Raw genomic sequence first — 57,671 nt, 5'->3', positions numbered from 1 at the left:
GTCCTGTTTACATGACTGGTCTTGACCAAGTTCAAGCAAGCCAAGATTTAAGTGAGTTTTTGCATAAGAAAAATATGGAAACAAAGATCTCCTCAAAGGATGAGGTGCAAGTCCTATTTCTCAAGAAAAATCCAAAAATTATTGCTCTTGTCAAAGAATGGAACCCCAATATTCATCTCATCGGCTTTAAACTGCTTGTCGATGTTACCAAGGAGCATCTGATTCAAATCGCTAGAGAAAGTCTTGAAAAGAATCAAGCTGACTTGATTGTCGCTAATGACCTCACTCAGATTAATGCTGATCAACACCTGGCTTACCTAGTTGAAAAGAATGATTATCAGATTGCTACCCACAAACAAGAAATTGCTGACTTGTTAGTGGAAAAAATTCAAGGATTTGACTGTTAGAAAGGAAAATTATGGCTCGTATTACACTCGCTGTTACAGGCTCTATTGCTTCTTACAAGGCTGCTGATTTGGTTAGTAACTTGAAGAAACAGGGGCATTCTGTTACGGTACTTATGACCCAGGCTGCGACTGCCTTTATCCAACCTTTATCCCTTCAAGTCCTATCTCAAAATACGGTACATCTGGATGTTATGCAGGAACCTTATCCTGACAAAGTCAATCATATCGAACTTGGCAAAGAAACAGATTTGTTTATCCTTGCCCCTGCTACTGCTAATACGATTGCAAAAGTAGCATATGGTTTTGCCGACAACATGGTAACCTCTACTGCTCTTGCCTTGCCCCACTATATTCCAAAACTAGTGGCACCTGCTATGAATACCAAAATGTATGACCATCCAGCAACTCAAACAAACTTAAAAACTTTAGAAACTTATGGTTATTCAATTATTGCTCCAAAAGAGTCCCTACTGGCCTGTGGCGATGTGGGACGTGGTGCTCTCGCTGATCTTGATACTATTTTACAACAGATAAAGGAAAAACTTCATGAACAAACGCTCTAATATTGCTCCTATTGCTATCTTTTTTGCCAGCATGATTGTCATTCATTTGCTGAGCTCTATTGTCTTTAATGTCTTGCCATTTCCAATTAAACCAACCATTGTCCATATCCCGGTCATCATTGCTAGTATCATCTACGGACCACGGATTGGGGCTATCTTAGGTTTCTTGATGGGAATGATTAGCTTGACTGTCAATACGATCACTATTCTCCCAACTAGCTACCTCTTCTCTCCTTTTGTACCAAATGGGAATCTAGCTTCACTTGCTATTGCTATTATTCCTCGTATCTTAATCGGTTTGACACCATACTTTGTCTATAAACTCCTCAGAAACAAGGCGGGGCTTATCTTTGCGGGAGCTCTCGGTTCACTTACCAATACTGTATTTGTACTAGGCGGTATCTTCTTCCTTTTTGGAAATGTTTTTGACGGAAATATCCAAAAACTATTAGCTACTGTTATCTCAACAAACTCTATCGCAGAACTGATTATCTCAGCAATACTCACCCTAGTTATTGTTCCGAGACTTGAAAAAATCAAAAAATAAGAGGTCGGGAAAATCCCGACCTCGATTTTTATTTGCGCTGAAACTCTACTCCAGCATTTAGTGAATTTTAAAGAGTCAAAAAATCCTTTGAAACAATATTTTTCTCTATCTAAAAGCATGATTGTAAAGATTCACGGATATGAGAAAAAGGTTCAATCTTGATAAAATCTTTACTTTCCCACAGCCTTTTTATCTGCTTATTATTGGGCAAGACGTGCTTCTTCTAAAATCTTTTCAATCTTTGTTGTTAACAAATCAATAGCTACTGTATTGGTCACTCCTTCTGGAATAACGATATCTGCATAACGCTTTGTTGGCTCGATAAATTGATGATACATGGGTTTCACTACACCAAGATACTGGTTAATAACGCTATCTAAACTACGACCACGTTCTTCCATATCACGCTTAATACGACGAATGATACGGACATCATCATCTGTATCTACGAAAATCTTGATATCCATCAAATCACGAAGACGTTTGTCCTCCAAAACCAAGATTCCTTCTACGATAAAGACATCTTGGGGTTCTTGACGATAGGTTTTAGAACTTCTGGTATGGGCAGCATAGTCGTAGGTAGGAATATCAACTGGACGTCCTGCCAACAACTCTTTGATTTGCGCAATCATCAAATCAGTATCAAAAGCAAAAGGGTGGTCGTAGTTGGTCTTGATACGTTCTTCAAAGGTTAGATGTGATTGATCTTTATAGTAGGAATCATGCTCAATCATAGCTATTTTCTCATTTGGAAAATGCGATAAGATTGCTTTAGATACGCTTGTCTTTCCTCCTCCAGATCCCCCTGTTACTCCGATAATGATTGGTCTATTTTGCATTGTAGCCTCCTTGTATTTTCCCTTGTCTATTTTACCATATTTTTGATAAATTTTACAGATGGAGTTTTCTACAAAAAGAGAAGAAAAAGTCCTCATAGCTAGAAGCTACAAGGATTTGTAATTGATTAATCGAAGTCAACGTATTCTTTAGATAGTTCAAGAACTTCTTCCATTGTTGAACATTCAGTAAGAGCACGGTTAGCGTATTCTTGCATTTTAGCAGTGTCAAGTTTCTTCATCAAGCTACGTGTACGAAGTACAGATGTAGCTGACATAGAGAACTCATCCAAGCCCATTCCGACAAGAAGTGGAACAGCTGTTTGGTCACCAGCCATCTCACCACACATACCAGCCCATTTACCTTCAGCGTGAGCTGCTTTGATAACGTTATTGATCAAACGAAGGATTGATGGGTTGTATGGTTGGTAAAGGTATGAAACTTGCTCGTTCATACGATCAGCAGCCATTGTGTATTGGATCAAGTCGTTTGTACCAATTGAGAAGAAGTCTACTTCTTTTGCAAATTGGTCTGCAAGCATAGCTGCCGCAGGAATTTCAATCATGATACCAACTTGGATGTCATCCGCAACTGCAACACCTTCAGCAAGAAGGTTTGCTTTTTCTTCATCGAATACTGCTTTAGCTGCACGGAATTCTTTCAAAAGCGCAACCATTGGGAACATGATACGCAATTGACCGTGTACAGAAGCACGAAGAAGAGCACGGATTTGAGTGCGGAACATTGCATCTCCAGTTTCAGAGATAGAGATACGAAGTGCACGGAATCCAAGGAATGGGTTCATTTCATGAGGCATATCGAAGTAAGGAAGTTCCTTGTCACCACCGATATCCATTGTACGGACAACAACTGGTTTACCGTTCATTCCTTCAAGAACAGCCTTGTATGCTTCGTACTGCTCGTCTTCAGTTGGGAAGTCTTGAGAATCCATGTACAAGAACTCTGTACGGTAAAGACCGACAGCTTCTGCACCATTGTCATTAACACCTTCAACGTCTTTTGGAGTACCAATGTTTGCTGCCAATTCGAAGTGTTTACCGTCAGCAGTAACTGTTTGAGCATCTTTCAAGAGTGCCCACTCAGCTTTTTGTTGAGCGTAAGCTTCACCAGCTGCTTTGAATTCAGCTGCTTGTTCTTCAGTAGGGTTGATAATCACTTCACCTGTAATACCATTAACAGCAAGTAGGTCACCATCTTTAACGATTTCAGTGATATTATTTGTACCCAAAACTGCAGCGATTTCAAGTGTACGAGCCATGATAGCTGAGTGACTTGTACGACCACCAATGTTTGTTACAAAAGCTTTTACAAAGTTTTTGTCCAATTGAGCTGTATCAGATGGAGTCAAGTCGTGAGCGATCACGATCACTTCTTCATTGATAGAAGCTGGGTTTGGCAATTTTTTACCAAGGAGGTTAGCCAATACACGTTTTGTTACGTCGCGGATATCCGCTGCACGTTCTTGCATGTATGGGTTGTCTTCCATGCCTTCAAAGATTGTGATAAACATGTCTGTAACTTCTTTCAGACCTGCTTCTGCATTCACTTTCTTAGCACGGATAGTTTCTTTGATTTGACCAATCAATTCAGGGTCAGCAAGAACCATCAAGTGGGCGTCAAATACTTGTGCCGCTTCTTCACCAAGCGTACCTACAGCCTTCTCGCGGATAAGAGAAAGCTCGTTTTGAGAAGCTTCAAGAGCAACATCCAAACGAGCCTCTTCTGCATTTGTATCTTCGACTGTAACAGTCTCGAATGATAAATCCGGTTGAACGAGTAGATATGCTTTTGCAACTGCAACACCGTCAGATGCTGCGATTCCTTTAAGCATTTCTGTCATTTCCTTATGCCAATCCTTCTTTTTCCATTGTTTCTGAGATTGCAGCGATAGCGTCATCAGCGTCTGCACCTTCAGCAGTGATTGTAACGTCAGCACCTTGACCAACACCAAGGCTCATTACACCCATGATAGATTTAAGGTTAACTGATTTACCTTTGTACTCAAGAGTGATATCTGAAGCAAATTTGCTAGCAGTTTGTACCAACAATGTTGCTGGACGTGCGTGAATACCTGTTTCTGCCACTACGTGGAAATCTTTAGAAGCCATAGTTTGACTCTCCTTTAATAGTTTTCTTGTTGAGTTACATATCTGATAACCCTTACAATTTAGTATTATATCACCTTCATTGATATTTTTCAAGTATTTTATGGACTTTCTTCAATTTCCTTTCAGATAACTTGCTGAAAATCTTCTATTAAATTTAACAAAACACAGTATGTAGTTTTTATTAAGACGTCTATAATGAAATCATTGATTTTTCTTTAGTTATTTTTCAACCCTACACTATATATTGTGTTTGTTGGTAAAATCAGTAAAACAAGTACACAAGATTTAGTTTTAGAAAGTTGACAAAGTTTTTTTTTCTGATATACTAAGAAAGTAATAATTTTTTTAAAAGGAGTTACAGAAATGGTAACCGTATATTCTAAAAACAACTGTGTCCAATGTAAAATGACGAAACGTTTTTTAGACAGTAATAATGTTGAATATAAAGAAATCAATCTTGATGAACAACCTGAATACATTGATCAAGTAAAAGAGCTTGGCTTTAGTGCTGCTCCTATTATTCAGACACCGACAGAAGTTTTCTCTGGTTTCCAACCAGGTAAACTCAAACAACTTGCTTAAGAATCAGGACTAAAGCTTCTATGTCTACCTTAGAAGCCTTTCTTTTGTAATTAGATAAAGGATTTTTTATGGGATTAAAACAACTTGAAGATGTGACTTACTTCCGTCTTAACAACGAAATTAACCGTCCTGTTAATGGACAAATCATGCTTCACAAAGACAAAGAAGCTTTAGAAGCCTTCTTTAAAGAAAATGTTGTACCAAATACAATGGTTTTTAACTCAATTACGGATAAGATCAACTTCCTCATTGAGCATAACTACATTGAGACAGCATTTATCAAGAAATACCGTCCAGAATTTTTGGAAGAACTGCATCAATTTATTAAGGATCAAAACTTCCAATTTAAATCTTTCATGGCTGCCTATAAATTCTATAATCAGTATGCTTTGAAAACTAATGATGGGGAGTACTATCTTGAAAGCATGGAAGACCGCGTCTTCTTTAACGCCCTTTATTTCGCAGATGGTGATGAAGCGATTGCTATCGATATTGCCAACGAAATCATCCACCAACGTTATCAACCTGCTACTCCTTCTTTCTTGAATGCAGGCCGTGCGCGTCGTGGTGAGTTGGTATCTTGCTTCTTGATCCAGGTAACCGATGATATGAACTCTATCGGACGTTCTATCAACTCAGCTCTTCAACTTTCACGTATCGGTGGTGGCGTGGGAATTTCCCTCAGCAACCTTCGTGAAGCTGGAGCACCTATCAAAGGGTATGAGGGTGCTGCTTCTGGTGTCGTACCAGTTATGAAGCTTTTCGAAGACAGCTTCTCTTACTCAAACCAATTGGGTCAACGTCAAGGTGCTGGGGTTGTTTACCTCAATGTCTTCCACCCAGACATTATCGCCTTCCTTTCAACTAAGAAGGAAAATGCCGATGAAAAAGTTCGTGTCAAGACTCTCTCACTTGGTGTTGTGGTACCAGATAAATTCTACGAATTGGCTCGCAAAAATGAAGAAATGTACCTTTTCAGCCCATACTCTGTTGAGCTTGAATACGGTGTGCCGTTCAACTACATCGACATCACTGAAAAATACGATGAGCTAGTCGCAAATCCAAATATCCGTAAGACAAAAATCAAGGCGCGTGATTTGGAAACTGAAATTTCTAAATTGCAACAAGAATCTGGTTATCCTTATGTCGTCAACATTGATACTGCTAACCGTGCAAATCCAGTTGATGGTAAGATTATCATGAGTAACTTGTGTTCTGAGATTCTCCAAGTGCAAGAACCAAGTCTTATCAACGATGCGCAAGAATTCCTAAAAATGGGTACTGATGTTTCATGTAATCTCGGTTCAACAAACGTAGTAAACATGATGACTTCACCTGACTTTGGTCGTTCTATCCGCGCCATGGTCCGTGCCCTTACTTTCGTTACAGATAGTTCACACATCGTAGCTGTACCTACGATTGATCATGGAAATAGCCAAGCTCATACTTTTGGTCTTGGTGCCATGGGACTTCACAGTTACCTTGCCCAACAACTGATTGAGTATGGATCCCCTGAGTCTGTTGAGTTTACTAGTATCTACTTTATGCTTATGAACTACTGGACCTTGGTAGAATCTAATAACCTCGCGCGTGAACGAGGTATCACCTTCCACAACTTTGAAAAATCAGATTATGCCAACGGTAGCTACTTTGATAAGTATTTGACTGGCGAATTCCTTCCAAAATCAGACCGTGTTAAAGAACTCTTCAAAGATATCTTTATCCCTACTGCTGCCGACTGGGCTGAACTTCGTGATAAAGTTAAAGCAGATGGACTTTACCACCAAAATCGCCTTGCTGTAGCGCCAAATGGTTCTATCAGTTACATCAACGATGTTTCTGCTTCTATCCACCCAATTACGCAACGTATCGAAGAACGCCAAGAGAAGAAAATCGGTAAGATTTACTATCCTGCTGCTGGTTTGTCAACAGAAACAATTCCTTACTACACTTCTGCTTATGACATGGATATGCGTAAGGTCATTGATGTTTATGCTGCTGCAACCGAGCACGTTGACCAAGGAATTTCACTCACACTCTTCATGCGTAGTGATATTCCAACAGGCCTTTACGAATGGAAGAAAGAAAACAAACAAACGACACGTGACTTGTCTATCCTTCGTAACTATGCCTTCAACAAAGGTATCAAGTCTATCTACTACGTCCGTACCTTTACAGATGATGGTGGAGAAGTCGGTGCTAACCAATGTGAAAGCTGTGTGATTTAATTCAACTCTCAAAAAAATTACATTTACTTAATCCATTAAACGTATTTTGCTGATAAAATCATGTAAGAATATAAAAGTCGGGCTTCCGACTTTTTGTTCGATTATAGTATAGAATTATGATAAAATAAGAATGATTACGTTATCGTATTACTACACACAGAAAGAGATTTCAAATGAAAACTTACTACAAAGCCATTAACTGGAATGCCATCGAAGATGTCATTGACAAATCAACCTGGGAAAAACTGACTGAGCAGTTCTGGCTCGATACGCGTATTCCCTTGTCAAATGACCTAGATGACTGGAGAAAGCTTTCTAACAAGGAAAAAGACCTTGTTGGTAAAGTTTTTGGAGGTTTGACCCTTCTTGATACCATGCAATCAGAAACTGGTGTTCAAGCCCTTCGTGCTGATATTCGTACGCCTCACGAGGAAGCTGTTTTTAACAATATCCAATTTATGGAATCTGTTCATGCTAAGTCTTACTCTTCTATCTTTTCTACCTTGAATACTAAGTCAGAAATAGAAGAGATTTTCGAATGGACCAACACCAATCCATATCTTCAGAAAAAAGCTGAAATTATCAATGAAATCTACCTAAACGGAACTCCTCTTGAGAAGAAAGTAGCTAGTGTTTTCCTTGAAACCTTCCTTTTCTACTCTGGTTTCTTTACACCACTCTACTATCTTGGAAACAACAAGTTGGCCAACGTAGCAGAAATTATCAAATTGATTATTCGTGATGAGTCAGTTCACGGAACCTACATCGGCTACAAGTTCCAGCTTGGTTTCAATGAATTGCCAGAAGAAGAGCAAGAAAAACTCAAAGAATGGATGTACGACCTGCTCTACACTCTTTACGAGAATGAAGAAGGCTACACAGAAAGCCTCTATGACGGTGTTGGTTGGACTGAAGAAGTTAAAACCTTCCTTCGTTACAATGCTAATAAAGCTCTTATGAATCTTGGGCAAGATCCTCTCTTCCCTGACTCAGCGGACGATGTCAACCCAATCGTTATGAACGGGATTTCAACTGGTACATCAAACCACGACTTCTTCTCTCAAGTTGGTAATGGTTATCTACTTGGTGAAGTTGAAGCTATGCAGGATGATGACTATAACTATGGACTAAATTAATACCTAACCTAAAAAACATCTAAGTTTATTTAAAAACTAGATGTTTTTTTTTGTTTATTTTTGTTTTCTTTAAGTTGCTTAGCTGTTTAAAATATGATAAAATAATATTAGATTTGGGGGTGGTTCAATGCTGAAGCAAGAAAAACTAGATACTATTTTAGAAATTGTTAATACAAAAGGGACTATCACTGTTAAAGAGATTATGAATCGCCTTGATATTTCCGATATGACAGCTAGACGATATTTACAAGAGTTAGCGGATAAGGATTTGCTGGTTCGAGTTCATGGTGGAGCTGAAAAACTTCGAACAGGTTCTTTGTTAAACAATGAGCGTTCTAACGTTGAAAAACAGGGGTTACAGACAGCAGAAAAACAAGAAATTGCTCGCTTTGCCGGTCACTTGGTTGAAGAAAGAGAAACTATTTTCATTGGTCCAGGTACCACATTAGAATTCTTTGCGCGTGAGCTTGCTATCGATAACATTCGAGTTGTTACCAATAGTTTACCTGTATTTCTCGTTCTAAATGAGCGTAAGCTAACTGATCTCATTCTAATCGGTGGTAATTATCGTTCAATTACTGGAGCCTTTGTAGGTACTCTAACCCTTCAAGATATCGCTAGTTTGCAATTTTCAAAAGCCTTCGTTAGTTGTAATGGTATCAAGGATCATGCTATCGCTACCTTTAGTGAAGACGAAGGTGAAGCTCAGAAATTAGCACTGGAAAACGCCAATAAAAAGTATCTCCTAGCTGACCATAGCAAATTTGATAAATTTGATTTCTTTACATTTTACAATATTTCAGATATCGACACTATTATCACTGATTCTAAATTAAGTGACCAAACGCTCCTATCCCTATCTAAACAAACTAAAATTATCAAGTCTAAGCCTTAAACTCTACAACTAGTCATAGAATCTAGTAGCTACTACTAATTCCATGGCTAGTTTTTTATTTTGCAAAAATTATAAAAAGTTCCCGAAATGTTTATAGATATTTACCAAGCAAAAATATTATAAAACTAAAAAACCTGAAAGTTATATCTTTCAGGTTTTTTGATCGGATTAATCAACTAATAGAATCGTTAGAAGATTTATTCTTCATCATCACGCTTACGACGTTTAGCCACTAATCCTAATCCAGTTAGACCTGCTACAACTCCAAGGAGAGCATTTGTAGCTGAAGCAGTTTCACCTGTATTTGGTAATTGCTTACGGGCCTTAGTGGTATCAGTTTGTAGAACTTGACTAGTTGAAGTCGAATGAGTCGTTGAAGTCGAATGAGTCGTTGAAGTCGAATGAGTCGCTGATGTTGAAGCACTTACACTTGTTGATGCCGAATGAGGCATTGATGTTGAGGTGCTTGTGCTTGCTGATGTTGAACGAGGCATTGATTGACTAATACTTGCTGATAATGATAGTGATTGTGATACTGATGTACTAATTGAATCAGATGTAATAATACTATCAATATCTAAGCTATCAAGTGACAAGCTTTCTGGCATTCCCTTACTTGTAACAACAGATGTGCTTGCTGATTGGCTTGCACTTGTTGATGCTGATTCTGAAGCCGATGTGCTTGCTGATTGGCTCGCACTTGTTGATGCTGACTCAGAAGCCGATGTTGATGCAGACTCTGACGCACTTGTTGATGCTGATTCTGAAGCCGATGTGCTTGCTGACTCTGACGCACTTGTTGACGCTGACTCTGAAGCCGATGTGCTTGCTGATTGGCTTGCACTTGTTGATGCTGATTCAGAAGCTGATGTTGATGCAGACTCTGATGCGCTTGTGCTTGCTGATTCAGAGGCGCTTGTTGATGCTGACTCAGAAGCTGATGTTGATACAGACTCTGACGCACTTGTGCTTGCTGATTGGCTTGCACTGGTTGACGCTGACTCAGAAGCTGATGTGCTTGCTGATTCAGAAGCCGATGTACTTGCTGATTCAGAGGCACTTGTTGATGCTGATTCTGAAGCCGATGTGCTTGCTGACTCTGACGCACTTGTTGATGCTGATTCAGAAGCTGATGTTGATGCAGACTCTGATGCGCTTGTGCTTGCTGATTCAGAGGCGCTTGTTGATGCTGATTCAGAAGCTGATGTGCTTGCAGACTCTGACGCACTTGTTGACGCTGATTCTGAAGCCGATGTGCTTGCTGATTCTGATGCGCTTGTACTTGCAGATTCTGATGCACTTGTTGATGCTGATTCAGAGGCGCTTGTTGACGCTGATTCTGATGCGCTTGTTGACGCTGACTCAGAAGCTGATGTACTTGCTGATTCAGAGGCACTTGTTGATGCTGATTCTGAAGCCGATGTGCTTGGTGATTCTGAAGCACTTGTTGATGCAGACTCTGAAGCACTTGTTGACGCTGACTCAGAAGCTGATGTACTTGCTGATTCTGACGCACTTGTTGATGCTGATTCAGAAGCTGATGTTGATGCTGATTCTGAAGCCGATGTGCTTGCTGATTCTGATGCGCTTGTACTTGCTGACTCTGACGCACTTGTTGATGCAGACTCTGACGCACTTGTTGACGCTGACTCTGAAGCTGATGTACTTGCTGATTCAGAGGCGCTTGTTGATGCTGATTCAGAAGCTGATGTTGATGCAGACTCAGAAGCTGACGTTGAGGCTGATTCAGAAGCGCTGGTTGACGCTGACTCTGATGCTGATGTGCTTGCTGACTCTGACGCACTTGTGCTTGCTGACTGGCTCGCACTTGTACTTGCTGATTCTGAAGCCGATGTGCTGGCTGATTCTGACGCACTTGTTGATGCTGACTCAGAAGCTGACGTTGAGGCTGATTCAGATGCTGATGTTGACGCTGACTCTGACGCACTTGTTGATGCAGACTCTGATGCGCTTGTTGATGCTGATTCAGAAGCTGATGTTGATGCAGACTCTGATGCGCTTGTGCTTGCTGATTGACTCGCACTTGTACTTGCTGACTCAGAAGCTGACGTTGATGCTGACTCAGAGGCGCTTGTGCTTGCAGATTCAGATGCTGATGTGCTGGCTGATTCTGAAGCTGATGTTGATGCAGACTCTGACGCACTTGTTGACGCTGACTCAGAAGCTGATGTGCTTGCTGATTCTGATGCAGACGTTGAGGCTGACTCAGATGCACTTGTTGATGCTGATTCAGATGCGCTTGTGCTTGCTGATTCTGACGCACTTGTTGATGCTGACTCAGAGGCTGACGTTGATGCAGACTCAGATGCTGATGTGCTTGCTGACTCTGATGCACTTGTTGATGCTGACTCTGACGCGCTTGTTGATGCTGATTCTGAAGCCGATGTGCTTGCTGACTCTGATGCAGACGTTGAGGCTGATTCTGATGCGCTTGTGCTTGCTGACTCTGATGCACTTGTTGACGCTGACTCAGAAGCTGATGTGCTTGCTGATTCAGAAGCTAATGTTGATGCAGACTCTGATGCGCTTGTGCTTGCTGATTCTGACGCACTGGTTGACGCTGATTCAGAAGCGCTTGTGCTTGCTGACTCTGACGCACTGGTTGACGCTGACTCAGAAGCTGATGTACTTGCTGATTCAGAAGCCGATGTGCTTGCTGATTCTGATGCACTTGTACTTGCTGACTCTGATGCGCTTGTGCTTGCTGATTCTGACGCACTTGTTGATGCTGACTCTGATGCGCTTGTTGATGCTGATTCTGAGGCACTTGTGCTTGCTGATTCAGAGGCGCTTGTGCTTGCTGATTCAGAAGCGCTGGTTGACGCTGACTCTGATGCGCTTGTGCTTGCTGATTCTGACGCACTTGTTGATGCTGACTCAGAAGCTGACGTTGAGGCTGATTCAGAAGCGCTGGTTGACGCTGACTCTGACGCACTTGTGCTTGCTGATTCTGACGCACTTGTGCTTGCTGATTCTGACGCACTTGTTGATGCAGACTCAGAAGCTGACGTTGAGGCTGATTCAGATGCTGATGTTGACGCTGACTCTGACGCACTTGTTGATGCCGATTCAGAAGCTGATGTTGATGCTGACTCTGATGCGCTTGTTGATGCTGATTCTGAGGCACTTGTGCTTGCTGATTCAGAGGCGCTTGTGCTTGCTGATTCAGAAGCGCTGGTTGACGCTGACTCTGATGCGCTTGTGCTTGCTGATTCTGACGCACTTGTTGATGCTGACTCAGAAGCTGACGTTGAGGCTGATTCAGAAGCGCTGGTTGACGCTGACTCTGACGCACTTGTGCTTGCTGATTCTGACGCACTTGTGCTTGCTGATTCTGACGCACTTGTTGATGCAGACTCAGAAGCTGACGTTGAGGCTGATTCAGATGCTGATGTTGACGCTGACTCTGACGCACTTGTTGATGCCGATTCAGAAGCTGATGTTGATGCTGACTCTGATGCGCTTGTGCTTGCTGATTGACTCGCACTTGTACTTGCTGACTCAGAAGCTGACGTTGATGCTGACTCAGAGGCGCTTGTGCTTGCAGATTCAGATGCTGATGTGCTGGCTGATTCTGAAGCTGATGTTGATGCAGACTCTGACGCACTTGTTGACGCTGACTCAGAAGCTGATGTGCTGGCTGATTCTGATGCAGACGTTGAGGCTGACTCAGATGCACTTGTTGATGCTGATTCTGATGCGCTTGTGCTTGCTGATTCTGACGCACTTGTTGATGCTGACTCAGAGGCTGACGTTGATGCAGACTCAGACGCGCTTGTTGATGCTGATTCTGAAGCCGATGTGCTTGCTGACTCTGATGCAGACGTTGATGCTGATTCTGATGCGCTTGTGCTTGCTGACTCTGATGCACTTGTTGACGCTGACTCAGAAGCTGATGTGCTTGCTGATTCAGAAGCTAATGTTGATGCAGACTCTGATGCGCTTGTGCTTGCTGATTCTGACGCACTGGTTGACGCTGATTCAGAAGCGCTTGTGCTTGCTGACTCTGACGCACTGGTTGACGCTGACTCAGAAGCTGATGTACTTGCTGATTCAGAAGCCGATGTGCTTGCTGATTCTGATGCACTTGTACTTGCTGACTCTGATGCGCTTGTGCTTGCTGATTCTGACGCACTTGTTGATGCTGACTCTGATGCGCTTGTTGATGCTGATTCTGAGGCACTTGTGCTTGCTGATTCAGAGGCGCTTGTGCTTGCTGATTCAGAAGCGCTGGTTGACGCTGACTCTGATGCGCTTGTGCTTGCTGATTCTGACGCACTTGTTGATGCTGACTCAGAAGCTGACGTTGAGGCTGATTCAGAAGCGCTGGTTGACGCTGACTCTGACGCACTTGTGCTTGCTGATTCTGACGCACTTGTGCTTGCTGATTCTGACGCACTTGTTGATGCAGACTCAGAAGCTGACGTTGAGGCTGATTCAGATGCTGATGTTGACGCTGACTCTGACGCACTTGTTGATGCCGATTCAGAAGCTGATGTTGATGCTGACTCTGATGCGCTTGTGCTTGCTGATTGACTCGCACTTGTACTTGCTGACTCAGAAGCTGACGTTGATGCTGACTCAGAGGCGCTTGTGCTTGCAGATTCAGATGCTGATGTGCTGGCTGATTCTGAAGCTGATGTTGATGCAGACTCTGACGCACTTGTTGACGCTGACTCAGAAGCTGATGTGCTGGCTGATTCTGATGCAGACGTTGAGGCTGACTCAGATGCACTTGTTGATGCTGATTCTGATGCGCTTGTGCTTGCTGATTCTGACGCACTTGTTGATGCAGACTCAGAAGCTGACGTTGAGGCTGATTCAGATGCTGATGTTGACGCTGACTCTGACGCACTTGTTGATGCCGATTCAGAAGCTGATGTTGATGCTGACTCTGATGCGCTTGTGCTTGCTGATTGACTCGCACTTGTACTTGCTGACTCAGAAGCTGACGTTGAGGCTGACTCAGATGCACTTGTTGATGCTGATTCTGATGCGCTTGTGCTTGCTGATTCTGACGCACTTGTTGATGCTGACTCAGAGGCTGACGTTGATGCAGACTCAGACGCGCTTGTTGATGCTGATTCTGAAGCCGATGTGCTTGCTGACTCTGATGCAGACGTTGATGCTGATTCTGATGCGCTTGTGCTTGCTGACTCTGATGCACTTGTTGACGCTGACTCAGAAGCTGATGTGCTTGCTGATTCAGAAGCTAATGTTGATGCTGACTCTGATGCGCTTGTGCTTGCTGATTCTGACGCACTTGTTGATGCTGATTCAGAAGCGCTTTTGCTTGCTGACTCTGACGCACTTGTTGACGCTGACTCAGAGGCTGACGTTGATGCAGACTCAGACGCGCTTGTTGATGCTGATTCTGAAGCCGATGTGCTTGCTGACTCTGATGCAGACGTTGATGCTGATTCTGATGCGCTTGTGCTTGCTGACTCTGATGCACTTGTTGACGCTGACTCAGAAGCTGATGTGCTTGCTGATTCAGAAGCTAATGTTGATGCTGACTCTGATGCGCTTGTGCTTGCTGATTCTGACGCACTTGTTGATGCTGATTCAGAAGCGCTTTTGCTTGCTGACTCTGACGCACTTGTTGACGCTGACTCAGAAGCTGATGTACTTGCTGATTCAGAGGCGCTTGTTGATGCTGATTCAGAAGCCGATGTGCTTGCAGACTCTGACACACTTGTTGACGCTGATTCAGAAGCCGATGTGCTTGCTGACTCTGATGCACTTGTTGACGCTGACTCAGAAGCCGATGTGCTTGCTGATTCTGACGCACTTGTTGACGCTGATTCAGAAGCCGATGTGCTTGCTGACTCTGACGCACTTGTTGACGCTGATTCAGAAGCCGATGTGCTTGCTGATTCTGATGCGCTTGTTGATGCTGACTCTGACGCACTTGTTGATGCTGATTCAGAAGCCGATGTGCTTGCTGACTCTGATGCGCTTGTTGACGCTGATTCAGAAGCCGATGTGCTTGCTGACTCTGACGCACTTGTTGATGCTGATTCAGAAGCCGATGTGCTTGCTGACTCTGATGCACTTGTGCTTGCTGACTCAGAGGCTGATGTGCTTGCTGATTCTGATGCGCTTGTGCTTGCTGATTCAGAGGCGCTTGTTGATGCTGATTCAGAAGCTGATGTTGATGCAGACTCTGACGCACTTGTTGATGCTGATTCAGAAGCCGATGTGCTTGCTGACTCTGACGCACTGGTTGATGCTGACTCAGAAGCTGATGTGCTTGCTGACTCTGACGCACTTGTTGACGCTGATTCAGAAGCCGATGTGCTTGCTGATTCTGATGCACTTGTTGATGCTGACTCTGACGCACTTGTTGATGCTGACTCAGAGGCTGATGTGCTTGCTGATTCAGAGGCGCTTGTTGATGCTGATTCAGAAGCCGATGTTGATGCAGACTCTGACGCGCTTGTTGACGCTGATTCAGAAGCCGATGTGCTTGCTGATTCAGAGGCGCTTGTTGATGCTGATTCAGAAGCTGATGTTGATGCAGACTCTGACGCACTTGTTGATGCTGATTCAGAAGCCGATGTGCTTGCTGACTCTGACGCACTTGTTGACGCTGATTCAGAAGCCGATGTGCTTGCTGATTCTGATGCGCTTGTGCTTGCTGACTCAGATGCACTTGTTGATGCTGACTCAGAAGCTGATGTGCTTGCTGATTCTGATGCGCTTGTTGATGCAGACTCTGACGCACTTGTTGATGCTGATTCAGAAGCCGATGTGCTTGCTGACTCTGATGCAGACGTTGATGCTGATTCTGATGCGCTTGTGCTTGCTGATTCAGAGGCGCTTGTTGATGCTGATTCAGAAGCTGATGTTGATGCAGACTCTGACGCACTGGTTGATGCTGATTCAGAAGCCGATGTGCTTGCTGACTCTGACGCACTTGTGCTTGCTGACTCTGACGCACTTGTTGACGCTGATTCAGAAGCCGATGTGCTTGCTGATTCTGATGCGCTTGTGCTTGCTGACTCAGATGCACTTGTTGATGCTGACTCAGAAGCTGATGTGCTTGCTGATTCTGATGCGCTTGTTGATGCAGACTCTGACGCACTTGTTGATGCTGATTCAGAAGCCGATGTGCTTGCTGACTCTGATGCAGACGTTGATGCTGATTCTGATGCGCTTGTGCTTGCTGATTCAGAGGCGCTTGTTGATGCTGATTCAGAAGCTGATGTTGATGCAGACTCTGACGCACTGGTTGATGCTGATTCAGAAGCCGATGTGCTTGCTGACTCTGACGCACTTGTGCTTGCTGACTCTGACGCACTTGTTGACGCTGATTCAGAAGCCGATGTGCTTGCAGACTCTGACGCACTTGTTGATGCTGACTCAGAGGCTGATGTGCTTGCTGATTCTGACGCACTTGTTGATGCTGATTCAGAAGCCGATGTGCTTGCTGATTCTGACGCACTTGTGCTTGCTGATTCTGACGCACTTGTTGACGCTGATTCAGAAGCCGATGTGCTTGCTGATTCTGATGCGCTTGTTGATGCTGACTCAGATGCACTTGTTGATGCAGACTCTGACGCACTTGTTGACGCTGATTCAGAAGCCGATGTGCTTGCTGATTCTGATGCGCTTGTGCTTGCTGACTCAGATGCACTTGTTGATGCTGACTCAGAAGCTGATGTGCTTGCTGATTCTGATGCGCTTGTTGATGCAGACTCTGACGCACTTGTTGATGCTGATTCAGAAGCCGATGTGCTTGCTGACTCTGACGCACTTGTTGACGCTGATTCAGAAGCCGATGTGCTTGCTGATTCAGAGGCGCTTGTTGATGCTGATTCAGAAGCTGATGTTGATGCAGACTCTGACGCACTGGTTGATGCTGATTCAGAAGCCGATGTGCTTGCTGACTCTGACGCACTTGTGCTTGCTGACTCTGACGCACTTGTTGACGCTGATTCAGAAGCCGATGTGCTTGCTGATTCTGATGCGCTTGTGCTTGCTGACTCAGATGCACTTGTTGATGCTGACTCAGAAGCTGATGTGCTTGCTGATTCTGATGCGCTTGTTGATGCAGACTCTGACGCACTTGTTGATGCTGATTCAGAAGCCGATGTGCTTGCTGACTCTGATGCAGACGTTGATGCTGATTCTGATGCGCTTGTGCTTGCTGATTCAGAAGCCGATGTGCTTGCTGACTCTGACGCACTTGTTGATGCTGATTCAGAAGCTGACGTTGAGGCTGATTCAGAAGCGCTGGTTGACGCTGACTCTGATGCTGATGTGCTTGCTGACTCTGACGCACTTGTGCTTGCTGACTGGCTCGCACTTGTACTTGCTGATTCTGAAGCCGATGTGCTGGCTGATTCTGACGCACTTGTTGATGCTGACTCAGAAGCTGACGTTGAGGCTGATTCAGATGCTGATGTTGACGCTGACTCTGACGCACTTGTTGATGCAGACTCTGATGCGCTTGTTGATGCTGATTCAGAAGCTGATGTTGATGCAGACTCTGATGCGCTTGTGCTTGCTGATTGACTCGCACTTGTACTTGCTGACTCAGAAGCTGACGTTGATGCTGACTCAGAGGCGCTTGTGCTTGCAGATTCAGATGCTGATGTGCTGGCTGATTCTGAAGCTGATGTTGATGCAGACTCTGACGCACTTGTTGACGCTGACTCAGAAGCTGATGTGCTTGCTGATTCTGATGCAGACGTTGAGGCTGACTCAGATGCACTTGTTGATGCTGATTCAGATGCGCTTGTGCTTGCTGATTCTGACGCACTTGTTGATGCTGACTCAGAGGCTGACGTTGATGCAGACTCAGATGCTGATGTGCTTGCTGACTCTGATGCACTTGTTGATGCTGACTCTGACGCGCTTGTTGATGCTGATTCTGAAGCCGATGTGCTTGCTGACTCTGATGCAGACGTTGAGGCTGATTCAGAAGCTAATGTTGATGCAGACTCTGATGCGCTTGTGCTTGCTGATTCTGACGCACTGGTTGACGCTGATTCAGAAGCGCTTGTGCTTGCTGACTCTGACGCACTGGTTGACGCTGACTCAGAAGCTGATGTACTTGCTGATTCAGAAGCCGATGTGCTTGCTGATTCTGATGCACTTGTACTTGCTGACTCTGATGCGCTTGTGCTTGCTGATTCTGACGCACTTGTTGATGCTGACTCTGATGCGCTTGTTGATGCTGATTCTGAGGCACTTGTGCTTGCTGATTCAGAGGCGCTTGTGCTTGCTGATTCAGAAGCGCTGGTTGACGCTGACTCTGATGCGCTTGTGCTTGCTGATTCTGACGCACTTGTTGATGCTGACTCAGAAGCTGACGTTGAGGCTGATTCAGAAGCGCTGGTTGACGCTGACTCTGACGCACTTGTGCTTGCTGATTCTGACGCACTTGTGCTTGCTGATTCTGACGCACTTGTTGATGCAGACTCAGAAGCTGACGTTGAGGCTGATTCAGATGCTGATGTTGACGCTGACTCTGACGCACTTGTTGATGCCGATTCAGAAGCTGATGTTGATGCTGACTCTGATGCGCTTGTTGATGCTGATTCTGAGGCACTTGTGCTTGCTGATTCAGAGGCGCTTGTGCTTGCTGATTCAGAAGCGCTGGTTGACGCTGACTCTGATGCGCTTGTGCTTGCTGATTCTGACGCACTTGTTGATGCTGACTCAGAAGCTGACGTTGAGGCTGATTCAGAAGCGCTGGTTGACGCTGACTCTGACGCACTTGTGCTTGCTGATTCTGACGCACTTGTGCTTGCTGATTCTGACGCACTTGTTGATGCAGACTCAGAAGCTGACGTTGAGGCTGATTCAGATGCTGATGTTGACGCTGACTCTGACGCACTTGTTGATGCCGATTCAGAAGCTGATGTTGATGCTGACTCTGATGCGCTTGTGCTTGCTGATTGACTCGCACTTGTACTTGCTGACTCAGAAGCTGACGTTGATGCTGACTCAGAGGCGCTTGTGCTTGCAGATTCAGATGCTGATGTGCTGGCTGATTCTGAAGCTGATGTTGATGCAGACTCTGACGCACTTGTTGACGCTGACTCAGAAGCTGATGTGCTGGCTGATTCTGATGCAGACGTTGAGGCTGACTCAGATGCACTTGTTGATGCTGATTCTGATGCGCTTGTGCTTGCTGATTCTGACGCACTTGTTGATGCTGACTCAGAGGCTGACGTTGATGCAGACTCAGACGCGCTTGTTGATGCTGATTCTGAAGCCGATGTGCTTGCTGACTCTGATGCAGACGTTGATGCTGATTCTGATGCGCTTGTGCTTGCTGACTCTGATGCACTTGTTGACGCTGACTCAGAAGCTGATGTGCTTGCTGATTCAGAAGCTAATGTTGATGCAGACTCTGATGCGCTTGTGCTTGCTGATTCTGACGCACTGGTTGACGCTGATTCAGAAGCGCTTGTGCTTGCTGACTCTGACGCACTGGTTGACGCTGACTCAGAAGCTGATGTACTTGCTGATTCAGAAGCCGATGTGCTTGCTGATTCTGATGCACTTGTACTTGCTGACTCTGATGCGCTTGTGCTTGCTGATTCTGACGCACTTGTTGATGCTGACTCTGATGCGCTTGTTGATGCTGATTCTGAGGCACTTGTGCTTGCTGATTCAGAGGCGCTTGTGCTTGCTGATTCAGAAGCGCTGGTTGACGCTGACTCTGATGCGCTTGTGCTTGCTGATTCTGACGCACTTGTTGATGCTGACTCAGAAGCTGACGTTGAGGCTGATTCAGAAGCGCTGGTTGACGCTGACTCTGACGCACTTGTGCTTGCTGATTCTGACGCACTTGTGCTTGCTGATTCTGACGCACTTGTTGATGCAGACTCAGAAGCTGACGTTGAGGCTGATTCAGATGCTGATGTTGACGCTGACTCTGACGCACTTGTTGATGCCGATTCAGAAGCTGATGTTGATGCTGACTCTGATGCGCTTGTGCTTGCTGATTGACTCGCACTTGTACTTGCTGACTCAGAAGCTGACGTTGATGCTGACTCAGAGGCGCTTGTGCTTGCAGATTCAGATGCTGATGTGCTGGCTGATTCTGAAGCTGATGTTGATGCAGACTCTGACGCACTTGTTGACGCTGACTCAGAAGCTGATGTGCTGGCTGATTCTGATGCAGACGTTGAGGCTGACTCAGATGCACTTGTTGATGCTGATTCTGATGCGCTTGTGCTTGCTGATTCTGACGCACTTGTTGATGCAGACTCAGAAGCTGACGTTGAGGCTGATTCAGATGCTGATGTTGACGCTGACTCTGACGCACTTGTTGATGCCGATTCAGAAGCTGATGTTGATGCTGACTCTGATGCGCTTGTGCTTGCTGATTGACTCGCACTTGTACTTGCTGACTCAGAAGCTGACGTTGAGGCTGACTCAGATGCACTTGTTGATGCTGATTCTGATGCGCTTGTGCTTGCTGATTCTGACGCACTTGTTGATGCTGACTCAGAGGCTGACGTTGATGCAGACTCAGACGCGCTTGTTGATGCTGATTCTGAAGCCGATGTGCTTGCTGACTCTGATGCAGACGTTGATGCTGATTCTGATGCGCTTGTGCTTGCTGACTCTGATGCACTTGTTGACGCTGACTCAGAAGCTGATGTGCTTGCTGATTCAGAAGCTAATGTTGATGCTGACTCTGATGCGCTTGTGCTTGCTGATTCTGACGCACTTGTTGATGCTGATTCAGAAGCGCTTTTGCTTGCTGACTCTGACGCACTTGTTGACGCTGACTCAGAGGCTGACGTTGATGCAGACTCAGACGCGCTTGTTGATGCTGATTCTGAAGCCGATGTGCTTGCTGACTCTGATGCAGACGTTGATGCTGATTCTGATGCGCTTGTGCTTGCTGACTCTGATGCACTTGTTGACGCTGACTCAGAAGCTGATGTGCTTGCTGATTCAGAAGCTAATGTTGATGCTGACTCTGATGCGCTTGTGCTTGCTGATTCTGACGCACTTGTTGATGCTGATTCAGAAGCGCTTTTGCTTGCTGACTCTGACGCACTTGTTGACGCTGACTCAGAAGCTGATGTACTTGCTGATTCAGAGGCGCTTGTTGATGCTGATTCAGAAGCCGATGTGCTTGCAGACTCTGACACACTTGTTGACGCTGATTCAGAAGCCGATGTGCTTGCTGACTCTGATGCACTTGTTGACGCTGACTCAGAAGCCGATGTGCTTGCTGATTCTGACGCACTTGTTGACGCTGATTCAGAAGCCGATGTGCTTGCTGACTCTGACGCACTTGTTGACGCTGATTCAGAAGCCGATGTGCTTGCTGATTCTGATGCGCTTGTTGATGCTGACTCTGACGCACTTGTTGATGCTGATTCAGAAGCCGATGTGCTTGCTGACTCTGATGCGCTTGTTGACGCTGATTCAGAAGCCGATGTGCTTGCTGACTCTGACGCACTTGTTGATGCTGATTCAGAAGCCGATGTGCTTGCTGACTCTGATGCACTTGTGCTTGCTGACTCAGAGGCTGATGTGCTTGCTGATTCTGATGCGCTTGTGCTTGCTGATTCAGAGGCGCTTGTTGATGCTGATTCAGAAGCTGATGTTGATGCAGACTCTGACGCACTTGTTGATGCTGATTCAGAAGCCGATGTGCTTGCTGACTCTGACGCACTGGTTGATGCTGACTCAGAAGCTGATGTGCTTGCTGACTCTGACGCACTTGTTGACGCTGATTCAGAAGCCGATGTGCTTGCTGATTCTGATGCACTTGTTGATGCTGACTCTGACGCACTTGTTGATGCTGACTCAGAGGCTGATGTGCTTGCTGATTCAGAGGCGCTTGTTGATGCTGATTCAGAAGCCGATGTTGATGCAGACTCTGACGCGCTTGTTGACGCTGATTCAGAAGCCGATGTGCTTGCTGATTCAGAGGCGCTTGTTGATGCTGATTCAGAAGCTGATGTTGATGCAGACTCTGACGCACTTGTTGATGCTGATTCAGAAGCCGATGTGCTTGCTGACTCTGACGCACTTGTTGACGCTGATTCAGAAGCCGATGTGCTTGCTGATTCTGATGCGCTTGTGCTTGCTGACTCAGATGCACTTGTTGATGCTGACTCAGAAGCTGATGTGCTTGCTGATTCTGATGCGCTTGTTGATGCAGACTCTGACGCACTTGTTGATGCTGATTCAGAAGCCGATGTGCTTGCTGACTCTGATGCAGACGTTGATGCTGATTCTGATGCGCTTGTGCTTGCTGATTCAGAGGCGCTTGTTGATGCTGATTCAGAAGCTGATGTTGATGCAGACTCTGACGCACTGGTTGATGCTGATTCAGAAGCCGATGTGCTTGCTGACTCTGACGCACTTGTGCTTGCTGACTCTGACGCACTTGTTGACGCTGATTCAGAAGCCGATGTGCTTGCTGATTCTGATGCGCTTGTGCTTGCTGACTCAGATGCACTTGTTGATGCTGACTCAGAAGCTGATGTGCTTGCTGATTCTGATGCGCTTGTTGATGCAGACTCTGACGCACTTGTTGATGCTGATTCAGAAGCCGATGTGCTTGCTGACTCTGATGCAGACGTTGATGCTGATTCTGATGCGCTTGTGCTTGCTGATTCAGAGGCGCTTGTTGATGCTGATTCAGAAGCTGATGTTGATGCAGACTCTGACGCACTGGTTGATGCTGATTCAGAAGCCGATGTGCTTGCTGACTCTGACGCACTTGTGCTTGCTGACTCTGACGCACTTGTTGACGCTGATTCAGAAGCCGATGTGCTTGCAGACTCTGACGCACTTGTTGATGCTGACTCAGAGGCTGATGTGCTTGCTGATTCTGACGCACTTGTTGATGCTGATTCAGAAGCCGATGTGCTTGCTGATTCTGACGCACTTGTGCTTGCTGATTCTGACGCACTTGTTGACGCTGATTCAGAAGCCGATGTGCTTGCTGATTCTGATGCGCTTGTTGATGCTGACTCAGATGCACTTGTTGATGCAGACTCTGACGCACTTGTTGACGCTGATTCAGAAGCCGATGTGCTTGCTGATTCTGATGCACTTGTACTTGCTGACTCAGATGCACTTGTTGATGCTGACTCAGAAGCTGATGTGCTTGCTGATTCTGATGCGCTTGTTGATGCAGACTCTGACGCACTTGTTGATGCTGATTCAGAAGCCGATGTGCTTGCTGATTCAGAGGCGCTTGTTGATGCTGATTCAGAAGCTGATGTTGATGCAGACTCTGACGCACTGGTTGATGCTGATTCAGAAGCCGATGTGCTTGCTGACTCTGACGCACTTGTGCTTGCTGACTCTGACGCACTTGTTGACGCTGATTCAGAAGCCGATGTGCTTGCTGATTCTGATGCGCTTGTGCTTGCTGACTCAGATGCACTTGTTGATGCTGACTCTGACGCACTTGTTGATGCTGATTCAGAAGCTGATGTTGATGCAGACTCTGACGCACTTGTGCTTGCTGATTCAGAAGCCGATGTGCTTGCTGACTCTGACGCACTTGTTGATGCTGATTCAGAAGCCGATGTGCTTGCTGACTCTGATGCACTTGTTGATGCTGATTCAGAAGCCGATGTGCTTGCTGATTCTGATGCGCTTGTACTTGCTGACTCTGAAGCACTGGTTGATGCTGATTCAGAAGCCGATGTGCTTGCTGATTCTGAGGCACTTGTACTTGCTGACTCTGAAGCACTTGTTGATGCTGATTCAGAAGCCGATGTACTTGCTGATTCAGAGGCGCTTGTTGATGCTGACTCTGACGCACTTGTTGATGCTGATTCAGAAGCTGATGTTGATGCTGACTCTGACGCACTTGTTGATGCTGACTCTGAGGCTGATGTGCTTGCTGATTCTGAAGCTGATGTGCTTGCTGATTCTGATGCACTTGTGCTTGCTGACTCTGACGCACTTGTTGATGCTGATTCAGAAGCCGATGTGCTTGCTGACTCTGAAGCACTTGTTGATGCTGATTCAGAAGCCGATGTGCTTGCTGACTCTGACGCACTTGTTGACGCTGATTCAGAAGCCGATGTGCTTGCTGATTCAGAGGCGCTTGTTGATGCTGACTCAGAGGCTGACGTTGATGCAGATTCTGACGCACTTGTACTTGCTGACTCTGAAGCACTTGTTGATGCTGATTCAGAAGCCGATGTGCTTGCTGACTCTGACGCACTTGTTGATGCAGACTCAGAAGCTGATGTGCTTGCTGACTCTGACGCACTTGTTGACGCTGATTCAGAAGCCGATGTGCTTGCTGATTCAGAAGCTGATGTTGATGCGCTTGTGCTTGCTGACTCTGATGCACTTGTTGATGCTGACTCAGAGGCTGACGTTGATGCAGACTCTGATGCGCTTGTTGACGCTGATTCTGACGCACTTGTTGATGCTGATTCAGAAGCTGATGTGCTTGCTGACTCTGAAGCACTGGTTGATGCTGACTCAGAGGCGCTTGTTGATGCTGATTCAGAAGCCGATGTTGATGCAGACTCTGACGCACTTGTTGATGCTGACTCAGAGGCTGATGTGCTTGCTGATTCTGAGGCACTTGTTGATGCTGACTCAGAAGCTGATGTTGATGCTGATTCAGAAGCCGATGTGCTTGCTGATTCTGAGGCGCTTGTTGATGCTGATTCAGAAGCTGATGTTGATGCAGACTCAGATGCAGACGTTGATGCTGATTCAGAAGCCGATGTGCTTGCTGACTCTGACGCACTTGTTGATGCTGATTCAGAAGCTGATGTGCTTGCTGATTCTGACGCACTTGTTGATGCTGATTCAGAAGCCGATGTGCTTGCTGACTCTGACGCACTTGTTGACGCTGATTCAGAAGCCGATGTGCTTGCTGATTCAGAGGCTGACATTGATGCAGATTCTGACGCACTTGTGCTTGCTGACTCTGAAGCACTTGTTGACGCTGATTCAGAAGCCGATGTGCTTGCTGATTCAGAAGCTGATGTTGATGCTGACTCAGATGCGCTTGTGCTTGCTGATTCAGATGCGCTTGTTGATGCTGACTCTGACGCACTTGTTGATGCCGACTCAGAGGCTGATGTGCTTGCTGATTGGCTTGCACTTGTTGATGCTGATTCAGAAGCCGATGTGCTTGCTGATTCAGAAGCCGATGTGCTTGCTGATTCTGACGCACTTGTTGATGCTGACTCAGAAGCTGATGTTGATGCTGATTCAGAAGCCGATGTGCTTGCTGATTCTGATGCGCTTGTTGATGCTGATTCAGAAGCTGATGTTGATGCTGACTCAGATGCAGACGTTGATGCTGATTCTGAGGCACTTGTGCTTGCTGACTCTGACGCACTTGTTGACGCTGACTCAGAAGCTGATGTTGATGCTGATTCAGAAGCCGATGTTGATGCAGACTCTGACGCACTTGTTGATGCTGACTCAGAGGCTGATGTGCTTGCTGATTCTGAGGCACTTGTTGATGCTGATTCAGAAGCCGATGTGCTTGCTGACTCTGACGCACTTGTTGATGCTGATTCAGAAGCTGATGTTGATGCAGACTCTGATGCGCTTGTGCTTGCTGATTCTGACGCACTTGTTGATGCTGATTCAGAAGCCGATGTGCTTGCTGACTCTGAAGCACTTGTTGATGCTGATTCAGAAGCCGATGTGCTTGCTGATTCTGAGGCACTTGTGCTTGCTGACTCTGAAGCACTTGTTGATGCTGATTCAGAAGCCGATGTACTTGCTGATTCAGAGGCGCTTGTTGATGCTGACTCTGAAGCTGATGTTGATGCAGACTCTGACGCACTTGTGCTTGCTGATTGGCTTGCACTGGTTGACGCTGACTCAGAAGCTGATGTGCTTGCTGATTCTGAGGCACTTGTGCTTGCTGACTGGCTCGCACTTGTTGATGCTGATTCAGAAGCCGATGTGCTTGCTGATTCAGAAGCTGATGTTGATGCTGACTCTGATGCGCTTGTTGATGCTGATTCAGAAGCCGATGTGCTTGCTGATTCTGACGCACTTGTTGATGCTGACTCAGAAGCTGATGTTGATGCTGATTCAGAAGCCGATGTGCTTGCTGATTCTGATGCGCTTGTTGATGCTGATTCAGAGGCGCTTGTTGATGCTGATTCAGAAGCTGATGTGCTTGCTGATTCTGATGCGCTTGTTGATGCTGATTCAGAAGCCGATGTGCTTGCTGACTCTGATGCACTTGTTGACGCTGACTCAGAAGCTGATGTTGATGCAGACTCTGACGCACTTGTTGACGCTGACTCAGAAGCTGATGTACTTGCTGATTCAGAGGCGCTTGTTGATGCTGATTCAGAAGCTGATGTACTTGCTGATTCAGAGGCGCTTGTTGATGCTGATTCAGAAGCTGATGTGCTTGCTGATTCTGATGCACTTGTTGACGCTGACTCTGACGCACTTGTTGATGCTGATTCTGAAGCCGATGTGCTTGCTGATTCTGACGCACTTGTTGACGCTGACTCTGAAGCTGATGTACTTGCTGATTCAGAAGCTGATGTTGATGCTGACTCTGACGCACTTGTTGATGCTGATTCAGAAGCCGATGTGCTTGCTGACTCTGACGCACTTGTTGATGCTGACTCAGAAGCTGATATGCTTGCTGACTCTGACGCACTTGTTGACGCTGATTCAGAAGCCGATATGCTTGCTGATTCTGAAGCACTTGTTGATGCAGACTCAGAGGCTGATGTGCTTGCTGATTCTGACGCACTTGTTGATGCTGATTCAGAAGCCGATGTGCTTGCTGATTGGCTTGCACTTGTACTTGCTGACTCAGAAGCGCTTGTGCTTGCTGATTCAGAGGCGCTTGTTGATGCTGATTCAGAAGCCGATGTGCTTGCTGACTCTGACGCACTTGTTGATGCTGATTCTGAAGCCGATGTGCTTGCTGATTGACTAGCACTTGTTGATGCTGATTCAGAAGCTGATGTTGATGCTGACTCAGAGGCTGATGTGCTTGCTGATTCTGATGCGCTTGTGCTTGCTGATTGACTAGCACTTGTTGATGCTGATTCAGAAGCCGATGTGCTTGCTGACTCTGACGCACTTGTTGATGCTGATTCTGAAGCCGATGTGCTTGCTGATTGGCTTGCACTTGTACTTGCTGACTCAGAAGCGCTTGTGCTTGCTGATTGGCTCGCACTTGTTGACGCTGACTCTGATGCCGATGTGCTTGCTGATTGACTAGCACTTGTTGATGCTGATTCAGAAGCCGATGTGCTTGCTGATTGGCTCGCACTGGTTGACGCTGATTCTGACGCGCTTGTGCTTGCTGATTGGCTCGCACTGGTTGACGCTGACTCTGAGGCCGATGTGCTTGCTGATTGACTAGCACTTGTACTTGCCGACTCTGACGCACTTGTTGATGCTGATTCTGATGCCGATGTGCTTGCTGACTGGCTTGCACTGGTTGACGCTGATTCTGACGCGCTTGTGCTTGCTGATTCAGAAGCTGATGTGCTTGCTGACTTAGACGCACTTGTTGACGCTGACTTAGATGCACTTGTCGAGGCTGAAGCTGAGGCGCTCGTTGACGCTGACTTAGATGCGCTGGTCGATGCTGAAGCTGAGGCGCTCGTTGACGCTGACTTAGACGCACTTGTCGAGGCTGAAGCTGAGGCACTTGTTGATGCTGACTTAGATGCACTTGTCGAGGCTGAAGCTGAGGCACTCGTTGAGGCTGACTTAGATGCACTTGTCGAGGCTGAAGCTGAGGCACTCGTTGAGGCTGACTTAGATGCACTTGTTGACGCTGACTTAGATGCACTTGTCGAGGCTGACTTAGACGCACTTGTCGAGGCTGACTTAGATGCACTTGTCGAGGCTGACTTAGACGCACTTGTTGACGCTGACTTAGATGCACTTGTCGAGGCTGACTTAGATGCACTTGTCGAGGCTGAAGCTGAGGCACTCGTTGAGGCTGACTTAGATGCACTTGTCGAGGCTGAAGCTGAGGCACTCGTTGAGGCTGACTTAGATGCACTTGTCGAGGCTGACTTAGACGCACTTGTTGACGCTGACTTAGATGCACTTGTCGAGGCTGACTTAGACGCACTTGTCGAGGCTGACTTAGATGCACTTGTCGAGGCTGACTTAGACGCACTTGTTGACGCTGACTTAGATGCACTTGTCGAGGCTGACTTAGACGCACTTGTCGAGGCTGACTTAGATGCACTTGTCGAGGCTGAAGCTGAGGCACTCGTTGAAGCTGACTTAGATGCACTTGTCGAGGCTGACTTAGACGCACTTGTTGACGCTGACTTAGATGCACTTGTCGAGGCTGAAGCTGAGGCACTCGTTGAAGCTGACTTAGATGCGCTGGTCGATGCTGAGGCTGAGGCACTCGTTGACGCTGACTTAGATGCGCTAGTCGACGCTGAAGCTGAGGCACTTGTTGAGGCTGACACCGAAGCGCTTTGACTAGCACTTACTGAGAGTGACTTGGATTGTGAAAGCGACTGACTGGTTGTACTAGATTCAGATTCAACTACTTTTACTCCACTATTGAAAAAGTTCGTTCCAGATACATTAGTTCTACCAGCGTAAGGGGTAAAGGTAAAAGATGTATCCGTTCCAGTAATCGGTACAGTCCAAGTTGATGTTAAACCATACCCCTGCTTAGCCTGATACCCATTCATTTGGTACCCATCTGACCATGTATAATTCCCAGTTCCAATAGTAAAGGTAGGGGTAGTATTTGACTGAGGATTAGCAACTTGCTTACCGCTAGAATCCGTAATGTAGTTTGTTACACTTGAAGGTGTTCCTAATCCCTTCCCTAGCGTAAACATAGTTTGATAAGCTTTTCCTGTATTATAGATAGAATATCCATAAGACAAGGATGAAGGCTTTTCTACAGTCGACGTTTTAGGATTATCATAAGTAATTGTATAAACAAAGGTCAGTTTTGATCCATTATTTGATACTGTCAATTTATAGTAAATTGGGATATTATTTGAATCTTTACCGGCACCTATATAAACTTTTGTCTGACCTTTAGCAATGTTTAAACTGGCACTAATTGCAGGAGCACCATTTACAGTCGTATTGCCAGAAAAACCAGCAGCATTCATAGAAGCTATCAACTGATCAATGGAATCTCCTAAACGCTTGCGTTGCTCAGGATAGGATTGGAGACTGGCATTTGTACTAAGCAAATCAGTACTTGCAGTGATCTCCTTCTGAACATTAGCAATAGCTTGTTCAATAACTGCTTTTTGATCAGCATTAGTAACTGACGCTGCATAATCACTTGCTAGTTTTTTTAGAATTTCTGCTTCAGACAGATTTTGGTCTAAAATTTCTTTTTCAGAATCAAGTTTAGACTGATTTTGGGGATCTATTGATCTAGTATCATCGCTTTGAGAATTAGCTTGACCATTAAGGTTATTCAGCTGATCTGAATTCGCGTTCAAAACAACATTAGCGATAGCATTGCGAGCCGAAGTTGCCTTTTGCACGACTGCTGTCAAATCAGCTGTCGGATCTGCAAGTGCTTTTTCAATCTCTACTACAGCAGCATTCACCTTAGTGATAGCTGAATCGGTATTTGGCAAACCAGCAGCTTTTGCAAGATACTCACCCATCTCAGCTGAAAGTTTAGCAAGTTTCTTACGATCTTCTTCGACCTTCTTAGCAGTTGCTTCTGTAGCGGCAGTTGTGGCTACAAGATCTGTTGCAGAAGACGAGAAGTTGGTAGTTGAATCTGAAACTTTCTCTACTTTAGAGATTAGGGTATTAAGGGTTACCTTGCCCTCTAAAGTTGTCGATGCCGTTTCTGATGATTCACCTACTTTATCAGTTAGCGAGCTTGTTTCTTTGCCAGCTTCGGTTACAGTTTCTTTCGTAGCTGTTTGTGATCCTGCTACAGTTGATGAAGCAGAGATACTTGTTGACGCTGACTTAGATGCACTTGTCGATGCCGAAGCCGAAGCGCTCGTTGAGGCTGACTCAGATGCAGAGGTACTTGCCGACTCTGAAGCTGATGTGCTTACTGATACAGATGCACTTGTTGAGGCTGACTCAGACGCACTTGTGCTTGCTGATACAGATGCAGATTCACTCGCTGATACTGATTCACTCTCACTTAATGACTGAGAAGTTGTATCTGAAGTTGGTGTTTCTTGATCATCTTGACCAACTGTTCCCAAGGTAGCTTGGTCCGCATTAGCGAGAACTTCCTTACCTTCAACTACTTTTTCAACAGCAGTCTGTTCATTGGCATAGACATGAGATTGAGTCGCAATCCCTCCACCTATGACGGTTCCCGCAGCAGCTATCCCCTTGAGGATATCAAGCCCAGTTAGGGATGTTGAAACACGATCTTCAACGACTTCTGTTGTAACTTGAGCTGTATCAATACCACCACGAAGAACCTTGAACAAACCAAAAAGAGAGGTAGATGCTCGAAGCCAGTGTTTCCCTGACTTGATCAATTTATACCTCGTTACTCGGTCTGTTTCTCTATATCGTCCTTCCTGACGTCTAAAAAACATATTATTTTCTCCTTAAGTTCGGATTTTGGAAAAATAGTATTTTACCCTATCTTTTATCATACCATTTTTTACAAAGTAATAAAAGTAAAACGATTTGATATTTTATAGTAATTCACTTAAATAAATATTAAAAAAGCATCAAAATTTTGATGCTTTCTTTTTAAACTCCAAGTTGAATATCAGGGTAATTTTTTGAGATAAGACTCCAAAGTTCTTCAAGCTCTTCTTGAACTGTTTTTGTTGATTTCAAAACCATATCTTGTTTTTTCTTGCCATTCTTACGGATATAACAAAATTGATAAATTTTTTTCGAAAACAATGATTTATTAATCTTCGTTTCTACAAGATAAAGATGGTCTACATCTCTTAGATCTAAAGCTTGCGTTCCTTTATAGTAGGTGATGAGGTGGTTTTTATAGAGAATTACTTTTAAATTTTCATCATAAAAGTCTGCTAAACCAGCCATATTTTCAACGTTTCCTTGCAATTCTGGATAGGCTTGATAAATTTCTTCCAGAGAAGCAATCGTTTTTTTCCGGATAAGAAAGGCACTTACTACTAAAAATACTCCTGTTCCCCCAAAGAAAATCACCCCAATGATAAATATCCAGCCATCATTGGCATGTTCAGTCGTACTTAAATAAAGATTGCTATTCATATTTTGATAAACAACTGATGATGGTTCAAGGATAGACTTTAAAAAGCCTGATAAATCGACAATACGATTATTTCTTGACTTATTCTTTTTGGTAGCAAGTGGTTGTAGTTGAGTTCCAATTATGGTTGCTGGATAATCGTAAAGAGTTCCAGCCTCTGCTTGCTCCATGATACTCTTAATTGTGGCATCATTCTCGCTAGCTTCGATTACTGCATATTTTCCATCTCCGTCCTTACTATATTGGACAAGATAAAGTACACTTCCGCCTTCAACTTCCCCTACCACCTCTGGATAGATATCATAAACCGGCATCCGTACTTCAACTCCTGAATAATTATCACTGGCAAATTCTTTTGTGGGGTTTTTATGCTTATTCCCCAAAAATCCCATCAATCCTGCCAAAGCCAAAAAAATCAGCGCAATGACTAGGGCAGAAATAAATCCTTTATTTCTTTTTTCCTTAAACATAAGTGCCTCCTTTAGTTTGATAATTAAATTATATCAAAATTGATCAGTTTTTAAAATACATTTTTTATACTCAATGAAAATCAAAGAGCAAACTAGGAAACTAGCCGCAGGCTGTACTTGAGTACGGCAAGGCGACGTTGACGCGGTTTGAATTTGATTTTTGAAGAGTATTAGATTGCTAATTCCCTATCTAAAAAAGAGTTTGAGAAAATCCCAAACTCTACTATTTTTTGATTTTATTTTCTAGCTATCTTTTCATCTTCTTCTAGTTGCTTAACTAATTGATCAACACTATCAAATTTTACCATATCACGGATACGGTCCAACCAGGAAACGATGACAGTTTCCCCATAGATATCGTCAGAAAAATCAAAGATATGAACTTCAAAACGCTCTTCTTCGCCATCAAAGGTTTCATTTTTACCTAGACTCGCCATACCACGATAGACTTTTCTTTGAATTTCAACGTCAACAGCATAAACACCATCAGCTGGCATATATGTCCGATCCAAGTTGACTAGATTAGCTGTTGGGAAGCCAATAGTTCGACCTCGAGCATTTCCGTGAACCACTACACCTCTCGTTGGTAAAGGGAATCCCAAAAGTTTGCCTGCTTCTTTTACATCTCCTTCTAGAATGGCTTGGCGAATGCGCGTTGAACTAATTTTCCCCTTTTTGTCCTCAACTGGTGGAACAACAACCACTTCACCATGGAAGAGTTCTTTTAAATCCTCAGCTGTTTTTCTATCTGAACCAAGAGTATAGTCAAAACCAACTACAATCGTATCTGCCTTTGCTTCCTTGACGTAGGTATCAATGAATTCTTTTGCAGTCATATTTGCTACTCGACTAGTGAAATCCATCAAATACAAGCTCTCAACTCCAGCTCGCTTCAATCGACGTTCACGTTCACTAGCATTCAGAATATGCAATAAGTGTTCAGGTGAATATTGATTCAGAGTTAGTTTTGGTGATTCGTTAAAAGTTACTAGAGCTACTCCCTGGCGCTTTTCAGCAGCAATGTTAGAAGCTATATCAAATAATTTTTGATGTCCAAGGTGAACTCCATCAAAATAACCAAGTACAAGGACGTTTGGTCCTGGTGTTGCAATATCTTTTTCTGTTTTAATAGGTACTGTAATAATCATAGTATTTATTATACCAGAAAAATGGCGCTTTCAAAACAATTTAGACTGAATTCGGTACATAAAACTTAGAGCAAACTTTCTCTGACTTCTTTTCGCAACATTTCTAGACTTTCGATCCCGTACTTATCCATGACTTTTGGTAGATTTTCGATAATATCTGGACAAGCATAGGGATTCGTAAAGTTGGCTGTTCCGACACCGATTGCTGAGGCACCAGCCAGATACATTTCTAAGGCCGCTTCAGCTGAATCCACTCCTCCCATCCCAATGATTGGAAGCTTAGTTGTTTGAGCTACTTGACGTATTAGTTTTAGGGCTACAGGAAATACTGCTGGGCCAGACATACCTCCTGTCCCATTTGCGATAATCGGCTTTCTGGTTTTAAGGTCAAAACGCATCCCAACAAGGGTATTGATCATTGTGAGACCACTAGCTCCAGCATCTTCTACTGCTTTTGCAATCGTCACGATATCCGTCACACTAGGGGTTAATTTGACGTAAACGGGCACATCTGATGCTTCTACGGCAGCCTTCACCACATCATAGGCCAACTCAGGATCTTGTCCAATTAAAAGACCATGATTACCGTGATCAACGTTAGGACAAGAGATATTGAGCTCAATAGCTTTCACGTTAGTTGCCTTGGAAATACCATGAGAAACAGCTGCGTACTCTTGTTTTGAAAATCCAGCGACATTGGCGATGATAGGGAGATTTGGATATTCTCTTTGAAGCCAAGGTAACTTTTCAGACAGAACGACATCTAAACCAGGATTTTGTAGACCAATAGCATTAAGCATACCTGCAGGGGTTTCTGCTACTCGAGGAGTAGGATTACCAAAACGCGGCTCAAGTGTAGTTGCCTTAATCATGATAGAGCCTAAAATGTCTAAATCATAGTATTTGGCATATTCTTGACCAAAGCCAAAACAACCTGATGCAGGAATGATAGGATTCTTTAATTCTAAGCCTGGTAGAGAAACTTGTAATCGATTTGCAGTCATGACACTCTCCTTATAAAACTACTGTGCCTGTTTTAAATACAGGGCCATCTTCACACACACGTTGACTAACCGTTTCACTATCTGGTACTTTCAATACGCAAGCGTAGCAAGCCCCCATACCACAGGCCATGCGGGATTCTAGTGATAGATAAGCTCTTGGATGGGCGTAAAAAGTTTGATTGATATATTTCATCATACCAGGTGCTCCGCATGAGTAGATTGCATCAAATTCTGTGTCAAATTCATTAATCACTACTGATACATTTCCTTGGGTTCTATAAGAACCATCATCAGTCGTTACAAAGACTTTGCTGTATTTGGATAATTCATCTTCCAAAATAACTGCATCTTTAGTAGCAAATCCTAAAACAGTTGTTATTTCAACACCACGCTCATGCAGTTGTTTAGCTACTTCGAGTAAGGGCGGCACCCCGATTCCACCACCAACAAGAAGAACTTTGCTATGGTTGTCTAGCTTAGATAGATCAAAGCCATTTCCTTGAGGTCCCATAACATCTAAGCTATCACCTGTTTTTAAGGTTGAAAAAATTGCCGTACCAGAACCTTCGATACGATAAATAAGATGGCATTGTTTATTAGCCTTATCTATAGACGAGATTGAAATCGGACGCCGCAAGAGATGAGCATCATCAGGAACTCGTAAATGAAGAAATTGGCCTGCTTTCATAGCTTCAACCATTTCTCCTTGAAGTACAAGCTCAAAGATTGCTGGCGCGATTTCCTCCTGAGATACTACTCTCATAACTTCCAAGCGAATTACACCCATGCGTTTTTTACAATTTGGATTCATAACTTTTCCTCCTTAAATTTTAAGGGGATCAGATAAAGAAAAACCTTGCATTGCAAGGTTTCAGTTAAGATATTCACACAAAAGTAGCAAATAAGCACTTGCTTACTTGTTTCAATCGTAGTTTCTTTTCTCTGACACCTTGTAAGTCTCTCTGGACTTCCCTTAAAGGTTAAATTTTCACTAGTATACTGTATCAAACGTGAAAAGTCAAGTAAAAATAGGTAAGGTATCAGTTCATAAAAGTTGCTTACTTTTGTGAAGAAAGAATCTGCTCTAATTTTTGATAATCTTTAACACTATCGATTTCATAGATAGAGTTTTCTTCCAACTCTTCTACGTAAACATCTAGTTCTTTGATATTATCTTTAACCATATTGTCCCAATAGAGGTCAACAAACTCGCCACTTGCATAGGCTTCATCGATAAAACCAACAATCTTTTCAGCTGTTGGAGCATCCCAGAATGATACACCACTCAAGATGCGTCCATTTTTGCTATCGACAATAATATCTTGAACTTTGTAGTCATCACCGTAAACTAGGAACCATTCGTTGGTACAATCTTCACGATAAACACTGAAATAAGTCGAACGAGTCAAATCATTGCGGAACATATTCTTGAAAAGATAATTATCCGCATCAATAACATAGCTGTTAGCCAACTCTTCTTTCACCAAGTAAAGTGAGTAAAAGTTATTGTAATCAGCATACTTATCGTTGAATACCAACCGAACTCCGTACTTTTCTTTAAGATAGTCGAATTGTTCTTTTAAATAACCTACAACGATGATAATGTCATCAATTCCGCGTTCTTTTAAAAATTCAATTTGATATTCAACCAATGGCTTTTGATTGACTTTAACCAATGCTTTGGGAGTGTTTTCTGTCATGGGTCTCAAACGAGTTCCCAATCCGGCTGCTAAGATAATCGCTTTCACGCGTTTTCTCCTTTATTCTTTAATAATAATATAAACACCAGCCATTACGATAAGTGAAGTAATGATGGTCAGTAAATTAAGGGGCGAGCCCAAGAAAATTGCTGCAAACAAAACAGTCCATACTACATAACTCACATTTAGACCTGTTGCTTTTGCTGGCTGCAATCGATTAATAGCAATATAGTAGGCTAGATAAGAAATCATATTACATGCTGCAAAGACAATCAGAAGTCCCAACAATTGTCCATTTGCCACTTCTGCAAATGAATGATGCGAGAAGAGAACAATAACAAGATAGGACAGGAAGGAAGTTACTTGTCGAATCAAGAGGGCTTCGAGTTCACTGAGATCACTTTCCATAGCAAATGAGCTTAGAACACTTTCGCTTCCCCAAGCAAGAGCACAAATCAAGGCACACAGAATTCCGATATAGAAGGAATTAACTTGTTCAACCTTGTAAGTCTGAGCAATAATCCCTGCAATGATTAATAAAATTCCAAATACTGTATTCTTAGAAACCTTGTGCTTTAAAATAAAGAAGGCCAGAAGGACAGAAACTGCAGGATAAATTGCTGAAACCGAAGAAGCTAAAGAGCTACCAATATACTTAACCGCATAGAGATTGGCCTGCATACCAATCGGCCCAGCTAATAATGCTCCAATAATGACACTAACATTTCGAATGTTCAAGAAGATTGAAAAACGTACTTTTCCTTCTTTAACTAAAAGATATCCTAGCAAGATAAAAATACTAAGAAAGTCGTGTGCTGCTGCTACTACAAAAGGTGACAGCTCTGTAAAGATTGAAAAAATATAAGCACTAATAGTTAATCCTAATCCCCAGAATACACCTGATAGTAGACCAAAGGAAACTCCATTTTTATTTTTCATCTGAACCTCCATAATATGTCAAACCTTTAACAGCTCTATTATAACGAGAAATTCCATAATCTCCAAAATCTGCACCATTTTCTTCTTTGTAAATAGTCCAAAGGCTCCAAATAATGTCTTGTAAAATCTTATAAATACGAATTTTTTCCCTAGAAACTGGTGTCTGTTCACTCTCGTAATAAGCTAGAAATTCTTCCTCTTCTTCCGGTGTAAATTCAGACTCTAGAAAGAGAGCTGCCAAGTCCCACATAGGGTCATTCATGGAAGAATATTCCCAATCGATGAGGTAGAGATGTCCATCTGGCGCTTCAATAAAGTTTTCTGGAACCAAATCAATATGACAAGATTTCTTCTCAATTCCAATTTCTTCAAGTTGGTCTTTTAGAGAAATTACCGATTTTCTGACAGCTTCATAGTTTGGATAGGAAATCTCTCCTTGAATCAAGGATTCATATTTTTTGATTTCCTCAAATGGAGCAAACTCTCCTTTTAATTCTTTACCAGACGCATGAATCGTTTGTAGAATTGGCGCAATCTTTTCAAATTTGGTTTTAATGATAGTTGAATCAAGCGTTTCAGCATTTTCAATGTACTGATTAACCTTAATTCCTGCTTCAATATCGAAAAGATAATTTTCTACATCTAATTTTAAATCTTTCAACAATTCAAGATTGTACTTTTCATTCTGGCGGTCGATTAATTTATCCGTACCTTTACCGAAAAACTTAACGATGTACTGGTTTGAGGATGTTTTAACCAAATAGTTTTGATTAGTCATTCCACCCAACTGTTCAACGCTCTGAATTTCTTCATCACCAGCTAATAAAGAAACAATCTTTTCTTTAACGATTTCCTTCACAATAATCCTCCATTAGACTTTCCACTTAAATACTGTCTTGAAGGCAGTATTAAGGTCTGTTGCAAAAACACGATGAATGTCCTTGATTTCTCTCACTGGTTCTTCCAGATAAATGATATTTTTCAGACGATTTGCAAATTTTTTAACTTCCATCATCTGTATTGCATTTTCAAAGTCAACTCTTCCAGAACGAGAAGAGCCAACTAATAGTAGACCTTTTTCCAAGGAATCACGAGTATTGATATTAACCTTATACTCGCTAACGCCCATCATGAGAATGGTTCCCTGTGGTTTGATGTAACGAATCAAGTCATTAATAGCAGGCCCGCATCCATCACCACCACAGCATTCGAAACCGTGGTCAAAACTAAGATCTTCTGGGATGCTATCCGTAATATAGAGCTCTTTAGCAAAAGAGAAGAGTTCCAATTTCTCCCAGTGGCGCCCAATGACGATAATCTCTGCTTCAGGCAAGGTATAGTTGATAATATTAGCCATGACAAAAGCTAGACTACCATCCCCAATCACTGCAATACGCTGACGTCTACTGTGAGAAACTGTCAAGAAACGATTCATGGCGTGCATGCCAACACTGACAAATTCAGTAATGGCAGCTACTGTATCTTCGATGTCCTCATAAGATACCACACGATCCTTAGGTAGAGAAACGAATTCTCGCATAAACCCATCATAACCACTCGATAGGAAATAAGTTCCAGTCATGTAGTTTTCATAAAATTCCTCGTCACTCTGCATAGGTGGTTGATTTGGAATCATGACAACCTTCTGACCCACTTGATAAGTACCAGTTGGATCAGAAATGACCGTTCCACAAGACTCGTGGATCATAGCCATTGGAAGTTTCTTTGATAAGATTTTTGGATCGCGTTTACCTTGGTAGTAGCGTTGATCCGCATGACAAACTGCCATATAGTTTGGTCGAATAAGGATTTGATTCTCTTGATCAATCTCTTCTTCTTGATATTTGATATTGATAAACTTTGGCTTTGTCAGTTGATAAATTTGATTAATCATGTCTTTAGTCTTTCTCAATCATGCTTTTAGCAATCTTCAAGTCTGTAACTGTTGTAATTTTAAGGTTAGAGTATTCACCCTTAGCCAAGGCTACATCTTTTCCCTTAATGACAAAGATTTTACATGCATCTGTCAAAATTTCTTTTTCTTCTGCTGATAAAGAACCATAGAGATCTATAAAGTCCTTGCAACGGAAGGTTTGTGGAGTTTGTCCTTGATAGAGATGGGCACGGTTTGGAATATCTGTGATGAATTGTCCGTTTGTACTCTCTACAATGGTATCGACTGCTTCAACCACGGTATCGACAGCATCATGATTTTTAGCCAGTTCAATGTTGTCTTGAATCATTCGAAGTGTGATAAAAGGACGAACAGAGTCATGAGTGACCACGATATCATCTTCTGCGATTGGACGGTAAGCATCAATGGCTTCGATGATCTTTTCAATACTAGAATTTCGATCTGCACCACCTTTGGTGATAATGATACGATCTTTATGGAGTGGAAGGAATTTTTCAACTAAATCTTCTGCGTGTGTCACCCAGTCCCCGTGAACTCCAACTACAATTCGCTCAATACTTGGTTCCAAAACAAATTTCTCAATAGTGTGAATTAAGATTGGGCGATCTCCCAACTCAAGAAATTGTTTAGGCAAATTACTGATCCCCATGCGTGTGCCAGTGCCACCCGCTAAAATTCCAGCGTAGATCATTTTTATACTCCTTTAGTTCATTCTAAAAAAAACTTATTGTTAACTATTATATCACAATCTGGCTCTATCTTGAAAGAAATACAAAGACTTTATGCCTAGAAAACGCTCTTTTTAAACCTTAATCTGAACATTATTTCTTCCTAGTGAACTTTCTTTTATAAAATACAAATGATTTTCTCATTTCTCCTATCAAGATCTAATCAATTCTATTAATATAGAGTTCTTCAGAATAGTATAGAAACCTTAAAGAAACCTTAAAGAAACCTTAAAGTTTAAAGTTGGTTCTAAGATAATACTTAGATTTAAATTAGACTTTTCTAGTTAAAATTGTTAAAATAGTAGGGAAAATAATAGAAAAGGAAGCTATATACCACCATGATGAATATGCAAAACATGATGCGTCAAGCTCAAAAACTTCAAAAACAAATGGAGCAAAGTCAAGCTGAACTTGCTGCTACAGAATTTGTTGGAACTTCTGCCCAAAACCTTGTAACTGCTACACTAACAGGAGACAAGAAAATTGTTAGGATTGACTTCAATCCAGCAGTTGTTGACCCAGAAGATATTGAAACTCTATCAGATATGACAGTTCAAGCAGTCAATGCTGCTCTTGAGCAAATTGATGAAGCAACTAAAAAGAAACTAGGGGCTTTTGCTGGTAAATTACCATTCTAATAGTATAAAAAGAGGCTGATGTTCAATTCAGCCTCTTTTGTCTTACCTAGAAAGTAAATATTTCTGTTGCTTTCTTGAGAAGCAAGTCCGTATATTCAGGATCTTCCTGAGCGGTCTCAAGCTCTTCTTTAATTTTTTCCAAATCATCTGTTATCATACCATCAACTCCCAAACGTAGGGACTTATCAAAGGATTCCGAACCATTGATTGTCCATACATAGAGTTTTTGTTTTGTATTCCAAAGCTTGGTTACAAAATATTCATCTAAGGTAGAATATTCCATGGTATAACCTGTAGCATTTGTTCTTGGAAAAACGGAATTATAGGGCAGTATGAAATAGACTGGAATCTCTTTATCATACTGGGTAACTTTTTCAATAACATGATAATCCAAAGATTGCATCTGATGCCCATAGATTTTAATTTTTGCTCCATATTGATCTAGAAAATGATCCATCATCTGAGCACTATCTTTTCGACTTGTTTTTATTTCGATCAGCAATTTCTGATGAAGGTCATTGGCACGATTTATATAATCATCAAAGCTAGATATTTTAGTCTGATAACCATTTTCATAAATATCTAATTGCTTCAACTCATCTAAAGTTAAGTCTTGTGGTGTTACATTTAATCCCGCTAAACTTTTTAGGTTCGCATCATGCATCATGACAAACTGACCATCCTTTGTTTCTTGCACATCCATCTCAACTAAATCTGGTTTTAACTGAGCTGTTTTTTCTAAGGATTCAACTGTATTTTGGACACCATTCCCATTAGAAACTCCTCTGTGAGAGATGACAAGTGGAGGATTGACTACGGGTGCTTCGAGATAAATATAGCCTTCAATCGCAAAGAAGATACTTGCGCACCCCATTACACCCCATCTCATAATATGGTCCTTTTTCCGTCTTGGCATAATATCCAACTCCTCACCAGTTAAAAAGGAGGTAAACTTAACCAAGAAGTAGGTTAAAGACATATAGTGGATATTTTTAATCAAAATATAGTTTGAAATAGCTAGAATCAATGATTCTCGGTGTGTGAGACCATCTGCTAAAGACTGGATCATCAATAGAGGAATTAAAGGTAAATAAAAGAAAAGATTTGTTTTGACAACAATGAGAAAGAGATGCCAAGCGTAAAACCAAAAATGATTTCTGGTTTTTTCTAAACTGTAAACCACTGCTTCCTTAACCGTCATTTTGTCATAAAAGATTTTTGGCAAAACAAAAATCAACTTAACAGAAACGTATAGGAAGAGGATTGATAAGATGATAAAACCAATCCACCACATCCAGTATTTGTCTTCCATGTAGGTCTGAATAAACTCAGGTATCACTATTTTATTAAAATAATAAATTTTAAAAATCTTCCTGATAAACGGAAAAATCATAGCAATATAAACGAAGATAAACAAGGCCTTGGAAAGAGTCAGACGTTTCATAAAGGCTATACTTTCACGAAAGACCTTGCGACTATACTCAATCAAGGTTCGTTTCTCGTGATAGAGAAGGTGTCGAGCCCCAATAAAGAGGAGACTTAGTTGAAAATAGGCTACTAAAAGGTTAATGGCTATTAAGATTAAAAACCCAAGGCTGACTAAAGGCGCATGTTTTAAAATTTCAAAAACATTGTTATAGGAAATAAATAAATAGCCCGTCTGACTGAGTAAAAAACCTGCTATCAATGAGTTCAGTGGCAACCAAATATAGTCTACCAGCATGAAGATTAGAAAAAATAGAAAGAGGATTTTATCAAGATTGAGGTAAATCTTTTTAAAACCCAATTTTTTAGGTTTTTCAGGTTTCATAAAACCTCCTAATCAAAAAACTGTGACAAATCTAGTCCACCAAAAGGATTAGAGTTCAGGCTACTCTTGGAGTCCAGTAAAATTCTGCTTTCATCAGATTCTAGAAAAGCTTCATAAACACGCGCAGTCATTCGTGCATCCTCTAAACTATTATGAGACTGCCCCTTGAATCCTAAAAATTCAGCAACAGTCTGTAATTTTAGATTTGCAATGCCGTGAAGATCCGAACTCCGTCGCTCAAAAGCTTCATCATAGAGATCGACTAGATATTGACGACTATAATCCAATCCATACTCTAGTAAGATTGGTAAATCACTCTTGGCTGCATTATAACCAACAAGGGGTAATTCACCAACAAAGTCTTGAAAATTCTTAAGAACTTCCTCCACCATCGGTGCATCTTTCAAGGTTTCAGACGTGATACCCGTTAAGCCGTTTATAAAACTTTTCAATGGTACATCGGTATGAACATATGAGTCAAATGCTCCTACTTCTTCACCATCTTTAAAACGGACTGCAGATACCTGAATCAAGTGAGTTTTATCTTGGTGTTTATTAAATTCCAAATCAAATGAAATATAATCTCTTAATTTTTCCATCTTATCCATTCCTTATTGTATTTGAAAAAGAAACTACTTGGTTATATCTAGAAACCAAGCAGTTTTTTCTTATCCTCCAAATAAGCGAGCAAAGAAGCCTTTCTTCGTTGCTTGTACTTCTTGCTTAGCCTGATCCAACTCCAACTGAAGGGTTTCTTGGTCCTTCATGGCTTGTAGGGTTAACTGTTGTTGTTGATCCAATTGCTTATCTTTTTCTGCGATTTGACGGTCTTTGACACGCATCTGTTCATCTTTTTCAGCTAACTGTTTGTCTTTAGCCTTTAATTGCTCATAAAGACGGATGATTTCAGCGTTCTTTTCATCAACAAGAATCTCCATTAATTCACGTTGCTTCACATCATCACTAACAGGTTCATCTTCAAAAATAGTTTTTTTGTAGATTTCTTCAAGCTTAATCAAGCCACTGCGAGTTACCACAGTGACTCCTTTATCATTTTTAGTCGTATCTTCTTCAGGTAATTCCTTGACACGGTTATTGATTGCTTGGCGGGACAAGCCCAAAACCTCAGCAATCTCACTTACAGTCATCTCAATACTCATAATATCCTCTGAAAGTTTTCTAGCTTTTCTTTATTTAAATATTATCATAAGCAAGCAAAACTGTCAAATATCACCGTGTTTTCAACCCTTTTTCAAAACAATTTCTCTTCTAAACTAAATTGTCTTTCAGCTTTTTTAAACTAAACATCAGTTTGCAATTTTACCACCGGTCCTAATCAATTGAAAACCTTTCTTGGTTTATAAAGAGTATCCCGTTTCTCTAAAATGGCTAATAACTTATCACCTTCAAAACCAGCCAATTCCTTCTCAGTTTGCTCCAATTCAATAAAGCGACCAAAACGCACTTCTTCAGCCTGCTCTGGGGTCAAATAAACCTTAACTAAGTCACCTGTACCAATCTCTAAGGGATGAAGAAAGTCTAACTCACCAGCTTGAACCTTTTCCTCAATTTCATTCAAGGTCAAAGCATCATCTAACTGTAAGCCCGCAGCGCTTGTTCGTGTTAAATAAGACATATGAGCTGCATAGCCAAGTTTTTCTCCCAAGTCAACTGACAAGGTCCGGATATAAGTCCCTTTGCTACATTTTACACGGAAGGTAAATCGAGCCAGATTATTTTCATAGAAAATGGAACTTGTTCGTTCAAAACTATAAATCGTCACCTGACGTTCTGGACGCTCCACTTCCTGACCAGCACGCGCATATTCATAGAGTTTGCGACCATTGACCTTGACAGCCGAGTACATAGGTGGAATCTGAGTGATTGGACCTGTCAGACTGGCAATCGCTTGATCAACAATCTTTTCATCTAAAGGAGACAATACTGGTGTCTCTGCAACAACTTCACCACTAGCGTCTTCAGTTGTTGTAGAATATCCAAGAGTTATTTCTCCTTCATAGACTTTACCCTCGTCCTGCATAAACTCGACCATGCGGGTTGCCTTACCGACGGCAATGGGTAAAACACCGACAACATCAGGGTCTAAAGTCCCTCCATGACCAATCTTCTTAGTTCCTAAAATCCTACGCAGCTTGAAAACTGCATCATGCGAGGTCATCCCCGCCTCTTTTTTTAAGTTGATAATACCGTTCATTTATTAACTTTCTAAAAATACTAAAACTCTTTTTTGGAAATCCTTATTCTGTTCATAGAGTGCATGTCCACACCCTGGTAATATAATCAGTTGACTACCTCTGATATGATGATGCAATCCAAACGAATCATCTACGCCAAGAACATCATCTTTTTCTGCTCCAATGATTAACGTAGGGCAGTTGATTTTTTCCAAAAAATCTAGACTATCATGTTTCAAACAAGATACAGACTGAATATCAATACGTTGTTTATCTTTAATATGACCAAAAATTCCCATTATTCGATAAAGGTATTTAAATTTTCCAAAGGATTTAGTCGTGTAAGAATGACGAGCGATATCAATCATCAGATCTTTATAATTTCCTATTTGACTCAGGTTCAGCCAGCGACTAATTCTCTCCCCTGCCTAGATTACTTAGTTTTGCAGTGGTCACGGCTAAAATGAGCTTTTGAACCTTTTCTGGAAAGTTTACAGCTAGCCATTGGGCAATCATCCCACCTTGTGAAATCCCCATAACATAGGCACTGGTAATATTCAATACCACCATTGCTTCTGCAACATCTGCTGCCATATCCCGGGTGGTATAACCCTGCCTCAACTCATTGATTCGAGAAAAAACATAAATTTTGTAACGTTCGGCAAGTATACGGTATGTGATTGAAAAAGACATAGCCATACCTTTAACCGTTTGTAGTCCATCGCCCAATCCTGGTATAATTACCAGAGGTTGATTCCCTTTTCCAAAGGTCACATAATCCATGCTCTTATCGTTAAAATATAATGTTTTCCCTTTTGTTGAAGACATTACTTCGTTCCCTCTACTATTTTTTCATGATTTATTTATGTTGAGTTTTTAAATGCAAGGCAAAGCCGGCAGTCACTTTTTCAAATCCAACTGCCTGATAAAACTGATGTGCAGCATTTCGTTCAGCGGTTAATCCACTATTTAGAGCCAGTGCCTTAACTCCTTCTTTTACTGCTTGTTTTTTCAATTCATCAATTAGCCTACTAGCAATTCCTTGTCGTCTTGTTTCTTTTGCAACTGACAAAGCTAAAATACGATAATAAGATCCATCTGTTTCAAAAAAGAAGAGCTTTGCATAACCTAAGAAACCTAAAATTTCTCCGTTTCTTTCAGCTAGAAGACAGCCATAATGTGGTTGAGAAAGAATCATTTCTAAACGTCGAGACAGATTAGAAGCGGTCGTTGGATAGCCCAAGTCTTCGTATAAAGACAGTAGGGCTTCAGCATCTTTCATGGTTGCTTTTCGTATCTGCATAGGATCCTCCTAGTCTTCCTTCAAGGCTTCAAATTTTGCTTTCATAGTCGGATTCTTCCGAGTCAATTTTTTAACGGAAACATCATCCAATTTGTTGTTAGCAAGGCGGAGTTGGTTTTCTGATGTTGTTAGGAATTTCTTGACTTCTTCCATGCGTTTGATAGCCTTGTCAATTTCGTCAATGGCCTTACCAAAGTTAACAGAAGCTGAATTATAGTTCTTTGCAAAGGCTACCTTAAAGGCATCCAAATCTTCCTCGAAATGCGTAATGTCAATATTTTGCTCGCGAACCAAAGCCAATTCCTGCTTGTATTTGAGAGAATTCAGTGCAGCATTGCGCAAGAGTCCAATCAAATGGATAAAGAACTGGGGACGAATGACATACATCTTATCATATTCGTGACTAACATCGACAATCCCAGTATTGAAGTAGTCGTTATCAGCCTCAAGCATACTTACCAAAACTGCATACTCACAGTTTTTCTCACGACGATCCTTATCCAACTCTTTATAGAAGTCTGCATTTTTATGTTTCTTCTCTGTCCCGTCTGCTTCATTTTTCATCTCAAACATGATGGAAATGAATTCTAGTCCATTTTCATCAAAATCACGGAAGATAAAATCGCCCTTAGAACCACGTGCTGAAACCTTATTGTCCTTCTCAAAGTATGCATTTGGAAAGGCAAAGCTTCGAACCTTGTTAAACTCACTTTCTGCATAGTGTTCCAAACTTTCACCGATTGCCTTGGTTGATTGTTGGGCCTTGAAATTCTTGTAAAATTCAACCTGTTCACTAGCTGCCTTAAGCTGGGCTTCGTAGTTTTGTTTAACAGAAGCAAGAGAAAGTTCGTTTTCTTTTTCTTGTAAGAGGAGCTGATTTTTGACCTGATCACGTTCTTTTTCAAGATCAGAAAGAGTTTTTTGTAGTTGATTTTCATGCTCCAAGCGCAAGGTAGCCAATTGATTTTCGAGAGCTTGGACTTCTTTTTCTTTCTCTAGCAAGCTTTGACTAGCAGTTTGCTCTACTTCTTTTTTTGCCAATTCTTTTTCTGTATCAAAGTTGTTAATTTGACTTTGAAGCTGGGCAATTTCTTGGTCTTTTTGAGCCAGTTTTGCCTGTTGTTCATTTAAAGCTTTTTGCTCTACTAAAGTCAATTCTTGCTTGATCCGCTCATGTAATTCTTTGTCAAACTCTACAGTTCGAACTTGAGAAAGCAGTTCTGCATATTGACTTTCATTGACTGTAAATACTTCGCCACAATTGGGACATTTAATCTCGTTCATGTTATTCCTCTATATTTATCTATTCTACATTCATTATAGCATGGATAAACAAAAAGAAAAAGTTGGAATAAATCCAACTTTTAATCTACATATGTATCTTCGTTTTTGTTTAAGAAGGCGTAAGGCAATCCCATCAGTAGACCACCACCAATAAAGTTACCAATAAAGGTTACACCCCAGTGACGAAGAATATTTCCAATACCGAAGTTTGCGATTGAATCAGCAGCAACACTGAATTTCACGATAGCAAATGATGCAAAGTTTGCGGCGATGTGTTCATTTGTTAAGAATACAAACATGTAAATAGCTGAAAGAACTAACCAAAGTTTAGCTCCCCCATCTTTGACTAAAACAAATGAAAGAATTGCGATATTTACAAAGACATTAGCCAAGATAGCTTCAAGCAAGATAAGTTCATTTGAACGGCCCAACTTCATTTCCACAACTCCAGAAATAAAGCTATCATGGGTAAGGTTTGCATAAGCTGCTGAATGGGCGAATCCCCAACCTGCTATAAGAGCACCGATCAAATTAAAGAGTGTACAATATAGAAGAATTTCAGCTGTTTTTCTCCAGCTAATTTTTTTCAAAAAGCTACCAGCTGTCAAGAACATCATGTTAGATGTTACTAACTCAGCATTCAAGAAGACAATGTAAGCCAATCCCCAAGCGAAAACAAATGGGAAGAGGAAACGTCCACTACCAGGAGCAATCTTATTAATCAAGTCAGCTCCAACTGCACCAGCTGCTGTACTAAATGTTAAGAATGCACCAGCAAACATTGAACGGATAGCGTACTTGAATTTACTTTGACTGTAAAGACTTTCCTTTTTCTTACAAGCAAACTCAATTTTTGAGATAAATTCTGAAGAAACCATATAAACTCCTAAAACTTTTATTTGTGAATATTATAACATAAAATCGAAATTATGGGAAGGCTTTCTTAATTCTATTTACAATATTTTGATCACTTTTAGCAATCGTTTCCATTTACTTTGTATCAGCATCTTTAATGTTTTCAACTCTTTATCTTCAAATTCTCTACTCTATATATTTAATATACGTTTTTATTTTGTTCTATATGAATTTACAAAAGAGTCTCTTTATTTTTCAGCAAAAGTCCATGCACTAATAATTTGTTTGAATTTATAGACAGAGAAAATAACGTTTTTATCAAAAAGTTCTTTAGAAAAAAAATCGAGGTCTGGATTTTTAGTCCCGACCTCCTCTATTATTGATTTTCATTTTATTTAGTAAGAGCTAAGTGCTAATCAACATAAGTCTCTTCATTTTTATTAAGATAAGCGTATGGTAAACCTATTAGGAATCCTCCACCAATCAAGTTAGCAATGAAGGTAACACTCCAATGACGTAGGATATTTGGAATATCAAAGTTAGCAATTTGATCAGAAACAATGCTGAATTTAATAATGCTAAAAGATGAAAAGTTAGCTGCAATATGCTCGTTAGATAAGAAAACAAACATAGAAATAGCTGACAAGATAATCCAGAGTTTGGCATTGCTATCCTTAACCAAAATTGAAGATAGAATGGCAATATTTACGAACATATTTGCCAAAATCCCCTCCAACAAGACCAACTCACTAGGTCGTGCCAACTTCTTAGCTACAATCTTTGGAAGATAACTGTCGTGTGTCAGGTGTGAAAAAGCCGATGAGTTAGCAAAGCACCAACCTGCTAACAGAGCGCCAACTAAGTTGAAAAAGGCACAATAGAGTAAAATGATAAAGGCTTTTTTCCAATCAATCTTCTTCAAAAATGTTCCAGCTGTCAAGTACATCATATTTGACGTCACCAACTCGGCATTCAAGAAAACGATATAGGCAAGTCCCCATGCAAATACAAAGGGAAATAGGAAATAACCAGCACTTGGAACGATGCTATTGAGTAGATCAGCACCTATGGCCCCAGCGGCTGTACTAAAGGTTAAGAAAGCACCTGCAAACATCGAACGAATGGCATATTTAAACTTACTTTGGTCAAATAAACTTTCTTTCTTATGGCAATAATAATCAATCTTTGAAATAAATTCTGAAGAACTCATATAAACTCCTTAAAATATAATTGTTAATATTATAACATAAAATATTTTAAGTGGAAATAAATTTTTGTTCTTTACATTTGATTGTATTTAGTGCTAGCAAAAGCTACAATTTCTTCTGCAGTCAACCCTACCAGCTCTGAAACCCACAAGCCGACAATATCTGACAAAACAGAATCGCAGACATATTCATTCTCACCATGACCATATTTACAAGTAAATAGTGGAGTTCTTATCGCTGATTGATAAAAATTGAAGGCTAACTCTTGCAGTTTTTCTGGCTGAAATTCAAGTCCCAACTCTTGTGCAAGTAGAGTTCTCACTTTGTCCCACTTTTCGCCTTTTGACTGGTAATTTTGTCGTGCTTTGTTGATAAATCCCTGACAGAATTTTGCCAACAAATCCTTGTTTTGGTAGAGTAACCGACAAGAAAAGTCTGAGATAGAACCAGCATGAATTAAGAAAGTAAGCAAGTTATCAAGGCTTTCTGCTACCCGACCAACTTGGCCTTCACTCCCTATAAAGCCGATACTCTCATCCTCAAGAATTACATATTCTCCCCCACTACCGTCTTTAGCAAAGGCTATGGGCGAAAGAGAATAAACTTCATTGTTCTGAGAAAATTCAACCTCTTTCAACTGGTCATAAAATAGAATATCGCATTCTTTCATCAATAAGTTTCTCAGTTGATTATCTTCTCTTATTACTTGTAGTTGAAGCATATTAGCTACTCTCCTGACTTTGACAATTGTCACAAGTGACAACAATTCAATTTTAGCAATCGACTCTTAATAATAATAATAGATTTTAATATGGCACTTCTTGGCCACATTGGCAAGATTTTTCACTAACTCCTCGTTTCTTTTGCTTTTCCCAAAATGAAAAGTAAAAGATTTTCCATCTTTCCTTGTAAAATACAGATGATACCTGTCCCCATTCATTCTTCTCCCTCGAATGTAATCAATATCAATCTGTCTAATTTCAGCTAGAGGAACAATCCTTTTTCTAAAAAGAATAATCGTGTGAATGTATAATCTTCCCTTTGCAATATGAAAAGGATCTAACATACTCCCACCACTTTTTAAGGATGTCTTAACTCTTTGGAAAAAAAGATAGAAATAAAATAGTGCTAAAAAAATTAACAAAAATCTAATGACCTGATTTTTCCAAAGGACTTCAAAAACTGAAATACGATAACTATACATATTAAAATAATTCCTTTTTTCTTTATTATACCACTTTTGTTGAGAGTCTGGGGCTATAGAAAAAGACTGAACAGAGTTCAGACCTTTTCATGAATACTTGATATGATTTCATTATCTAGTCAAATCAAGACGTTTACCGATTTTTCCGATAAGAATAGCACCAACAATCAAGGAAGCGAATTCTCCGATAGCAGTTGTAAACCAAGTTAAGAAGAAAGGTGCTTCAGCTACGATGTTCAATTCAGCAGCAATTGTGATCATTGAAATCGAAAAAAGAATTGAAAAGAAGAAATGATCTTTACGAATCAATCCATTAAAAAGATAGTCTTTTTTATACTTGCTAAACAACCATACGCCTAAACTTAGGAAGACAAGCGTAGAGCCTCCACCAACTGCGACATCGATGATTCCAAAACTGAAGAAATTTGCAATCATACATCCAAGAGTAACACCGATAATGTACTTAGGATTGTAAAAGGCAAGGAAATTCATCATTTCAGAAATACGGAACTGATAAGCACCGTAACTGATAGCATTAAGGGGTGGTGTGATTGTCAAAACCACATAAATAGCTGCGACAATGGCAATATCTGCCATATCACGGATAGTTAGTTTTTTCATATTTTCTCCTTTAGCGATTAACCCGCGTAAAATATGCTTGGTGAAAGAAGCTAAGCACCAAGGGTTGAGCAAGTCAACCTTTCAAGTATAGCACATTTATGTCCTTTATGCTATACTGTTTTTATGAAAATATCCATAAAAAAATTTTTCGACAATGAAATCCTCTCTTACTTATTTTTTGGAGTTGCAACTACTCTTGTTTCGATCATTGTTCGTATCACAATTTTTTACCTTTGCCAACAAGAATTATGGGCGACTGCTTTGGGAAATATAGCTGGAATTCTTTTTGCTTTTTTCACCAATGATACCATTGTTTTTAAACAAAAACGAAAAAATTGGTTCAAGCGTCTGATAAAATTTACGACCGCAAGATTCATTACCTTCCTCTTAGACCTGCTTTTGACCTTTATTTTTGTGACGAGCTTCCCCCATATTATCGGTCAGTTTGTAGGTGATAATCTCAATACTATCAATACAATTGAGACTATTTTTGCACAAGTTACTATCATAGTCCTTAATTACATCTTCAGTAAAGTTTTTGTTTTTAAAAAACAATAAGCATACTTCTTGCATTCTAATGACTATTATACTATAATTAAAACTGTTAAATTTTGAAAGGAAATTATGAAAATGTTAAAAGATCTTAAAGAATTTTTGCTCCGCGGTAATGTTGTAGACCTTGCTGTCGGTGTGATCATCGCTTCTGCTTTTGGTGCTATCATTACTTCATTTGTTAATGATATCATCACTCCACTCCTATTGAACCCAGCCTTGGAAGCTGCGAAAGTACAAAACATCGCTGAGCTTGCATGGAATGGTGTTACATATGGTAAATTCTTGAGTGCTGTTATCAACTTCCTTGTAGTTGGTACTGTTCTATTCTTTGTGATTAAAGCTATGGAAAAAGCTCAAAGCCTTACTAAAAAAGAAGAGGTTGTTGAAGAAGCACCTGCTGGTCCAACTGAGTTGGAAGTTCTTCAAGAAATCAAAGCTCTTCTTGAGAAAAAATAATCATATAGAGGATTCGGTTCAATACTGAATCCTTTTTTATTCTCCTTTTACTGAGCTTAGAAAAAACTTGAGTTCAGCTCTCTTTTTTGATATAATAATTAAAGTTTCCACCCTTAGTGTAATGGATATCACGTAAGATTCCGGTTCTTGAGATGGGGGTTCGATTCCCTCAGGGTGGATAGATTTAAACGAAAAACAGCGAAGTCGCTGTTTTTTCTGTATTAATCTTGTCTTTGAATATAGATCATTGATACCAACGAAAGAAGAATAACTCCGAGTCCGATGATTAAAAAGGAAACTAATTGCACACTTGGTAGAAAGGTCATCAAACCTTTCGCAATCGGCATAAAGAGAATTGCCAGTGTAAAAATGGTACTCAATACTCTTCCCAGATAGTCTCCGTCAACCTTGGTCTGTACCTGAGTGAAAAAGTGAATATTAAAAATTGTCATAAATAATTCACAAACTAGGTTTCCTGAAAAAGTAAGAAAATTAGGCAGTGGTAAGCCCATCATGAAAACTCCTACTCCTGTGAGGATCAATAAGAATAAAAGTGTATTCATGCTCGATTTAAATTTATTTGCTATCAGTGCTCCGATGATTGAGCCAATTGCACCCATGGTTAAGATAGTCGCATAGGCTCCGTCTACACCATAGAGTTTATTTGAAAAAGGGAGCAAAAACTCAAAAGCTGCAAAAAAGAAATTCACACTTGAAGCCACTAACAAGAGAAAGAAAATTTCTTTTTGATGCCTGATATAGTGCAAGCCATCTTTGATATCCGCAAAAATATCTTTCCCAGTAAAACTCTTCTGCTCTTGAACCTTTGGTTCTTTTTTTGGAAGTAAAGCAACTAGGGCAAAAGCAATGAAAAAAGTCAGAGCATCTAGTAAGAGCGTCATGTGAAGACTTGCAAATTGTAAAACAAGGAAAGAAAGCACCGGAGAACTGACTCCTACAACCTGTAAAACTAACTCCAAGCGAGAGTTATAGGTCACTATCTCGTCCTTTGCTACCACCTCTGTGATAATAGCTTTATTGGCAGTGCGAGAAAATGCAAAGGCAATCGCTTGAACAATATTAGCAAAGATCAAAGCTCCAATCATCCAGCTGTCGTTCCTTATAAAAGAAATAGCCAGACAAAGAATTCCACAAACCAAGTCGGTCGTCATCAAAATCTTGCGACGGGAAAAACGATCTGAAATCACTCCACCAAAAGGATTGACTAGAATGGATGTAACGAGTTCAGAAATCTGATAAATCCCTAGAACGGTTTGCCCAATCGTTCCCATCGATGCCAACCAAACACTATTTCCATAATCATAGAGCATATTTCCTAGTTTGTTAATAGCTCCACGACTAATCAACTGTACTGCATATCGATTCATAAAAACTCCTCTCAAATTTTGAAACTATTGTATCAAAACTTGAAGGAATTTCTTATTTTTCCCTTATTTGGGAAATTAATTTTTTACAAATTTATCGTAATGTTCCTGATAGTAGGCTACCTGCTCTGGAAGCTCAAGCAGGTCAAAAATATGCATTGCTTCCTGCATTTGCTTACAACCTTCTTTTTTTTGTCCCTTCTGATAAAGGGCAAAGCCTTTAAGAAAGTGGAAAACATTACGCTCATAGAGTTTGATGCTCTTACCTATGATCTTCTCAATATAAGCTTCAAAGTAGTTGGCATTTTCAAAAGCAAGATGTTCTAAACAATGCTGGTAACAATTAAGAGCTAAAATCAAGACCAGTTTTCGATGGCGTCCAATTTCTTTGTAGAAATCCTCCCTCTCCATCACTTCTCTACCAAGGCGAGTAACATAGTCCACATCATAAAAGCTATAGAGATTGCCAAAGAGGATCAACTCATACATGGTCCATTCATCTGTTTGGAAAAGATAATCTGCCACCTTATCCAGATCACCTTGCTTCATAGTGAAGCTAACATCTCTTTGACAAATCAGACCTTGTAACAAAATCCAGTTCAGTTCAAAATAGAGGGGATTTGTTGAACTCTTAGCTTTTTCAAGTTGTTCTTCTTGAAGTTTTTGAAAACCTGCAATATCATTTGAGTAGTAAAGTGGAATAATCTGAGCCATCAAGCCGACATGCTCATGATGTTGAAAATTTCTAGTCTTATCCATAAAATTCTCAATCGTCACATGAATATTATCTAATATTTCAAAGAAACGAGATGCAGCCAGATCCGACTCCCCCAATTCAAAGCGAGATAATTGGGAGGTTGAACAGGCCTCTCCTGCAGCTTCTTTTAGAGAGTAATTTTTACTGATTCGAAATTCACGAAAGACTTTTCCAAGATGTTCCATCTTACACCTGCTCCGATAATTCTTCCCACTCTAGCATTGCTTCTTCTTGACGATGGCTAATTTTATCCAGTTCTGCTTGTAATTGCATGAGTTCATCTGCATCATTGGTGGTATGCATTTGTTCAGAGATAGCTTGGGCTTGAGTTTCCAGTTCTTCGATTTCTGTCTCAAGACTTTCAATTTGTCTCATTAACTTACGAAGTTCTTTTTGACTTTCCTTTTGAGCTTGGTAGTCAGTAACTGGAGAAACCTCATTTTCTTGGCTATAAGTTGCCGCTTCTTCCTCTTGACTAGCTACTAGCTCTGATTTTTTATCAACATAATAGTCATAATCACCAAGATAAAGTGTTGATCCATTTTCGGACAATTCTAGCACATGAGTCGCTACACGGTTGATAAAGTAGCGGTCGTGGCTGACAAAAAGCAAGGTCCCATCAAAGGCAATCAGGGCATTTTCCAACACTTCCTTGCTATCGATGTCCAAGTGGTTTGTCGGCTCGTCTAGAATCAGGAAGTTGTTGTTTTCCATTGAAAGTTTAGCTAGAAGCAGACGAGCTCGTTCACCACCTGACAGCATCCCAACAGATTTCTTAACATCGTCACCAGAAAAAAGGAAGGCACCTAGGCGATTACGGATTTCAAGTTCAGGAGTCAGCTTGAAATCATTCCAGAGTTCGTCTAAGACTGTATTACTCGGTGTTAGTTTGCTCTGAGTCTGGTCATAGTAACCAACCTCAACATTAGCACCAAAGCGCTTCTCACCCTTGATAAAGGGAATCTGATCCACAATGGATTTAATAAAGGTTGACTTACCAATACCGTTAGGACCAACAATGGCAATAGCATTCATCTTACGAAGATCAAGGTTGATTGGTTCTGATAAGATTTCACCATCATAGCCAATAGCAGCATTTTCAACTGTCAAAACGACATTACCAGATACCCTGTCAGAATGGAAGGTCATATTAGCTGACTTTTTCCCAGCTTCAGGCTTGTCCAAGCGCTCCATTTTCTCCAGTTGCTTGCGTCGAGATTGAGCACGTTTGGTTGTTGATGCTCGAACAAGATTTCGGTTAACAAAGTCTTCTAAGGCAGCAATTTCCTTCTGCTGCTTTTCGTAGTTTTTGGCTTCAGTTGTGAGCTTCTGCTCCTTCTGCTCCACAAAACTTGAGTAGTTTCCTACATATCTATCTAAAGAATGTTTGGTTAAGTCGAGTGTTATGGTCGCAACCTTATCGAGGAAATAACGGTCATGGCTGACGATAATCAAGGCACCACTGTAGTTGACCAAATAGTTTTCTAACCAAGCAATCGTTTCAATATCTAAGTGGTTAGTCGGCTCGTCCAAGACCAAGAGATTAGGCTTTTCAAGGAGCATTTTGGCAAGGGCTAAACGGGTATTTTGACCACCGGAAAGCTCAGCGATTCGCATCTGCCACATGGACTCGTCAAACTTGAATCCATTTAAGATAGAGCGAATAGCGGCTTCGTAGGTAAATCCTCCAGCCTGACGGAAATTTTCTGATAGTCGATCATAGTCAGACATAAGTTTGTCTAATTCTGCACCAGTCTTTTCCCCCATCTCCAACTCCATCTGTCGAAGTTGTCTTTCAGTACGACGCAAGTCATCAAATACATGTAGCATTTCATCGTAAATTGTATTTTCAGACTCAAAGCGACTATCCTGTGCTAGATAAGAGAGGGAAATATCTTTTTTCTTATTGATTTCACCAGTGGTTGGCTCCTCTTCTCCAACCAATATCTTGAGCAAAGTAGACTTCCCAGCACCATTTTTCCCAACGAGGGCAATACGGTCTCTTGCATCCACTTGTAGGTTTATATTATCAAAAAGAACCTCTCCAGCAAAAGAACGTTCAATTTTATTAGCTTGTAAAATAATCATACAGTTAGTATAGCATGTTTCGGTAAGCCGTTCAAGACTTGTGGTTTAGGTACATTTCATAACTTTTTCAGAAACTCATGCTAACGTTTTACTAAAACTTCAAATCGTGGTATAATGTAAGCGATTAGATTATATATTAAAGGAGATTTCCTATGTCTTACCAAGAAAACTACCAAAAATGGGTTGATTTCGCAGAACTTCCAGACTACCTTCGTCATGATTTGGAAAACATGGACGAGAAAACTAAAGAAGACGCATTCTATACCAATCTTGAGTTTGGTACTGCAGGTATGCGTGGATTGATTGGTGCTGGTACTAACCGCATTAACATCTACGTTGTCCGTCAAGCAACTGAAGGTTTGGCTCGTTTGATTGAGTCAAAAGGTGGAAACGAAAAAGAACGTGGTGTAGCCATCGCTTATGATAGCCGTCACTTCTCTCCAGAATTTGCCTTTGAATCTGCAGCAGTTCTTGCTAAACACGGTATTAAATCTTATGTTTTTGAAAGTCTCCGTCCAACGCCAGAGCTTTCATTTGCTGTTCGTCACCTCAACTGCTTCGCAGGTATCATGATTACTGCTAGCCACAATCCTGCTCCATTTAATGGTTACAAGGTTTACGGAGAAGATGGTGGTCAAATGCCTCCACACGATGCGGATGCTTTGACAACTTATATCCGTGCTATCGAAAATCCATTTGCTATTGAAGTTGCTGATGTAGAAGCTGAAAAAGCATCTGGTTTGATTGAAGTTATTGGCGAAGCAGTCGATACCGAATACCTCAAAGAAGTCAAAGATGTGAACATCAACCCAGCTTTGATTGAAGAGTTTGGTAAGGACATGAAGATTGTCTACACTCCTCTTCACGGTACTGGTGAAATGTTGGCGCGTCGTGCTCTTGCACAAGCAGGATTCGACTCAGTTCAAGTTGTTGAAGCTCAAGCTACCCCAGACCCAGACTTCTCAACTGTTAAATCTCCAAACCCAGAAAGCCAAGCAGCCTTTGCACTTGCAGAAGAACTTGGTCGCCAAGTAGGGGCTGATGTTCTTGTCGCAACTGACCCTGACGCTGACCGTGTCGGTGTTGAAGTCCTTCAAAAAGACGGAAGCTACCTTAACCTTTCAGGGAACCAAATCGGTGCCATCATGGCCAAATACATTTTGGAAGCTCACAAAAATGCTGGTACACTTCCAGAAAATGCAGCCCTTTGCAAATCTATCGTATCAACTGACTTGGTAACTAAGATTGCTGAAAGCTACGGCGCAACTATGTTCAACGTCTTGACTGGTTTCAAATTTATCGCTGAAAAAATCCAAGAATTCGAAGAAAAACACAATCACACTTACATGATGGGATTTGAAGAAAGCTTCGGTTACTTGATTAAACCATTCGTGCGTGATAAAGATGCTATCCAAGCTGTTCTTGTCGTTGCTGAACTTGCTGCCTACTACCGCTCTCGTGGTTTGACTCTTGCAGATGGTATCGAGGAAATCTACAAAGAGTACGGCTACTATTCTGAAAAGACAATCTCTGTTACCCTCTCTGGTGTTGACGGTGCTGAGCAAATCAAAGCAATTATGGCGAAATTCCGTGAAAACGGGCCTAAAGAATTTAACGCAACAGAAATCACTGTCGTAGAAGACTTCAAAGCACAAACTTCTACTGCCGCTGATGGCACTGTAACAGCCTTGACTACTCCCCCAAGTGATGTATTGAAATACACTCTTGCAGATGGTTCATGGATTGCAGTTCGTCCTTCAGGTACAGAACCAAAAATCAAGTTCTACATTGCAGTTGTTGGTGAAAGCAACGAAGATTCACAAACTAAGATTGCTAACATCGAAGCTGAAATCAATGCTTTTGTAAAATAAAGCAACTATATAAAGGTCGGGAAAAATCCTGACCTTTATTTTTGA

General features: G+C 41.7%; 45 protein-coding genes, 1 tRNA gene, 4 pseudogenes and 1 riboswitch (1 of these 51 only partly in view). Of the genes and pseudogenes, 19 read left to right on the top strand and 31 right to left on the bottom strand.

All coding sequences use genetic code 11. The features are described 5' to 3' along the window. The 3 genes in view from coaB to AXE83_RS05170 are tightly spaced (at most 11 nt apart) and all read left to right on the top strand, a layout consistent with a single transcriptional unit that may run on beyond the window. Positions 1-407, top strand: partial view of a phosphopantothenate--cysteine ligase gene (coaB, locus tag AXE83_RS05180; RefSeq protein ID WP_060955674.1) — the 3' portion only. Its footprint begins 283 nt before the window's first position; 407 of the gene's 690 nt are visible here — the last part of the coding sequence; its start codon lies beyond the left edge, outside the window; its stop codon occupies positions 405-407. An 11-nt stretch (positions 408-418) separates the two neighbouring features. Further along, on the top strand, positions 419-970 hold the full coding sequence (gene coaC, locus AXE83_RS05175) for a phosphopantothenoylcysteine decarboxylase (protein WP_060955673.1): 552 nt from the start codon (positions 419-421) through the stop codon (positions 968-970). After that, positions 954-1,517, top strand: a complete 564-nt coding sequence (locus AXE83_RS05170; RefSeq protein ID WP_049526104.1) for an ECF transporter S component — start codon at positions 954-956, stop codon at positions 1,515-1,517. Before coaC ends, AXE83_RS05170 begins: the two co-directional genes overlap by 17 nt. Before the next feature lie 200 nt (positions 1,518-1,717). Here AXE83_RS05170 and udk read toward each other — a convergent pair whose 3' ends face one another. The 3 genes from udk to AXE83_RS05155 all read right to left on the bottom strand — a co-directional run bounded on the left by udk (position 1,718) and on the right by AXE83_RS05155 (position 4,483). Then, a complete protein-coding gene (gene udk, locus AXE83_RS05165) occupies positions 1,718-2,356 on the bottom strand; it encodes a uridine kinase (protein ID WP_060955672.1) in 639 nt (212 codons plus the stop codon). Between the two features lie 125 nt (positions 2,357-2,481). After that, complete coding sequence (ptsP, locus tag AXE83_RS05160) at positions 2,482-4,215, bottom strand: phosphoenolpyruvate--protein phosphotransferase (RefSeq protein WP_049505011.1); 1,734 nt, start codon at positions 4,213-4,215, stop codon at positions 2,482-2,484. A gap of 4 nt (positions 4,216-4,219) precedes the next feature. Beyond that, positions 4,220-4,483 (bottom strand): phosphocarrier protein HPr, encoded by a 264-nt coding sequence (locus AXE83_RS05155; protein WP_000146952.1) that lies wholly within the window; start codon positions 4,481-4,483, stop codon positions 4,220-4,222. A 363-nt stretch (positions 4,484-4,846) separates the two neighbouring features. On the opposite strand from AXE83_RS05155, the gene nrdH reads away from it, so the two are divergent. From nrdH to AXE83_RS05135, 4 genes are all read left to right on the top strand, one after another. Continuing rightward, the gene (gene nrdH / locus AXE83_RS05150) at positions 4,847-5,065 is read left to right on the top strand and encodes a glutaredoxin-like protein NrdH (RefSeq protein ID WP_000259242.1); all 219 of its coding nucleotides are present in this window, start codon (positions 4,847-4,849) and stop codon (positions 5,063-5,065) included. A gap of 68 nt (positions 5,066-5,133) precedes the next feature. Further along, positions 5,134-7,293 carry a class 1b ribonucleoside-diphosphate reductase subunit alpha gene (gene nrdE / locus AXE83_RS05145; protein WP_060955671.1) on the top strand — a complete coding sequence of 720 codons (2,160 nt, stop codon included), beginning with the start codon at positions 5,134-5,136 and terminating at the stop codon, positions 7,291-7,293. A gap of 173 nt (positions 7,294-7,466) precedes the next feature. Beyond that, on the top strand, positions 7,467-8,429 hold the full coding sequence (gene nrdF, locus AXE83_RS05140; protein ID WP_049505006.1) for a class 1b ribonucleoside-diphosphate reductase subunit beta: 963 nt from the start codon (positions 7,467-7,469) through the stop codon (positions 8,427-8,429). 127 nt (positions 8,430-8,556) lie between these two features. Next, on the top strand, positions 8,557-9,324 hold the full coding sequence (locus tag AXE83_RS05135; protein ID WP_060955670.1) for a DeoR/GlpR family DNA-binding transcription regulator: 768 nt from the start codon (positions 8,557-8,559) through the stop codon (positions 9,322-9,324). A 197-nt stretch (positions 9,325-9,521) separates the two neighbouring features. Here the strand turns inward: AXE83_RS05135 and AXE83_RS11780 are convergent, their stop codons facing one another. From AXE83_RS11780 to AXE83_RS11770, 3 genes and pseudogenes are all read right to left on the bottom strand, one after another. After that, the gene (locus AXE83_RS11780) at positions 9,522-9,932 is read right to left on the bottom strand and encodes an LPXTG cell wall anchor domain-containing protein (RefSeq protein WP_443031037.1); all 411 of its coding nucleotides are present in this window, start codon (positions 9,930-9,932) and stop codon (positions 9,522-9,524) included. Positions 9,933-11,078: 1,146 nt separating this feature from the next. Further along, positions 11,079-15,038 (bottom strand): annotated as a pseudogene (locus tag AXE83_RS11775) (hypothetical protein); the annotation flags it as partial. A gap of 1,416 nt (positions 15,039-16,454) precedes the next feature. Next, positions 16,455-17,846, bottom strand: a pseudogene (locus AXE83_RS11770) (hypothetical protein); the annotation flags it as partial. 76 nt (positions 17,847-17,922) lie between these two features. On the opposite strand from AXE83_RS11770, the gene AXE83_RS11765 reads away from it, so the two are divergent. The 7 genes from AXE83_RS11765 to AXE83_RS11735 all read left to right on the top strand — a co-directional run bounded on the left by AXE83_RS11765 (position 17,923) and on the right by AXE83_RS11735 (position 30,438). Beyond that, a complete protein-coding gene (locus AXE83_RS11765) occupies positions 17,923-19,257 on the top strand; it encodes a hypothetical protein (RefSeq protein WP_269465294.1) in 1,335 nt (444 codons plus the stop codon). Between the two features lie 57 nt (positions 19,258-19,314). Further along, positions 19,315-20,313 (top strand): hypothetical protein, encoded by a 999-nt coding sequence (locus AXE83_RS11760; RefSeq protein WP_269465293.1) that lies wholly within the window; start codon positions 19,315-19,317, stop codon positions 20,311-20,313. Positions 20,314-20,370: 57 nt separating this feature from the next. Continuing rightward, the gene (locus tag AXE83_RS11755; RefSeq protein ID WP_269465292.1) at positions 20,371-20,697 is read left to right on the top strand and encodes a hypothetical protein; all 327 of its coding nucleotides are present in this window, start codon (positions 20,371-20,373) and stop codon (positions 20,695-20,697) included. Between the two features lie 81 nt (positions 20,698-20,778). Continuing rightward, a complete protein-coding gene (locus AXE83_RS11750) occupies positions 20,779-27,237 on the top strand; it encodes a hypothetical protein (RefSeq protein WP_443031035.1) in 6,459 nt (2,152 codons plus the stop codon). A 129-nt stretch (positions 27,238-27,366) separates the two neighbouring features. Further along, positions 27,367-27,525, top strand: coding sequence for a hypothetical protein (locus AXE83_RS11745; RefSeq protein WP_443031034.1), 159 nt, complete (start codon positions 27,367-27,369; stop codon positions 27,523-27,525). Positions 27,526-27,726: 201 nt separating this feature from the next. Next, positions 27,727-28,761 (top strand): hypothetical protein, encoded by a 1,035-nt coding sequence (locus AXE83_RS11740; protein WP_060955669.1) that lies wholly within the window; start codon positions 27,727-27,729, stop codon positions 28,759-28,761. A 1,014-nt stretch (positions 28,762-29,775) separates the two neighbouring features. Continuing rightward, on the top strand, positions 29,776-30,438 hold the full coding sequence (locus AXE83_RS11735) for a hypothetical protein (RefSeq protein ID WP_060955668.1): 663 nt from the start codon (positions 29,776-29,778) through the stop codon (positions 30,436-30,438). A gap of 206 nt (positions 30,439-30,644) precedes the next feature. Here AXE83_RS11735 and AXE83_RS11730 read toward each other — a convergent pair. The 10 genes and pseudogenes from AXE83_RS11730 to AXE83_RS05060 form a co-directional block, all read right to left on the bottom strand. Continuing rightward, positions 30,645-30,836: pseudogene (locus AXE83_RS11730) on the bottom strand (accessory Sec-dependent serine-rich glycoprotein adhesin); the annotation flags it as partial. A 160-nt stretch (positions 30,837-30,996) separates the two neighbouring features. Next, positions 30,997-31,962, bottom strand: coding sequence for a hypothetical protein (locus AXE83_RS05100; RefSeq protein WP_060955667.1), 966 nt, complete (start codon positions 31,960-31,962; stop codon positions 30,997-30,999). 236 nt (positions 31,963-32,198) lie between these two features. Beyond that, complete coding sequence (locus AXE83_RS05095; RefSeq protein WP_060955666.1) at positions 32,199-33,110, bottom strand: bifunctional riboflavin kinase/FAD synthetase; 912 nt, start codon at positions 33,108-33,110, stop codon at positions 32,199-32,201. 65 nt (positions 33,111-33,175) lie between these two features. Further along, complete coding sequence (locus tag AXE83_RS05090) at positions 33,176-34,114, bottom strand: dihydroorotate dehydrogenase (RefSeq protein WP_045763474.1); 939 nt, start codon at positions 34,112-34,114, stop codon at positions 33,176-33,178. Between the two features lie 10 nt (positions 34,115-34,124). Continuing rightward, positions 34,125-34,925: a dihydroorotate dehydrogenase electron transfer subunit gene (locus AXE83_RS05085; RefSeq protein ID WP_060955665.1), complete on the bottom strand. Its 801-nt coding sequence runs from the start codon at positions 34,923-34,925 to the stop codon at positions 34,125-34,127. 247 nt (positions 34,926-35,172) lie between these two features. Next, positions 35,173-35,862: a CTP--phosphocholine cytidylyltransferase gene (locus AXE83_RS05080; RefSeq protein ID WP_049549506.1), complete on the bottom strand. Its 690-nt coding sequence runs from the start codon at positions 35,860-35,862 to the stop codon at positions 35,173-35,175. A 12-nt stretch (positions 35,863-35,874) separates the two neighbouring features. Continuing rightward, a complete protein-coding gene (locus AXE83_RS05075; RefSeq protein ID WP_060955664.1) occupies positions 35,875-36,753 on the bottom strand; it encodes a DMT family transporter in 879 nt (292 codons plus the stop codon). Then, on the bottom strand, positions 36,743-37,612 hold the full coding sequence (locus tag AXE83_RS05070; protein ID WP_049504988.1) for a phosphotransferase family protein: 870 nt from the start codon (positions 37,610-37,612) through the stop codon (positions 36,743-36,745). Before AXE83_RS05070 ends, AXE83_RS05075 begins: the two co-directional genes overlap by 11 nt. Before the next feature lie 12 nt (positions 37,613-37,624). Beyond that, complete coding sequence (locus AXE83_RS05065) at positions 37,625-38,647, bottom strand: ribitol-5-phosphate dehydrogenase (RefSeq protein ID WP_060955663.1); 1,023 nt, start codon at positions 38,645-38,647, stop codon at positions 37,625-37,627. A gap of 4 nt (positions 38,648-38,651) precedes the next feature. Next, entirely contained in the window at positions 38,652-39,359 is a 708-nt protein-coding gene (locus AXE83_RS05060; RefSeq protein WP_049504984.1) for an IspD/TarI family cytidylyltransferase, read from the bottom strand. Between the two features lie 375 nt (positions 39,360-39,734). Between AXE83_RS05060 and AXE83_RS05055 the strand changes: the two genes are divergently transcribed. Further along, positions 39,735-40,034: a YbaB/EbfC family nucleoid-associated protein gene (locus AXE83_RS05055; protein ID WP_049504982.1), complete on the top strand. Its 300-nt coding sequence runs from the start codon at positions 39,735-39,737 to the stop codon at positions 40,032-40,034. Positions 40,035-40,080: 46 nt separating this feature from the next. Here the strand turns inward: AXE83_RS05055 and AXE83_RS05050 are convergent, their stop codons facing one another. From AXE83_RS05050 to AXE83_RS04995, 12 genes and pseudogenes are all read right to left on the bottom strand, one after another. Further along, entirely contained in the window at positions 40,081-41,844 is a 1,764-nt protein-coding gene (locus AXE83_RS05050; RefSeq protein WP_060955662.1) for a glycerophosphoryl diester phosphodiesterase membrane domain-containing protein, read from the bottom strand. An 8-nt stretch (positions 41,845-41,852) separates the two neighbouring features. Beyond that, positions 41,853-42,443: a 3'-5' exonuclease gene (locus AXE83_RS05045; RefSeq protein WP_049504978.1), complete on the bottom strand. Its 591-nt coding sequence runs from the start codon at positions 42,441-42,443 to the stop codon at positions 41,853-41,855. Positions 42,444-42,512: 69 nt separating this feature from the next. Beyond that, positions 42,513-43,004 (bottom strand): DUF536 domain-containing protein, encoded by a 492-nt coding sequence (locus AXE83_RS05040; RefSeq protein WP_049504976.1) that lies wholly within the window; start codon positions 43,002-43,004, stop codon positions 42,513-42,515. Positions 43,005-43,180: 176 nt separating this feature from the next. Beyond that, entirely contained in the window at positions 43,181-44,059 is an 879-nt protein-coding gene (truB, locus tag AXE83_RS05035) for a tRNA pseudouridine(55) synthase TruB (RefSeq protein ID WP_060955661.1), read from the bottom strand. A 3-nt stretch (positions 44,060-44,062) separates the two neighbouring features. Next, positions 44,063-44,867: pseudogene (locus tag AXE83_RS05030) on the bottom strand (alpha/beta fold hydrolase). Between the two features lie 31 nt (positions 44,868-44,898). Then, positions 44,899-45,342: a GNAT family N-acetyltransferase gene (locus AXE83_RS05025; RefSeq protein WP_045763273.1), complete on the bottom strand. Its 444-nt coding sequence runs from the start codon at positions 45,340-45,342 to the stop codon at positions 44,899-44,901. 9 nt (positions 45,343-45,351) lie between these two features. After that, positions 45,352-46,626 carry a DUF2130 domain-containing protein gene (locus AXE83_RS05020; RefSeq protein ID WP_060955660.1) on the bottom strand — a complete coding sequence of 425 codons (1,275 nt, stop codon included), beginning with the start codon at positions 46,624-46,626 and terminating at the stop codon, positions 45,352-45,354. Between the two features lie 80 nt (positions 46,627-46,706). Then, entirely contained in the window at positions 46,707-47,504 is a 798-nt protein-coding gene (locus tag AXE83_RS05015; protein WP_060955659.1) for a formate/nitrite transporter family protein, read from the bottom strand. A 389-nt stretch (positions 47,505-47,893) separates the two neighbouring features. Then, positions 47,894-48,691 (bottom strand): formate/nitrite transporter family protein, encoded by a 798-nt coding sequence (locus tag AXE83_RS05010; RefSeq protein ID WP_060955658.1) that lies wholly within the window; start codon positions 48,689-48,691, stop codon positions 47,894-47,896. Between the two features lie 71 nt (positions 48,692-48,762). Next, positions 48,763-49,410 carry a hypothetical protein gene (locus AXE83_RS05005; protein ID WP_060955657.1) on the bottom strand — a complete coding sequence of 216 codons (648 nt, stop codon included), beginning with the start codon at positions 49,408-49,410 and terminating at the stop codon, positions 48,763-48,765. 66 nt (positions 49,411-49,476) lie between these two features. Next, entirely contained in the window at positions 49,477-49,893 is a 417-nt protein-coding gene (locus tag AXE83_RS05000; protein ID WP_060955656.1) for a hypothetical protein, read from the bottom strand. 111 nt (positions 49,894-50,004) lie between these two features. Beyond that, a complete protein-coding gene (locus tag AXE83_RS04995) occupies positions 50,005-50,514 on the bottom strand; it encodes a QueT transporter family protein (protein WP_060955655.1) in 510 nt (169 codons plus the stop codon). Further along, a riboswitch (PreQ1 riboswitch) is annotated at positions 50,512-50,609 on the bottom strand. It overlaps the preceding gene by 3 nt. A gap of 28 nt (positions 50,610-50,637) precedes the next feature. Between AXE83_RS04995 and AXE83_RS04990 the strand changes: the two genes are divergently transcribed. The 3 genes from AXE83_RS04990 to AXE83_RS04980 all read left to right on the top strand — a co-directional run bounded on the left by AXE83_RS04990 (position 50,638) and on the right by AXE83_RS04980 (position 51,704). Further along, positions 50,638-51,072, top strand: a complete 435-nt coding sequence (locus AXE83_RS04990; protein ID WP_060956372.1) for a GtrA family protein — start codon at positions 50,638-50,640, stop codon at positions 51,070-51,072. Positions 51,073-51,144: 72 nt separating this feature from the next. Then, positions 51,145-51,525, top strand: a complete 381-nt coding sequence (mscL, locus tag AXE83_RS04985) for a large conductance mechanosensitive channel protein MscL (protein WP_060955654.1) — start codon at positions 51,145-51,147, stop codon at positions 51,523-51,525. 107 nt (positions 51,526-51,632) lie between these two features. Further along, a tRNA-Arg gene (locus AXE83_RS04980) sits at positions 51,633-51,704 on the top strand. Between the two features lie 42 nt (positions 51,705-51,746). Here AXE83_RS04980 and AXE83_RS04975 read toward each other — a convergent pair. The 3 genes from AXE83_RS04975 to AXE83_RS04965 all read right to left on the bottom strand — a co-directional run bounded on the left by AXE83_RS04975 (position 51,747) and on the right by AXE83_RS04965 (position 55,755). Then, a complete protein-coding gene (locus AXE83_RS04975; protein WP_060955653.1) occupies positions 51,747-52,913 on the bottom strand; it encodes an MFS transporter in 1,167 nt (388 codons plus the stop codon). Between the two features lie 75 nt (positions 52,914-52,988). Then, positions 52,989-53,852 carry an XRE/MutR family transcriptional regulator gene (locus AXE83_RS04970; RefSeq protein WP_060955652.1) on the bottom strand — a complete coding sequence of 288 codons (864 nt, stop codon included), beginning with the start codon at positions 53,850-53,852 and terminating at the stop codon, positions 52,989-52,991. Between the two features lies 1 nt (position 53,853). Beyond that, positions 53,854-55,755 carry an ABC-F family ATP-binding cassette domain-containing protein gene (locus AXE83_RS04965; RefSeq protein ID WP_060955651.1) on the bottom strand — a complete coding sequence of 634 codons (1,902 nt, stop codon included), beginning with the start codon at positions 55,753-55,755 and terminating at the stop codon, positions 53,854-53,856. 152 nt (positions 55,756-55,907) lie between these two features. Here AXE83_RS04965 and AXE83_RS04960 point away from each other — a divergent pair, with 152 nt between their 5' ends. Continuing rightward, complete coding sequence (locus tag AXE83_RS04960) at positions 55,908-57,626, top strand: phospho-sugar mutase (protein WP_060955650.1); 1,719 nt, start codon at positions 55,908-55,910, stop codon at positions 57,624-57,626. Positions 57,627-57,671 lie beyond the last annotated feature (45 nt).

This window comes from Streptococcus sp. oral taxon 431, from assembly GCF_001553685.1.
In the GTDB taxonomy this organism is placed as follows: Bacteria; Bacillota; Bacilli; order Lactobacillales; family Streptococcaceae; genus Streptococcus.
Note: the sequence above shows the minus strand (reverse complement) of the source record. Positions and strands in the feature narration are given on the sequence as shown.

Excerpts from the sequence above, each read along its gene's own strand:
- AXE83_RS05040 (WP_049504976.1), bottom strand. The coding sequence starts at position 43,004 with ATGAGTATTGAGATGACTGTAAGTGAGATTGCTGAGGTTTTGGGCTTG.
- AXE83_RS05050 (WP_060955662.1), bottom strand. The coding sequence starts at position 41,844 with ATGAAACCTGAAAAACCTAAAAAATTGGGTTTTAAAAAGATTTACCTC.
- udk (WP_060955672.1), bottom strand. The coding sequence starts at position 2,356 with ATGCAAAATAGACCAATCATTATCGGAGTAACAGGGGGATCTGGAGGA.
- AXE83_RS04990 (WP_060956372.1), top strand. The coding sequence starts at position 50,638 with ATGAAAATATCCATAAAAAAATTTTTCGACAATGAAATCCTCTCTTAC.
- nrdH (WP_000259242.1), top strand. The coding sequence starts at position 4,847 with ATGGTAACCGTATATTCTAAAAACAACTGTGTCCAATGTAAAATGACG.
- AXE83_RS04995 (WP_060955655.1), bottom strand. The coding sequence starts at position 50,514 with ATGAAAAAACTAACTATCCGTGATATGGCAGATATTGCCATTGTCGCA.
- AXE83_RS05090 (WP_045763474.1), bottom strand. The coding sequence starts at position 34,114 with ATGACTGCAAATCGATTACAAGTTTCTCTACCAGGCTTAGAATTAAAG.
- AXE83_RS05005 (WP_060955657.1), bottom strand. The coding sequence starts at position 49,410 with ATGCTTCAACTACAAGTAATAAGAGAAGATAATCAACTGAGAAACTTA.
- AXE83_RS04965 (WP_060955651.1), bottom strand. The coding sequence starts at position 55,755 with ATGATTATTTTACAAGCTAATAAAATTGAACGTTCTTTTGCTGGAGAG.
- mscL (WP_060955654.1), top strand. The coding sequence starts at position 51,145 with ATGTTAAAAGATCTTAAAGAATTTTTGCTCCGCGGTAATGTTGTAGAC.
- AXE83_RS05170 (WP_049526104.1), top strand. The coding sequence starts at position 954 with ATGAACAAACGCTCTAATATTGCTCCTATTGCTATCTTTTTTGCCAGC.
- coaC (WP_060955673.1), top strand. The coding sequence starts at position 419 with ATGGCTCGTATTACACTCGCTGTTACAGGCTCTATTGCTTCTTACAAG.
- AXE83_RS05085 (WP_060955665.1), bottom strand. The coding sequence starts at position 34,925 with ATGAATCCAAATTGTAAAAAACGCATGGGTGTAATTCGCTTGGAAGTT.
- AXE83_RS05010 (WP_060955658.1), bottom strand. The coding sequence starts at position 48,691 with ATGAGTTCTTCAGAATTTATTTCAAAGATTGATTATTATTGCCATAAG.
- AXE83_RS11780 (WP_443031037.1), bottom strand. The coding sequence starts at position 9,932 with ATGCCAGAAAGCTTGTCACTTGATAGCTTAGATATTGATAGTATTATT.
- AXE83_RS04960 (WP_060955650.1), top strand. The coding sequence starts at position 55,908 with ATGTCTTACCAAGAAAACTACCAAAAATGGGTTGATTTCGCAGAACTT.
- AXE83_RS05060 (WP_049504984.1), bottom strand. The coding sequence starts at position 39,359 with ATGATCTACGCTGGAATTTTAGCGGGTGGCACTGGCACACGCATGGGG.
- AXE83_RS04975 (WP_060955653.1), bottom strand. The coding sequence starts at position 52,913 with ATGAATCGATATGCAGTACAGTTGATTAGTCGTGGAGCTATTAACAAA.
- AXE83_RS04970 (WP_060955652.1), bottom strand. The coding sequence starts at position 53,852 with ATGGAACATCTTGGAAAAGTCTTTCGTGAATTTCGAATCAGTAAAAAT.
- ptsP (WP_049505011.1), bottom strand. The coding sequence starts at position 4,215 with ATGACAGAAATGCTTAAAGGAATCGCAGCATCTGACGGTGTTGCAGTT.
- AXE83_RS05020 (WP_060955660.1), bottom strand. The coding sequence starts at position 46,626 with ATGAACGAGATTAAATGTCCCAATTGTGGCGAAGTATTTACAGTCAAT.
- AXE83_RS05000 (WP_060955656.1), bottom strand. The coding sequence starts at position 49,893 with ATGTATAGTTATCGTATTTCAGTTTTTGAAGTCCTTTGGAAAAATCAG.
- AXE83_RS05135 (WP_060955670.1), top strand. The coding sequence starts at position 8,557 with ATGCTGAAGCAAGAAAAACTAGATACTATTTTAGAAATTGTTAATACA.
- AXE83_RS05045 (WP_049504978.1), bottom strand. The coding sequence starts at position 42,443 with ATGGAAAAATTAAGAGATTATATTTCATTTGATTTGGAATTTAATAAA.
- AXE83_RS05075 (WP_060955664.1), bottom strand. The coding sequence starts at position 36,753 with ATGAAAAATAAAAATGGAGTTTCCTTTGGTCTACTATCAGGTGTATTC.
- AXE83_RS05095 (WP_060955666.1), bottom strand. The coding sequence starts at position 33,110 with ATGATTATTACAGTACCTATTAAAACAGAAAAAGATATTGCAACACCA.
- AXE83_RS05100 (WP_060955667.1), bottom strand. The coding sequence starts at position 31,962 with ATGTTTAAGGAAAAAAGAAATAAAGGATTTATTTCTGCCCTAGTCATT.
- nrdE (WP_060955671.1), top strand. The coding sequence starts at position 5,134 with ATGGGATTAAAACAACTTGAAGATGTGACTTACTTCCGTCTTAACAAC.
- AXE83_RS05015 (WP_060955659.1), bottom strand. The coding sequence starts at position 47,504 with ATGGTTTCTTCAGAATTTATCTCAAAAATTGAGTTTGCTTGTAAGAAA.
- AXE83_RS05025 (WP_045763273.1), bottom strand. The coding sequence starts at position 45,342 with ATGCAGATACGAAAAGCAACCATGAAAGATGCTGAAGCCCTACTGTCT.
- truB (WP_060955661.1), bottom strand. The coding sequence starts at position 44,059 with ATGAACGGTATTATCAACTTAAAAAAAGAGGCGGGGATGACCTCGCAT.
- AXE83_RS05055 (WP_049504982.1), top strand. The coding sequence starts at position 39,735 with ATGATGAATATGCAAAACATGATGCGTCAAGCTCAAAAACTTCAAAAA.
- nrdF (WP_049505006.1), top strand. The coding sequence starts at position 7,467 with ATGAAAACTTACTACAAAGCCATTAACTGGAATGCCATCGAAGATGTC.
- AXE83_RS05155 (WP_000146952.1), bottom strand. The coding sequence starts at position 4,483 with ATGGCTTCTAAAGATTTCCACGTAGTGGCAGAAACAGGTATTCACGCA.
- AXE83_RS05065 (WP_060955663.1), bottom strand. The coding sequence starts at position 38,647 with ATGATTAATCAAATTTATCAACTGACAAAGCCAAAGTTTATCAATATC.